Source organism: Roseibium sp. ROS1 (assembly GCF_054658215.1).
The window spans coordinates 57,672-100,060 of the sequence record NZ_BAAGIG010000006.1 but is presented as its reverse complement, the minus strand read 5'-3'; the positions used below and the strand labels follow the sequence as shown (position 1 = coordinate 100,060).

At 56.8% G+C, this 42,389-nt stretch carries 37 protein-coding genes and 1 pseudogene; 14 read left to right on the top strand and 24 right to left on the bottom strand.

The genetic code is table 11. The annotated features are described in order from the left end of the window. The 13 genes from ACYQ6M_RS28470 to ACYQ6M_RS28410 form a co-directional block, all read right to left on the bottom strand. Positions 1 to 1,304: VirB4 family type IV secretion/conjugal transfer ATPase (locus tag ACYQ6M_RS28470; protein WP_460077146.1), on the bottom strand; the 1,304-nt coding region annotated here is incomplete at its 3' end. Further along, a complete protein-coding gene (locus ACYQ6M_RS28465) occupies positions 1,304 to 1,627 on the bottom strand; it encodes a hypothetical protein (RefSeq protein WP_055661727.1) in 324 nt (107 codons plus the stop codon). The genes ACYQ6M_RS28465 and ACYQ6M_RS28470, both read right to left, overlap by 1 nt. 12 nt (positions 1,628 to 1,639) lie before the next feature. Next, a complete protein-coding gene (locus ACYQ6M_RS28460; RefSeq protein ID WP_460077144.1) occupies positions 1,640 to 1,978 on the bottom strand; it encodes a TrbC/VirB2 family protein in 339 nt (112 codons plus the stop codon). Positions 1,979 to 1,991: 13 nt separating this feature from the next. Then, positions 1,992 to 2,453, bottom strand: coding sequence for a hypothetical protein (locus ACYQ6M_RS28455; RefSeq protein WP_460077143.1), 462 nt, complete (start codon positions 2,451 to 2,453; stop codon positions 1,992 to 1,994). After that, positions 2,450 to 3,208, bottom strand: a complete 759-nt coding sequence (locus ACYQ6M_RS28450) for a nucleotide-binding protein (RefSeq protein WP_460077141.1) — start codon at positions 3,206 to 3,208, stop codon at positions 2,450 to 2,452. The genes ACYQ6M_RS28455 and ACYQ6M_RS28450 overlap by 4 nt, the downstream gene beginning before the upstream one ends. Further along, the gene (locus tag ACYQ6M_RS28445) at positions 3,202 to 3,447 is read right to left on the bottom strand and encodes a hypothetical protein (protein ID WP_460077139.1); all 246 of its coding nucleotides are present in this window, start codon (positions 3,445 to 3,447) and stop codon (positions 3,202 to 3,204) included. Before ACYQ6M_RS28445 ends, ACYQ6M_RS28450 begins: the two co-directional genes overlap by 7 nt. A 2,033-nt stretch (positions 3,448 to 5,480) precedes the next feature. Further along, positions 5,481 to 6,593: a flavin-containing monooxygenase gene (locus tag ACYQ6M_RS28440; protein WP_075282879.1), complete on the bottom strand. Its 1,113-nt coding sequence runs from the start codon at positions 6,591 to 6,593 to the stop codon at positions 5,481 to 5,483. Further along, complete coding sequence (gene lspA, locus ACYQ6M_RS28435; protein ID WP_009452631.1) at positions 6,590 to 7,054, bottom strand: signal peptidase II; 465 nt, start codon at positions 7,052 to 7,054, stop codon at positions 6,590 to 6,592. The genes ACYQ6M_RS28440 and lspA overlap by 4 nt, the downstream gene beginning before the upstream one ends. A gap of 25 nt (positions 7,055 to 7,079) precedes the next feature. Continuing rightward, positions 7,080 to 7,823: a cytochrome c biogenesis CcdA family protein gene (locus ACYQ6M_RS28430; protein WP_009452630.1), complete on the bottom strand. Its 744-nt coding sequence runs from the start codon at positions 7,821 to 7,823 to the stop codon at positions 7,080 to 7,082. Further along, the gene (locus tag ACYQ6M_RS28425; RefSeq protein WP_009452629.1) at positions 7,823 to 8,443 is read right to left on the bottom strand and encodes an SCO family protein; all 621 of its coding nucleotides are present in this window, start codon (positions 8,441 to 8,443) and stop codon (positions 7,823 to 7,825) included. The genes ACYQ6M_RS28430 and ACYQ6M_RS28425 overlap by 1 nt, the downstream gene beginning before the upstream one ends. Further along, positions 8,440 to 8,943: a copper chaperone PCu(A)C gene (locus tag ACYQ6M_RS28420; RefSeq protein ID WP_009452628.1), complete on the bottom strand. Its 504-nt coding sequence runs from the start codon at positions 8,941 to 8,943 to the stop codon at positions 8,440 to 8,442. Before ACYQ6M_RS28420 ends, ACYQ6M_RS28425 begins: the two co-directional genes overlap by 4 nt. After that, positions 8,936 to 9,553, bottom strand: a complete 618-nt coding sequence (locus ACYQ6M_RS28415; protein WP_018065776.1) for a cation transporter — start codon at positions 9,551 to 9,553, stop codon at positions 8,936 to 8,938. The genes ACYQ6M_RS28420 and ACYQ6M_RS28415 overlap by 8 nt, the downstream gene beginning before the upstream one ends. Before the next feature lie 66 nt (positions 9,554 to 9,619). Then, the gene (locus ACYQ6M_RS28410; protein WP_040673348.1) at positions 9,620 to 11,752 is read right to left on the bottom strand and encodes a heavy metal translocating P-type ATPase; all 2,133 of its coding nucleotides are present in this window, start codon (positions 11,750 to 11,752) and stop codon (positions 9,620 to 9,622) included. Between the two features lie 185 nt (positions 11,753 to 11,937). On the opposite strand from ACYQ6M_RS28410, the gene ACYQ6M_RS28405 reads away from it, so the two are divergent. The 3 genes from ACYQ6M_RS28405 (at position 11,938) to ACYQ6M_RS28395 (ending at position 13,545) form a co-directional block, all read left to right on the top strand. After that, positions 11,938 to 12,414: a disulfide bond formation protein B gene (locus ACYQ6M_RS28405; RefSeq protein ID WP_009452625.1), complete on the top strand. Its 477-nt coding sequence runs from the start codon at positions 11,938 to 11,940 to the stop codon at positions 12,412 to 12,414. After that, on the top strand, positions 12,411 to 13,070 hold the full coding sequence (locus tag ACYQ6M_RS28400) for a DsbA family protein (protein WP_028793180.1): 660 nt from the start codon (positions 12,411 to 12,413) through the stop codon (positions 13,068 to 13,070). Before ACYQ6M_RS28405 ends, ACYQ6M_RS28400 begins: the two co-directional genes overlap by 4 nt. Before the next feature lie 70 nt (positions 13,071 to 13,140). Next, entirely contained in the window at positions 13,141 to 13,545 is a 405-nt protein-coding gene (locus ACYQ6M_RS28395) for a MerR family transcriptional regulator (protein ID WP_055661663.1), read from the top strand. Positions 13,546 to 13,687: 142 nt separating this feature from the next. On the opposite strand, the gene ACYQ6M_RS28390 is transcribed toward ACYQ6M_RS28395, so the two are convergent. Continuing rightward, on the bottom strand, positions 13,688 to 14,287 hold the full coding sequence (locus ACYQ6M_RS28390) for a recombinase family protein (protein WP_009452622.1): 600 nt from the start codon (positions 14,285 to 14,287) through the stop codon (positions 13,688 to 13,690). A gap of 129 nt (positions 14,288 to 14,416) precedes the next feature. Between ACYQ6M_RS28390 and ACYQ6M_RS28385 the strand changes: the two genes are divergently transcribed. Then, positions 14,417 to 17,380, top strand: a complete 2,964-nt coding sequence (locus ACYQ6M_RS28385; protein ID WP_208992308.1) for a Tn3 family transposase — start codon at positions 14,417 to 14,419, stop codon at positions 17,378 to 17,380. Here ACYQ6M_RS28385 and ACYQ6M_RS28380 read toward each other — a convergent pair. From ACYQ6M_RS28380 to ACYQ6M_RS28370, 3 genes are read right to left on the bottom strand one after another with little or no spacing between them, the layout of a single operon-like run. Further along, positions 17,356 to 19,098 (bottom strand): hypothetical protein, encoded by a 1,743-nt coding sequence (locus tag ACYQ6M_RS28380; RefSeq protein WP_460077132.1) that lies wholly within the window; start codon positions 19,096 to 19,098, stop codon positions 17,356 to 17,358. The genes ACYQ6M_RS28385 and ACYQ6M_RS28380 overlap by 25 nt on opposite strands. A gap of 10 nt (positions 19,099 to 19,108) precedes the next feature. Next, positions 19,109 to 21,106, bottom strand: coding sequence for an ATP-binding protein (locus ACYQ6M_RS28375; RefSeq protein ID WP_460077130.1), 1,998 nt, complete (start codon positions 21,104 to 21,106; stop codon positions 19,109 to 19,111). Further along, on the bottom strand, positions 21,103 to 21,798 hold the full coding sequence (locus ACYQ6M_RS28370) for a hypothetical protein (RefSeq protein WP_460077129.1): 696 nt from the start codon (positions 21,796 to 21,798) through the stop codon (positions 21,103 to 21,105). The genes ACYQ6M_RS28375 and ACYQ6M_RS28370 overlap by 4 nt, the downstream gene beginning before the upstream one ends. Positions 21,799 to 22,253: 455 nt before the next feature. Here ACYQ6M_RS28370 and ACYQ6M_RS28365 point away from each other — a divergent pair, with 455 nt between their 5' ends. Next, a complete protein-coding gene (locus tag ACYQ6M_RS28365) occupies positions 22,254 to 22,949 on the top strand; it encodes a helix-turn-helix domain-containing protein (RefSeq protein WP_460077127.1) in 696 nt (231 codons plus the stop codon). Between the two features lie 844 nt (positions 22,950 to 23,793). On the opposite strand, the gene ACYQ6M_RS28360 is transcribed toward ACYQ6M_RS28365, so the two are convergent. Together ACYQ6M_RS28360 and ACYQ6M_RS28355 are read right to left on the bottom strand one after the other, a co-directional pair. Next, positions 23,794 to 25,851: a methyl-accepting chemotaxis protein gene (locus tag ACYQ6M_RS28360; protein WP_460077125.1), complete on the bottom strand. Its 2,058-nt coding sequence runs from the start codon at positions 25,849 to 25,851 to the stop codon at positions 23,794 to 23,796. A gap of 1,117 nt (positions 25,852 to 26,968) precedes the next feature. Then, complete coding sequence (locus tag ACYQ6M_RS28355) at positions 26,969 to 27,133, bottom strand: hypothetical protein (protein WP_460077123.1); 165 nt, start codon at positions 27,131 to 27,133, stop codon at positions 26,969 to 26,971. Positions 27,134 to 27,338: 205 nt separating this feature from the next. Between ACYQ6M_RS28355 and ACYQ6M_RS28350 the strand changes: the two genes are divergently transcribed. The 6 genes from ACYQ6M_RS28350 (at position 27,339) to ACYQ6M_RS28325 (ending at position 33,740) form a co-directional block, all read left to right on the top strand. Beyond that, entirely contained in the window at positions 27,339 to 27,497 is a 159-nt protein-coding gene (locus ACYQ6M_RS28350; RefSeq protein WP_460077121.1) for a transposase, read from the top strand. 272 nt (positions 27,498 to 27,769) lie between these two features. Then, a complete protein-coding gene (gene tnpB, locus ACYQ6M_RS28345) occupies positions 27,770 to 28,117 on the top strand; it encodes an IS66 family insertion sequence element accessory protein TnpB (RefSeq protein ID WP_460077119.1) in 348 nt (115 codons plus the stop codon). A 45-nt stretch (positions 28,118 to 28,162) separates the two neighbouring features. Further along, positions 28,163 to 29,812 (top strand): IS66 family transposase, encoded by a 1,650-nt coding sequence (gene tnpC, locus ACYQ6M_RS28340; protein ID WP_460077116.1) that lies wholly within the window; start codon positions 28,163 to 28,165, stop codon positions 29,810 to 29,812. Between the two features lie 188 nt (positions 29,813 to 30,000). Next, positions 30,001 to 30,174: a hypothetical protein gene (locus ACYQ6M_RS28335; protein WP_460077114.1), complete on the top strand. Its 174-nt coding sequence runs from the start codon at positions 30,001 to 30,003 to the stop codon at positions 30,172 to 30,174. Positions 30,175 to 30,622: 448 nt separating this feature from the next. After that, a complete protein-coding gene (locus ACYQ6M_RS28330) occupies positions 30,623 to 31,177 on the top strand; it encodes a biliverdin-producing heme oxygenase (protein WP_460077113.1) in 555 nt (184 codons plus the stop codon). After that, positions 31,170 to 33,740, top strand: coding sequence for an HWE histidine kinase domain-containing protein (locus tag ACYQ6M_RS28325; protein WP_460077111.1), 2,571 nt, complete (start codon positions 31,170 to 31,172; stop codon positions 33,738 to 33,740). The genes ACYQ6M_RS28330 and ACYQ6M_RS28325 overlap by 8 nt, the downstream gene beginning before the upstream one ends. A 173-nt stretch (positions 33,741 to 33,913) precedes the next feature. On the opposite strand, the gene ACYQ6M_RS28320 is transcribed toward ACYQ6M_RS28325, so the two are convergent. The 3 genes from ACYQ6M_RS28320 to repC form a co-directional block, all read right to left on the bottom strand. After that, positions 33,914 to 34,984: a serine hydrolase domain-containing protein gene (locus tag ACYQ6M_RS28320; RefSeq protein WP_460077150.1), complete on the bottom strand. Its 1,071-nt coding sequence runs from the start codon at positions 34,982 to 34,984 to the stop codon at positions 33,914 to 33,916. 390 nt (positions 34,985 to 35,374) lie between these two features. After that, positions 35,375 to 35,818 (bottom strand): hypothetical protein, encoded by a 444-nt coding sequence (locus ACYQ6M_RS28315; protein WP_460077110.1) that lies wholly within the window; start codon positions 35,816 to 35,818, stop codon positions 35,375 to 35,377. A gap of 197 nt (positions 35,819 to 36,015) precedes the next feature. Continuing rightward, positions 36,016 to 37,368, bottom strand: a complete 1,353-nt coding sequence (repC, locus tag ACYQ6M_RS28310; protein ID WP_460077108.1) for a replication initiation protein RepC — start codon at positions 37,366 to 37,368, stop codon at positions 36,016 to 36,018. A 527-nt stretch (positions 37,369 to 37,895) separates the two neighbouring features. Between repC and ACYQ6M_RS28305 the strand changes: the two genes are divergently transcribed. After that, positions 37,896 to 38,771 carry a M48 family metalloprotease gene (locus ACYQ6M_RS28305; protein WP_460077106.1) on the top strand — a complete coding sequence of 292 codons (876 nt, stop codon included), beginning with the start codon at positions 37,896 to 37,898 and terminating at the stop codon, positions 38,769 to 38,771. A gap of 887 nt (positions 38,772 to 39,658) precedes the next feature. Here ACYQ6M_RS28305 and ACYQ6M_RS28300 read toward each other — a convergent pair. Next, positions 39,659 to 40,063, bottom strand: a pseudogene (locus ACYQ6M_RS28300) (transposase); the annotation flags it as partial. 229 nt (positions 40,064 to 40,292) lie between these two features. Here ACYQ6M_RS28300 and ACYQ6M_RS28295 point away from each other — a divergent pair. Further along, on the top strand, positions 40,293 to 40,478 hold the full coding sequence (locus ACYQ6M_RS28295) for a hypothetical protein (RefSeq protein ID WP_460077103.1): 186 nt from the start codon (positions 40,293 to 40,295) through the stop codon (positions 40,476 to 40,478). Between the two features lie 276 nt (positions 40,479 to 40,754). Continuing rightward, positions 40,755 to 41,321 (top strand): hypothetical protein, encoded by a 567-nt coding sequence (locus tag ACYQ6M_RS28290; RefSeq protein ID WP_460077100.1) that lies wholly within the window; start codon positions 40,755 to 40,757, stop codon positions 41,319 to 41,321. 126 nt (positions 41,322 to 41,447) lie between these two features. Here ACYQ6M_RS28290 and ACYQ6M_RS28285 read toward each other — a convergent pair whose 3' ends face one another. Continuing rightward, positions 41,448 to 42,371: an MBL fold metallo-hydrolase gene (locus ACYQ6M_RS28285; RefSeq protein ID WP_460077097.1), complete on the bottom strand. Its 924-nt coding sequence runs from the start codon at positions 42,369 to 42,371 to the stop codon at positions 41,448 to 41,450. Between the last annotated feature and the right edge of the window lie 18 nt (positions 42,372 to 42,389).

Genomic DNA, 42,389 nt, shown 5'->3' with positions numbered 1-42,389 from the left:
GGGGCGAACATGAGGTAGTTGCCCGGCGATTGCGGCTTGTCAGAAACATGGAACTGGAAGGCGTAGTTCTGGCCCGTGGGGGTCTTGAACAGACGCACCGGGCGGTCGCCGAACGGGCTGGACCACAGACCGATCGGCGAGAACTGGAACGGCCACAGGGCCGCGACATTGCCCTCAGTGATCTTGAGTGGCCGCAGCAGCTTGTCCCGGCCGGGCATGCGGTTGAACCATGCGGTTGCCGCGCCGACTGTCTCGCAGCAATAACGGATCCGTGCATTATCGAGGAGGGACGTAACCTGATCGATGAGGGAGGTCAGCTCGGCCTCATTGCGAGCCCGCACGGTGATCTGGAATTGCGTTTCCTGAAGCTGCTGAGAGTTGTTCAAGAGGTCTTCGTTGACCGCTTCCAGCTCGGCCAGGACAGCCCCGGTCCCGAAATAGTTGTGCTTCTGCTCGGTGATTTGACGCGTGAAGAGGGCGATTTGCTTGGTGCTGTCGAGCGGCTTGACGATCTGGCAGACTTCCAGCTCACCGCTGAGTGCCAGCAGACGGGACACCAGCATTCCGGACACCGTTTCCGGCCAGCCGCGAACGGCAATCACGCGGTTGAGCGTCTGGTGCGGCGTAAACGTATCAATCGCGCCGTCTGTCGATACGTGAATGTCAGAGGCGGGCAGGTTGGCGCTGATCCCGGCGCTAAGACGCGCAATCTCGGGTTTCAGCTCACCGCAGACCAGATAATTCAGAACACGTGTCAGCTCGCACGGTTGATTGTGCTCCTTGGCGGCAGGAACCGGCCGGATGTTATAATCCGTGAACCCGCTCAACAGGCCACGAGACGTCTTTTCCAGTTCCGCGGAGGTTTTCGTTGTGAGAACCAGATACCAGACAAGCGAATAGGCGTTCTGGTAAAGCCGCTGTTCGGCTTCGCCGACTTGCTTCAAGGTCACGGACGGCCAGTCAGCCTGGAAGCTCACATCGCGGCGGCGCTTGATGCCAAACACACGCAGCGATGAACCGGCGCTCAAGAACTGATGGAACGTGCTGGCGCGGCCCCTTGCAAGCGCTTCCTGCTCGCTGATGTTGCGTGTCTCATAGGAGAGGCCGGACAGGGAAAAGACGCGGACGAAAGAACCGTCTTTGAGAGAGACGGTCTGATTGTCGGCAAGCAACTGGTCAAATTCCAGTTCGTTCGCAAGCCAGTCCTGCTCGACTTCGCCAAGCAGGTACTTGCGGCCTCTGGAACTCACCAGAGCGGCAGCGCCAACGGCGGCGGCGCCTGTCAAAAAGGTGCCAAGCAGCATTATTGTGCAGCCTTCTTTTTGGAGGTTTTGAGCGGAAAACCGGCGATCAGGCGGCGGACCTTCTTCGCCTGGAAGAACGTGGCCGGATGCAGCAGCAGAGATTCACAGTGCGGCTCTCGCCGGCGAAGCAGAATGATCCACGCGATGGCTGGCGGTGTCGTCAGGACGACAAGCGCAAAGCCCGCCGCATTCCCGGCCAGGAACCCGCCAGTGGTTGCGAGTAGAAGTTCGCCGATCATCACCAGGGCAGCATGGAGCGGGGGCATGCCGAGGATCTTCATCGGCTCCTGAATGTGGAGTGCGATAGGGCTTTGCGCTTTCATGGCTGCCCCTCCTCAAGCTGCCGAGAGAAGGGCGCGAAGCGCGGTCGGGCCGAAGATCACGAGCGCTCCGGCTCCGACGAGCTGAGCAAGCCGCATGATGTCGATGCGGCCGGTGACCATGGCCCAGATGCCATAGATGATGACGCCCACACCGATGACGGGCGCGGCAACACTGACCAACCCGCTTTCCAGGGATTGCAGCATGCTGGTCGCAGGAGCGGACCAGTCCTGTGCCAACGCACGCGCTGGAAACAGCATCGAGGCGGATGCAATCGCTTTGATTGCAACTTTCTCGAAATCTACCTTTACGGGAGATTGCGGGCAGAGTCCGAGTCTCTTCAGGATGTTCATTTTCAAAAACCCCTTATTTCAGGATGAGATAGAAGGTGGCGACGGCCAGCCAGTTGAAGGTGGCCAGCGATGCGCAGGCCATGAAGTTCCAGCGGATCGCGCGGCGTATCTTGTCGCTCTCCACGGCGTGTTGTGCGACGGCGGAAATCACCGTCTGGATGCTCTCGTTGCCGAGAGAACCGGCAAGTTTCTGGATGGTCGAGGCAACGTCATCGACCTTGTGGTCGATAGCTTCATTTACCCCGGACACGTCGTTCTTGAATTGGAGCGAAACGCGATTGCGCTCATCTTCCATGAGGGCCTTGAGACGTTCGCCGAAGGCGTTCAGGATCGCGACCACGGCAAGCACCGGATCGTCCTTCTGGAAGGAAATCCCGGTTTCCCGATGGGCTGCCTCAATGGCCTCATCGAGCGTCATCTGTTTCCACTGTTCGACGGAAACAGCGTCAACCTTCTGAGCCGCTGCGGCGCTCATTCGGCGGCCTCCTGCGGTGCTGTTTCAAGGAAGCTCGCGCTGTCCAGGCGCTCAATCGCCTTGGTCCAGTAGATTTTGAGCCGCTGGCGGGACATCACGTTGAAATCGCTCGACTGCATCGCTTCTTCGAAGGTCAGCTTCGCGCCCATCATGGCCCGGATATCTTCGCCGAAAGTCCCCGGCTGGACCTTGGGGTGGCACATCACAGCCGCAATTCGGTCGGCGTTTTCCTGGTAGAGCTTGCTGTCTTCGAAGGTTCGGCCAGCGCTGGCAACCGGTCCAAAAAACTCGTTAAGCCAGACGACTACCGGCACGCCCGGGAAATGATCGAGAATGGCAAGCAGGCTATTGAATGTGTCATCCAGGGCCGCACCGCCGCAGATCGGGCAATGAATGAAGACACGAACATCAAACCCTTGCAGCAACTCAAACGCATTGTTCTCAGCAAGGTACGAACAGGTGGCAATGAAAGAAGAGGTGCCGGTGTCAATGACAGTGTGCGTGTCGCCCTCGCTTTCGAAAATCCGCGTCATCAGATGATCGAAAAGGCGCGGGTTGATGTCGTCGCCGTCCATAATCGGGATCGGCACTGCTTTCAGCCCCTTGATGGCAGAAAGCGTGGGCGTGGTCGGGTCGAGGTCGATGGCCTGGACGTTATGATCTGCGTAACGCAGATATTGCACCAGCATTGAAGACGTGAGGCTTTTGCCTGCGCCGCCCTTGCCCTGCATGACGATATGAACAGTCTTCACCACTGGTCCCTCACTGCATCAGAGCCGGTCGGAACGGTAAACTTGCTGATTTCCGGGAGCGGCTTACGGGCCTTGGCCTGTGGCTGCGGCTGTGCCTGCGCGGGCGGCGCCGTCTCGTCCTGCTTGCGAGCGGATCGCATGGCCGCGTATTCCTGGGGAAAGGCTTCGCGATAGACATTGCAGAAAGTGGAATAGCCGATGGTGACTACACCTTCGCCCTTGAGACGCTTCCACAACTGCAAAAGGTTCGGGCATTCCTTCGCGGTTGCGGCGATTGTTTCTTTCTTGGACCTGAACTCAAGGCGCGATTGTCCCCTCGGCGCCCGTCGTGATTTCTCAGACGACATGCGATTACTACGCCCCGCGAAGCAGAGCGCCCTTCTGATATTGACTATTGAATGTGGATAAGATGCTGTATTGGTCGCACTGATAACCGCGATTCACGTACGGCTACGCCGCGTAGACGGCGCAAGAAATGCGACCAATACTAACAGTACGGTGAGTGTTGGTACCCCCTATGCGAGCATCAAAGTTACGGTTTGGTGTTCGCTAGGCTCGGGCGATCTTTATTGGCGTTTAGATCGTCCGAGCCGCTAACAGGTCCATTTCTACAGCCTATGATTGGGCTTGTATATCCTTTTAAATACTGCTCACCGCGATTTTTCCACACTTCGTATTTTTGCGGTCAACAGAACCTTAATACCGCTGCGTATCAGCGGAAACGTTGAGCACTTGTGCGAATAAGCCAGAGATTCGAATGAGTTCCGAAGGATCGACATGCAAGAAGCTCCTTAGGAAGTGGTACCACTTCCTCTATCTTGCCGTCCCACCCTTCGGTTCGTTAAACCGTATAAACACGTAATAAAAGGCGCTATTGGTCTTTGCTGTATTTAGTTGGAATTTGAAAGTCCGTACGAGAAAATAATAGATTTTAAGAGAAACCATCCCTCAAGGTGACAAAAAAACACCTTTCAATGTGTGAAACCGGAAAATGAAGGATCATTACTCATCTGATTTTATTATATTTTTCGGCCTTATCAGCCGTTAAAGGGCTATAAACGGGGATAACAGTAGAAAGTGCGCATAAATACTAGAAATGCGAACGCCCAAGACACCCGACGTTAGGATATTGACAAACGCACGAATCTTGAATCCTGAAGTTGGCGCGAGTTCAGCAAGGCTCGACGCGCCGCAATTCGAAAAACCAGAAATGAACCCTTGGTTGAATCGACGGCGGGGAAAGGGAGGGTTTCGGAGCGCCACTTTTAGTCCGGCCGACAACGAAGGTCAGCGATCACTGCCAGGTGTCCGGTGATTGTTCATCGTGTCACGGTCGAGCGACAAACTTTCGAGCTGTTTGCTGTGGCAACGGGAGCATCGGAAATAGGCCGCTGCCAGGCTGACCGGCAGATCCGTGACCAGCTTGGATGGAAAACACGCCGGCGGAAATTGTATCGAGCGCCCGCAAGAACGGCACTGCACAATGAGCCACCGTCCGCTTTGTTTTATGTCTGCGATGGTTTCCATGTCGATAGGGGCCATTGTGTGGTCGGGGCAAATTGTTCTTGTTTTGTTCTATGTCTAAAAGCCGTTTCTGAAAACCATCCATCAACGCCAGCGCTATTATTTAGCTGCTCCGGCGTGCACGGACCTTTGAAACGCCACAACTTCAGGCGACTTGGTTCCGAGTTGAGCAGCCGGTCGGTCAGGCACGCGCAGTCAGGCATTCGACAAACTGAGACCACATCCCAAATAGCCGGCACTCATTCGAAATGCCGCAAATTCAACGGATGGGCGGGGAGCAGTCGTTCGCTGCGGTCGGAACGAATGACCGGAAGGGGGGCCGGGAACGGACTGTCGGCTTTTAGTATTGAAATTTGCATTGCTGCCGTTTTGTTTGAGAAAAGATGCCCATGTAGGTTGGCTTAGGTCACATTAGTTCGTGTGGCGTCTTCCGGAGAGCTTGCACTCGGGCAACGACAATCAGGTACTCAGTGTCGGAGCCGGTTGGCGTCTTCCGCTCGACACTAATCCGTTCCGAGATGTGCTGCTGGTGCCCCTTCCTGTCAGTGCGATCGAGAACAAGGAGAAACCCAAAGCGAACGCCAGTCGTCAGATAGGCCCCTGTGCATTATTGGGACATAGATTCACGGTAGGAACCTGCTGGACGGTACCAACGCGGTCGGGCAACAAGCGACGCCATCCGGGACGTCCCTGAGGCAGGTCATTGCTTCTGAAACCAGACGCTGCAGGTGGCCGACGTCACCGCGACCTATCATACCGGCACGTCGCGACCGGAGCAGAATTTCGCGCATGCGGCGACAACTGCGGAAGCATCTTCACCAGCGCCCATCACGAAGGCTGAAGCACGATTTCGCTGCCACGGACGTCCTAGATGAAAAAGGCCCGGTACGGGAGAAAGGCTGCCTTCTTGCAGAATGCTTCCGTTGGAACGGGTACTGCCTGGAATCTGGAGCCATGCGCTATCGTCTCGATATCCGATGCACCAGATGACGGAATCGATCACCCGTTTCGATCCATCGGCAAAGAATGCGAGGCGGTCTTGTGAAGAGACTAAGCGTTTCGCGACGGCTACGCCCCTTCGTTCCAAGTCGTCAAGGCTCCGATCCCTGTCAGGAAAGGGGTCCGCGCGCCGCATCACGCGTCCTATCGTCGATTCGGGCCTTGCTCTCATCAAGCCCAATGTGTGCAGCCACCACCATGTACTCTGGCCCAGAATGCGCTCGGGAAACAGACGGCGGCTGCGTCCAGCCGCAAGCACCACTTCATGGGTCAAAGCCAGCTCGGCTGCGATGTCGCGTCCGCTTGCTCCATCTCCGACAATAAGGACCATGCCAATCGGGAGATCACTGGGATTGTGATAACTTTCCGGTGTTAGTTGCTTGACTGCGCTGTCGAAGCCGGCAGCAATCGTTGGGATTATCGGTTTCTGAAACGCACCCGTCGCGACGATCACTGCCTTCGCTACTATGTACCTGCCATCGTCGAGTTGCGCGGCGAACCGCTCATCGGCCCGGCGTTCGAGCCGAGCCACACCATTTCCGGAATGCACCGGTAGGTCGAAATGGCTGGCGTAGGTTTCGAGATAATTCGCAAACTCGTCTCGCGTTGGATAGCCTTCTGGGTCCCCATCGAGCGCAAGACCAGGCAGCGAACTAAATGCGCGCGGAGTGAACAGGGTCAGGGAATCGTAGCGATGGCGCCAACTGTCGCCGACGCGGGCATGGCGATCGACGATTTGGAATGAAAGCTCTGGTCGGGCAAGATAATAGCCGGCTGCGAGTCCCGCTTGACCCGCGCCGATCACTAGAACGTCTATTTCCTCCGAACCATGGCTCACGGATAGCTGGCGAGGGCTTCTGTTCATGCAGCCTTTGCTTTGCCTTTTACCAGAATGCTCTCCATCAGCAAAAGCCCTACCCCACAGACAATCGCCACGTCGGCAAGATTGAAGGCGGGCCAATGATAGCTGCCGATGTAAAAATCCAGGAAATCCGTCACGGCACCCTGCCGGAGCCGGTCGAGCAGATTGCCGAGCGCCCCCCCAACCACGAGCCCGAGGGCGGATGCCGTCAGGCGGCTGTCGCTTCGATGGATCCAGATAAGGAGGCCGGCGACTATAGCGAGCGGGAACGCCATCAGGAGCCAAACCGGCGCCTGGCCGAACAATCCGAAGCTCACGCCGGTGTTAAAGCCGAGCACGAGATTAAAGAAGCCGGTGACGGGAATGACCTGAGGTGGATTCATAACATGGTCCATGACCCACCACTTCGTCGCCTGATCAATGAAAAACCCGCCAAGGGCGAGTGGAAGGCCGAGCCTGAGCATGTCCGAATGTCCTTTAAACTCCGGCTTAGCCGATCCGACCGAGGGCCGGGAACGTCTGGAGCAGCCATATTGCAAAGCTAGAGAGATGGCCGGTGATCATGGCGATGCCCATCACCACCATCACCCCACCAGCGACGATTTTGAGCACCCGGCCGGTGCGGCGCATCGACATCATCCGCGCCATGAACCCGCGCATGAATAAAGCCGCCAAGATGAAAGGGAGGCCAAGGCCCAGGGAATAGACGGCGAGCAGCGTCGTTCCGCTTGCAACCGTGGCGTTGGCAGCGGAGAGGGTCAGAATCGCACCTAGCACTGGTCCGATGCAGGGAGTCCAGCCGAACGCAAAAGCGAGACCCAGGAGATAAGCGGCCCCAGCGCTTCCGCTGCCCGGATTGGCATGGAACCGGGCTTCACGATTGAGCCAGGGCATTGGTACGAGGCCGGTCGTGAATAGGCCGAAGACGATAACGATCCCTCCGCCAATCAGGTTCGCTTCGAAAAGATACATGCGCAAGAGCCGGCTCAACACGGTGGCGCTGGCCCCAAGGATGACAAACACGGTCGTGAAGCCGAGCACGAAGCAGAGGCTGAGGCCGAGAGTTCGGCCCGCTGCCCTGAATTCTGTATCGGCCGCAATTCCGTCCGGGCTAATCGTGCGGCCTGCAACGTAGGAAATATAGCCCGGCACCAGCGGCAGAACGCAGGGCGACAGGAAGGATATAACGCCAGCGGCGAAAGCCGTCGCCATTCCGATACTGGAGAACTCCATCAGCCAATCTCGCCCACTAGACGGCGGAGCTTCTGCAAGCGAATCTCACGCGGCTCGTGCATGTCGAGCGTGCCGACGAATTGGCTCTCGGCATCCATCATGTAGACGCCTGCGGTGTGATCCATCGTGTATTCGCCCCCCTCCAGAGGCACTTTTCGCGCGTAGGCCGCAAAGGCCTTCACCACGGCGTCCGTTTCCTGTCGATTTCCCCGCAATGCGAGGATGCGATCATCAAAGGCTGTCATGTATTGAGCCAGCAGCTCTTGGCTGTCTCGTTCGGGATCGACGGTGAAGAACAGTACGTTGAACTGGTCGGCCACCGGCCCGAGCTCGTTCATGAGATCGCTGAGTTCGTAGAGCGTCGTCGGACACACATCGGGACAATGGGTGAAGCCGAAGAAGGCGAGATAAGGCTTTCCAGCAAGCGCGGCATTGTCGATCGTCCCGCCTTGATGCGATGTGAGCTGGAACGGGCCGCCGATAGCTGCGATGCCTGTCGAAGACGCGACCGCCGCATTTTGCTGCTGCCAAGGCTTGGACACTGACAAGCCGATGAAAAGCCCACCGACAGCGGCGACGGCAACCCATGCAACAAGACGGAAAAGTTTGACGCCGCTCATTGGACAGCCTCTCCGTGCCCGTCATGTTCGTTCGCAAATTCCGGACGAGCACCCATGTTCTGCACAGCGAACTCAACGTCGATGGTACCGGCCTGCTCGAACACCAGTGTTGCGGCAAACCGCTCCCCTTCCTTCAAAGGACGCGATGGCTTCAAAAACATGATGTGTATACCGCCAGGTTGAAGTTCGACCGTCTTGCCAGCCCCGATTTCGATGCCATTTTGCACCGGCCTCATGCTGGCAACCCCGTCGATCACGGTCGACTCGTGGATTTCCGCCCGTTCTGACAGAGGTGATGAGATCGAAACCAGACGGTCGGCCATACCGCCATCGTTCGTTAGCGTCAGATAGCCGCCGGCTACCGGCGCGACCGGCGGAGTCGCGCGCGACCACGGATGATTGATGGTGATCGAACCGGCTTGGAAGTCGTGACCAACGGCAGGAGAGATCAATACCGCAAGGGTAAGGAAGGCGGCGGATAGGGCTCGTGAACTAATCATGTTGATTAACTTTCTCTCCAGCTTCCCCGGCCTTTTCAAGAATTTCCAAGCCGCTTCTGACAACGACAACAACCACGCCCAGGCCGATGATCAGATCCGGGTAGGGCGAATTGAAAAGGATTACGGCCAGACCCGAAAGCGCGATGGCTGAGTTCACGAGCATGTCGTTTGTCGTGAAAATCCATGAGGCTTGCAGATGCACGCCGCCTTCCCGATGAGAATTCAGGAACCACATGCAGATCATATTCGTAAGCGCGCTCGCGATTGCCACGGCAATCATGACCGGCCCTATCGGATCGGAGCCAGTGAAGAAGCGACGACCGACTTCAAATAGAAGAAGACCAGCGAAAACCATCAGAAGGATACCCGACAGCCGGGCAACTCGAACCTTCGCCGCCAAACCGCGACCTACGACGAAAAGGCTAATAGCGTAGACACCGGCATCGCCAAGATTATCGAGTGCAGAGCCCATCAATCCTGTTGACTGAGCCCACCACCCTAATCCCCCCACAATGGCTGCCTGGGCCGTATTGATCGCAAGCACCCATGCGAGCGCCCATTGTTCGCTCTTCTCGGATGAAGTGGCACTGCCCTTGGACTGATTACTCATAAATTACACCTCGGCTTTCTTGGCGAGAAGTGGAAGCCGCGACCTGCCTTCGCGCACTGCTTGGGCTCATTTGTCGCGGGTGCCGCGCCAGGTCAGCAGGCGCAGCGCATTGGCTGTAACGAGGACCGTAGCGCCCGTATCGGCGAGAATCGCCATCCAGAGCGTGGTAATGCCGAATAGAGTCGTCACGAGGAAGACGGCCTTCAGACCAAGCGCTATGGCGATATTTTGCCAAATATTGCCGAGTGTCGCCTGTGACAACCCGATGAGATCGGCAACACCCGTCACCCGGTTTCTGAGCAGCGCGGCATCTGCGGTCTCCAGAGCAACGTCGGTGCCTGCACCCATGGCAACGCCAACGGAAGCGGCTGCGAGCGCCGGCGCGTCATTGATACCGTCTCCCACCATGGCGATCGGGCCATTAGCTTTGAGGCGACCGATCTCGGCGAGCTTGGCGTCGGGCAACAATTCGGCGCTTGCCTCAAGGCCAAGATGGGCCGCAATGGCGTCGGCCGTGCGCTTGTTGTCGCCGGTCAGCATCAGTGGCCGCACACCTCGATCTGTCAGCCGCTTCACACCTTCGATAGCGTCGTCGCGCGGTTCGTCGCGCAACGCGATCAATCCCTCGATGGTCTTGCCCTTTATAAGCACGACGACCGTCTTGCCCTGGCTCTCCAGTGTGGTGATCGTCTCGGCAATGTTCTCTTCGAGGGCAGCCTGTTCGGCGGCATGACGGGGAGACCCGACCGAAGCGAAGCCGTCCTTCAACCGCGCTGTGACCGCTTTGCCGGGTGTGGCAACGCCGCCCCCGAAGGTGACGGGCAGTTCGAGCCCCCGCACTTTTGCCGCCTCCACGATTGCAACCCCGAGAGGATGGCTGGTGCTGCGCTCGACGGCCGCTGCAATGGCAAGGACGGCGTTCTCGTCCCCATTGATCGGCACAATGTCCGTCACCTGGGGATGGCCACGCGTCAGCGTTCCTGTCTTGTCGAAGGCAACAGTTACGACCTTACCGAGTATTTCCAGTGCCGCGCCCCCCTTAATCAGCAATCCCTGACGCGCGCCGGCGGCAAGACCCGAGGCAATAGCCGCCGGCGTGGAAATCACGAGCGCGCAGGGGCAAGCAATCAGCAACGTCGCAAGACCCCGATATACCCATGTCATCCAGTCACCGCCGAAGGCGAGCGGCGGCACCACGACGATCAGAGCCGCGACGACCATAGCGCCAGGCGTATACCAGCGGCTGAAACGGTCGATCATACGCGCCGTCGGGGCCTTTGATTCCTGAGCTTCCTCGACCATGTGGATGATGCGGGCAATGGTATTGTCGGCCGCGACATGACTGATCGACACTCGCAACTCGCCATTTGCATTGATGCTGCCGGCATAGACGTTTGCGCCGGCTTCTTTAAGCACGGGCATGGATTCGCCTGTCACGGGCGCCTCATCGACCTCAGATGCACCATCAATCACCGTGCCGTCAGACGGCACACGGTCCCCAGGCCGAACAACGACGACATCACCAATAGCCAACTCTTCGGCAGCGACCTGCTCAATGACACCATCACGCTCGCGGAACGCGACCCGGGGCACGAGATCGATCAGCGCTTCAATGCCTGCCCGCGCACGGCCTGCCGCCACGGTTTCAAGCAGCTCGCCCACTGCGAACAGGAAGATCACGACAGCAGCTTCTTCGGCCTCGCCGATGGCGACCGCGCCGAGTGCCGCGACCGTCATCAACGTCTCGATGGTGAAGGGTGAGCCGGACATCGCACCGGCGACCGCCCGCCGCGCGAACGGGATAACGCTGATCAGGGCCGCACCTGAATAGAGCCATTGCTCCCAATCCGGCAGGATACGCGCAATGGCGAAGGCAAGCATGAACAGTGCGCCGGTCAGCAGTACAAGCCGACCCTTGCTGCCTTTCCACCACGCCTCTGTGATGCGCTTCCGAGGCGGCCCCCCCTTCGTCTCAGCCTGCTCGATCACTGGCGTGTACCCGAGCGCTCGGATCTTTTGCTCAATAGTGCCGAGGGCCGTCCGGTCTTCATCGAGTTGCAATGCTAGCGTCTCGTTGGCGTAGCTGACATTGATGTCGCTAACGCCCGGCAGGCGTTGCATCGCCGTCTCGATTTTCAATGCGCACGAGGCGCAGTCCATGCCTTCTATACGCAGTCTGTAAGGGCTCGCTGCCGCCATGGTGTCACCTCGATGGTTTAATGTGACACCGCAGATAGACCCTGTAGCAACTATAGGGTCAAGAGTGGACTTCGTTTATTTGATTTCGCGCTGCGATCCACGTGCAAATTCGCGGTACAACTTCATTAAGGAGCCTTGACCCTGTAGTGGGTACAGGGTGCAGAAATAGTTGAATGCAAAGGTAAATGGAGCGAAGCGAAACGATGGCGAAAGGGAGTGCTATGACCACCGGGGCGGGCACGACTGCAAATACCTGGGCGTTCGTCTTCTCGGCATGGCTCATTGCGCTTGCCGCCTCGCTCAGCGCTCTCTTCATTGGTGAGGTCATGGGACAGACGCCGTGCAATCTGTGCTGGCATCAGCGCGCTTTCATGTTTCCGCTGGCGGTCATTCTGGCTGTCGCTAGCTTTCGAGGTGATGCCAGCGTTTCCCGGTACGGACTTCCACTGGCTGCCCTAGGTGCCGCCATCGCTGCATTCCACTCCCTCCTTTATGCGAGGATCCTTCCAGCAGCCATCGAGCCTTGTACACAAGACGGCCCGTCATGTTCTGGCGTCGAGATGACGGTCCTTGGCATTTTGCCGCTCCCTTACCTATCGCTCGCCGCCTTTGGGAGCATCGCTCTTCTTCTCGTTCTCGCGCACCGGAGACGTTCAACATGACCAGACGGTCCATCGTACTTCTCACTGGCCTTGTCGCACTGATTGTCTTTGCAGGCGGTGCCTTTATCTACGACCGGTACGGCGGCCTCTCGGCACAGCCCGTTGCACCGGCGCAAGGTGATGCGTTGGTCAGGGCGCATTCACCCGTAATCGGCCCAGCGGATGCGCCGGTGACGATCGTGGAATTCTTTGATCCGTCCTGCGAGGCGTGCCGAGCTTTCTATCCAGCCGTTAAGCAGATCATGGCGAATTTCCCTGCCGAGACGCGCCTGGTCATCCGATACGCGCCCTTCCATGACGGATCTGACGAAGCCGTCAGGATTCTGGAAACAGCCCGTCTTCAGGACAGATACGAACCGATACTGGAAGCCCTGCTGGCGCGACAGCCGGAATGGGCCGTGCATGGTGCACCCGATCTCGAGAAAGCCTGGGAAATCGTGGCGGCGGCTGGGTTGGATGTTGAGCAGGCACGGCGTGAGATGTCCTCGGCCGAGATTGACGCCGTTCTTGAGCAGGATATGGCCGATGTTCAGAGCAATAATGTGCGCCAGACACCGACCTTTTTCGTGAATGGCAGGCCGCTGGAATCCTTCGGACCGCAGCAACTCCACGACCTGGTGCGTGAAGAGGTGGAGAGCGCCAGAGCGGCGCACTAGGCGAGCCATCGAGATCGACAAACGTCCAAATAGAACCTACATGACCCTGTATACGCTATAGGGTCATAAAATGAACTCTTCAATTCTGACGATCGGTCATCTTGCAAGGCAAACCGGTACCAAGGTCGAAACGATCCGCTTTTACGAGAAGAACGGTCTACTGCCCGAGCCCTCGCGTACCGAAGGCAATTATCGGGCGTACGAGCCAGACCATCTGAACCGGCTGAGCTTTATCCGCCGGGCACGTGACCTGGGCTTCTCGCTCGACCAGATCAGAGCGCTTCTCACGCTATCCGACAATCGCGGACAATCCTGCGCAGCAGTTGATGCCATCGCTAGCGAACATCGTGCAAAGGTCGAAAAGAAGATCACTGATCTCATGGCGCTCAAGGCCGAACTCGACAGAATGATCGACCAGTGCGAGTGCGGCATCGTCGACGATTGCCGGATCATTGAAACCCTGTCGCCGAAATGATCGGAGGTCCATGCAGCTTTGCCGACGATCCATGTCTTGATCGACTGCAATTGGTAGGTCGTTCGACATCTTCCGCTTGGAAGGGTTGGCTGCTGAAAGCGGCCTTTCCGCTTTCCACCCCATGGAGGTCATCGGATCCAAGTCATGCCAAGGCCTCATGGGCTTCCCGCTGACGATATTCGGCAACGATTCTTGAGACGGTTGGCTCGCTCACGTCATAGAGCCGCGCCATCTCGGCGCCGGACTTGCGCCCCGCAACAACGGATTCGGCGATCTCACGCCGTTTCTTATCGTCAAGTTTGCGCCGCCGACCACCGAGCCGCCCTTCCAACCGCGCCTGCGCTAGCCCTGCGCTAGTCCGCTCGCGGATCATGGCGCGCTCGAACTCGGCGAATGAGCCGACCATCTGCATCATCATGCGGCCTGCCGGTGTCGTCGTGTCGATCGCTTCGGTCAGCGACCGGAAGCCGGCCCCCGCCGCTTCGATCTTTTCCATCAAGTGCAGCAGGTCTTTCAGGCTTCGCGAAAGCCGGTCGAGCTTCCAGACAACAACGACATCGCCATCCCGTAGCTGGCCGATCATCTCCTGGAGCCTCGGCCGGTCCCATCGCCCGCCGCTGGCGGATTCTTCGAAGACGCGTTTACAACCTGCTGCCGTCAGCGCGCGCAACTGTGCTGCGTTCGACTGGTCGTCCCCCTTCGACACGCGAGCATAGCCGATCAAATAAGGTGCGGTGCTCAATTCGATCCTTTCACAAACGGCCGTCTACGGAAGCAGGATGACCATGACCGCAAATCAAGGCTCAATGCCTTTCACAATCCTCTTGCAAAACTGTATCAAAAGGCAAGTGATTTTTGAAAGGGATAACCGATGCCAGCACGCATTTACATGACCGGCCCTCAGCGCGACGCTTTGTTGGCGCTGCCCGAAGACGAGACGACGGTCGTCCGCCATCACAGTCTGGACGTAAACGACCTAGCTGCCATCAACAGCGCCCGCACGCCTGAGACCCGGCTTGGCTATGCTTTGCAGCTTTGCTGTCTGCGTTATCCGGGGAGGCATCTCCGACGCGGCGAATTGCTGCCCGCTGTCATGCTCGACCATATCGCTGAGCAGATCGGGATCGATGCAGAAGTGATCGGCGGTTTCGCACGACGGACGCCCACACGCTACGATCAGCTTCTCGCGATCAAGGCGCGTTTCGGGTTCACCGACCTCACCAAGCCGATGCGCGCAACGCTTCGAGCGTGGCTGGAAGCCGAAGCTGTCGGCCTGACCAACGGACGCGTCTTGTTGGGCAACTTCCTCGACGAACTGCGCTTCCGTAAGATAGTCATTTCCGGAATCACCGTGGTCGAGCGCATGGCCGCCGAAGCGATGCACGCGGCCGAAAACCGGATCATCGCCGACATCGACAATCGTCTCGATCCGGCCACCCATAGCCGACTTGACGCGCTTATCGCCGAGAAAACGCACGATAGGCAAAGCCGATTTTCCTGGCTACGGGAACCCACCCCGCGCGTCGCCTCTGCCTCGCTCGTCGGTATTCTTGACAAGATCGCACTGGTTCGCGGCATCAGGACGCCCGCCATCGATAGACGATACGAACCCCGAATGGAGCAATTTGCGCGCGAAGGGGTCCGCTACACCGCGCAGGCATTCCAGCAGATGGGGTCGGCGCGGCGGCATGTTATTCTTGTGGCGACGCTGCGCGAGTTTGAGGCCACGCTGACTGACACAGCTATCGGTATGTTCGACTCGCTCATCGGGCGAGCGCATCTGCGTGCCCGCAAACGCCTTGAACAGACGGTTGCCGCTTCTGCCGACCAGGGCCGCGACCGATTAATCCGTGTCGCCGACGTGCTTGAGGCGGTCAGCAAAGCCGCACGCGCCGGCGGCGATATTGCAGCAGCGGTCGCAGCGGTCGCCTCGCTCGATACGATCGATGCCGACGCTGCTCTTCTCCGGCGAACCACGAGGCCGGGACGAGATAATGCCATCAGTGAAATCGGGCCAGAATATCGGACGTTCAAGCGGGCGGGGCCGCGCTTCCTGAAAGCGTTCACGTTCGAGGGTCGCAAGGGTACCGCGCCGCTCCGTGCAGCGATGGCGATCCTGGCCGAACTCGATGGCGACTGGCGCACGGCGCTCCCTGATGGCTTGCCGCTCGGGCATATCGAGCGGCGATGGCAGCGCTATGTCGTCACGGACGACAAGATCGACCGAACCCATTGGGAGCTGGCGACCTATTCCGCGTTGGCTGGAGCACTGGCGGCGGGCGACATCTGGGTGCCAACCTCCCGACTGCACCGCTCTCTGGAAACGCTGCTTTCACCGAGTACGGATCCGGTCCCGGCACAGGTCTCCGATATTCCTGATCCTCATGTGTGGCTCGATGCCCGCGCGGCCGAACTGGATACTGCGCTGCTCAAGGTATCAGGGGGGCTGACCAGCGGCGATCCCGCGCTGTTTTCCGGTGACCGACTGCGGTTTCCGAAAGAGCCGAAAACCGATCTTGCCGAACGCGACGATGGCAGACAGTTCGTCCGGACCTGCTACAATCTCGTGCCGACGACGCGCATCACCGATGTTTTGTCTCAGGTCGAACGTTGGACCGGTTTCACCAGCCATTTCGGTCATGTCTCGACCGGGTTGCCGCCCAGCGATGAACGATCCTTTCTCGCAGCTATGATTGCGGAAGCGACGAACCTCGGCCTGTCACGGATGGCTGAGGTCTGCGGCGTGGCATCGCGGCGCACGCTCCTGCGCATGCAGACGTGGCACATGCGTGAAGAGACGTTTCGCGCCGCGCTCGGCTGTCTGACCGACGCCATACAGGCCGAACCAATGGCGGCCTGGTTCGGTGAGGGCTGGCGCGCCTCTGCCGATGGGCAGGCTTATTATCTTGGTGGCGCCGGGGAGGCTGGCGGTCAGGTCAACGCGCATTACGGCCGCGACCCGATCGTCAAAATCTACACCACCATCACCGACCGCTACGCACCGCTCCATCAAACCGTGATCGCGGGCACTGCCGGCGAAGCGATCCATGCCCTCGACGGCATTCTCGGCCACGAAAGCAACGCCAACCTTTCCGCGCTGCACGTCGATGGCGGCGGCGTCTCCGATATCGTGTTTGCGGTCATGGACCTGCTCGGGCTTGATTTTGAGCCACGTATTCCGCGCCTCTCCGATCGCCGCCTCTATTCCTTCGAGCCGCCCAAGCGTTACGGACGCCTCGCGCCGCTGTTCGGGAACAGGCTCAACCGCGATCTGATCGTCAATCACTGGCCCGACATTCATCGCGTCATTAGGGCGATGCGCGACCGAACCATCACCCCATCGCTGATCCTGAAAAAGCTCTCAGCCTACCGGCAACAAAACAGCCTTGCCGCTGCCCTTCGCGAGGTCGGCCGTATCGAGCGCACACTCTTCACATTGCGATGGTTCAAGGATCCGGCGCTTCGCCAGCTTGTCACGAGTGAACTCAATAAGGGCGAAGCGCGAAACAGTCTGGCGCGCGCGGTTGCGTTCCACCGGCTCGGCCGCTTCCGGGATCGCGGTATCGAAAATCAGCAAATGCGAGCGGCAGCACTCAATCTCGTCACCGCCGCAATCATCCTGTTCAACTGCCGCTATCTCGACCGCGCCGTGAGTGAACTTGGAAGTCGCGGAGTGAAAATTGATCCCGCTCTACTCTCGCAGCTTTCACCTTTGGGCTGGGACCGGATCAACCTCACCGGCGATTATGTCTGGTCAGACGGCATTGAACTCGATGCCGACGGACTCATGCCCCTTCGAATCCCCGATAGCTACCGTGAATCTATGTCCCGATAATGCACAGAGGCCAGATAGCCAGTGGCCTGTCCTGCATAGCGATTTGCTAAGGCTTCATTGTGGGGAACATTGTCGTCTTTTTTGACCTCGACGATCGTCCTCACGCCTCGAAACTGCACGTCGATATCGGCGCGACCGCCACCGCGATCGCGGGCCTCGGCTTGGAAGGTCGACATTCCTGAAGTTTGGAGGAATTTCAGAAAATCTAATTGTAGGTCATGTTCTTTCGGGAGCTCGCCGCTTCGCTTGAACAAGTAGGAAGCTGCTGGATCAGAGCTAACCCCGATGTTTGATCGGGCATCCAAGAACTTCAGCAAGAGGCTGACCAGTGACTCGACAAGCATTCTCGCAGCAGGAAATCTGGAATAGTCAACCTGATCAGAGAACTGGTCGATGATATTTTGCCAGAGGTCGGCGACCAGATCGTTGGCGTCGGAACGTATGCGGAGTTCCGAAACACCCATCTGAGCCACCGCTTCGCTGAAGCCGGCATCCTTGAGTACCTCGACCAGCCGGCTAGTGGTCGTGGCTTCGAAAGGGTGACGATAGATCGTGCTTTCCATCGCCCGTTTTATGGTCTTTCGCAGTTCGACTACAGCTCCGGCTTTCCCATTATCCGCATTGACCTCCAACCATTCGTCCAGCGCTTGCAGGTAGTACCTCCGTTCTTGCAGCCCGCGGATGGTAGCCTCTTGTAACGAAGCGTCGAGACCAGGAGCGGACGGTACACCGAAAACTTCGCTGCTGGGGTAGAAAACCGACAGCAACTCGTCTTCGATCACGCGTGCAACGTCCAACCAGACTTCCTTAGTCAGGGAGTGCGCCAGCGCGGCCAATTTCGTCGCCATGGAAAGCCAATGGAACCTTTCCTTTGAAGACACCGCCAGCCAGGAATGTGATGTGTGACGGGTCAGCGCGAGCGCCGTATACTCGACGGCGGCGGTTTCCAGTTCGGGAAGGCGATCTTTGAGCTCGGCTCGGAGCCCATCATCTCGCACTGTCAATAGGAAGTCCGTGCACAATCCGTAAAGCTTGGCGTCCAGGCGACGCTCGCTCTTGCTGAGGGATCGCTCGAACCAATTCCGAGCAGAGGTAAGTGCAGACCAGAGCGTCTCTTCTGTAGGCGCTTTAAGCCCGTTTCTTAGCTCAGCCAACCCGATTTCCATCGATGCCTCGTCCGCCGAGCTATCCAGCATAGCCAGCTGCTCAAGAAGCAAGCGGAAATCCGGATCTGGATAGCGACGGAAAATAGCGCCAGCCACTTTGGCAACGTGCCGGAGAAATTGCGGATCATCATCCAGAGGCACATCGAGGATGCTGGCTTGTAGCCTCTTTATGAGTACCGGATTTCCCTGAGCGAGCAGCATCGCCCCCCTCAGGGCATGAGAGCGTCCCCACGGGTGATTGCGCGGGTCTTCGAAATGGGAACGCAGGCTATTCCAAGCGGATCTGGTAAATTCGATTGGAAGCTCAATTCTTTCCAAGACATCGACCATCGCCGCCAATCCCGGCGCGTCATCCGTCCAAGCCAACATTTCCACCAGCACGGACTGGACTGAAGCCTCCGATATCCAACCTGTCAGCCAGCAAAAACCATCGGCCCGCTCTGCACCTGACGGCAAGTCACGAACTGCATAAAGCAGTTGGTCTGCCGGAATGGAGCCTGGGTCAATGCATGCCCTACCTTCGGCTCGCAGCAATTTGATAAGGTATTCCATGTCCCACCGGCTAAAAAACGAAGTCGTCACCTTTAGCCTGTAGCCGATGCTCGATTGGCACAACGGCCTCAACGGCAGGACGGGCTGTCGTCCCTATGACTATCTGCACGTCACCCATTTCCGAGGCCGTCGAGGAAACGCTGTCCAGCATCGCTTCAAAGTCAGTGTTCACCACTTCCTCGGATGCTGGCGAGTCGATCATCATCAGACCGGGGTGGCGGCCATGGCCCCTGTTCCTTGCGACCTCCACCGCAGCCAGCGCCACCGCAATCTTGACGCGCAACCGCTCTCCCATTGTCAGGTTGCTGAACCATTCAGTTGCGCCACCCTGCTTTACCTTGAGGCGGCCGCCATTATCCAATTGCATATCGGTAACGTTGACCATGCCAAACTTGCGGGTGAGTTCCATCACCGACTGCGCGACCTGGTTCAGAACTTCGGATTGCTTCTCGGTCATCAATTCCTTCGTGACCTCTGTAGCTTTACGAAGCACGTTCAGCGCTTCTTCGGTATCACCGTCTGGGCCAGTCGATTTCGTTCTATCGCTCATCAGTTCACGAAGTTGGGCTGCCTGTGCTTCGAGTTGGACGACCTGCACCTCTTGGTCTGGCACCTTGACTGCAAGCTCCAGCTGTAGCGCGGAAACCCTGTCCCTCGCTTTCCGCAGATCGATTACAGCGTCTTTCGCCGATTTCTCCGTCGACTTTTGCTTGTCCCTAGCCACTTTCAGCGAGGTATCGAGTGCGTCAACCTCATCTTTTGCCAACTGAATACGATCATCCTCAAAATCGTCCGCGTGGTTAGGGATCTCGTTCTTGCAAAGGAGACACGCGCCGTCGTCTGTTGATGACTCGGCAGTAGCCACGACGTCCTTATACGAAGCCTCGCAGGCTGGGCAGCATGACGGACTGAGTTTTCGAAAGGAATAACCGGCTGACTGCTCGTCCTCCAATTGTTTGACCCTGCGCCGAGCAGCGTCAAAGCTTTCCGCAATCTTCCTCAAAGACGAGTCGGCCGCTTCGAAAGCCAGGCGTGTGGCTTCTTCTTCTTCACGTAACTTGACCATCCGTTCGTCTAGTTGGCTCAGTTCAGCCCGCTTGCCTGCACGGTCATCAACACTCGCGGTACTTGTCCTCGCCGATTCCAACTTGCTTTCCACCGCCTCCAAGCGTTTGGCCAACTCCTCGTTAAACGCAGACCGATCTGGACGGGAGGACCGGGATTCTTCGACTTCCTTTTGCGCCGTGAGGACTGCGCTGTAGGTTGAGACCCATGGCAATCCGATGAACAGTTGCAAAAGCCGCAAGGGGATCCCGTCGGTCATGACATCGCCGAACAGCGCCTTGGCGTCTGTGGAACTCGACAGAAATAATGCCGACGAGATCAGTGGCCAGCCGTGAGAATGGCCACCAGTGCGGGAGTTGTGTGCATAGATAAGCGGGAAATTCAGTTCGGCCATCATCAGTTGCTGTGTTTGCGACTTCAGCGCTTCGCCGCCGTCTCCTTCGTATAGTGCAACCCAGTCTTCGTCACCGCTCGAACGGCTGATGCGGGCAGTCGCCTCGAATGGATCCTCCACTCCGGCATCCTTCCGCAATTCCATGCGGTGGAGGACGCCATCGATCTCAAATCTAACGTCGACGATTTCTAGCCATTTCCAGACGTCAGCCTTGACCCGTCCAGGGAAATCGCCTCTTAAGGCAGCGTAGAGCAGGTTCAGAATTGAAGACTTGCCACGGAGATTACGGTCCGACATCACGGCAAATAAACCGCTATCGAGCTTGTCCCACGTCTTGTCGAACGGCCCGTTGCGGTCTGCTTCGGCGCGCATGCCCGCGACACGAATACTCTTGAACCGCAGAGACTTCGCTCGGGGTGGAGTCATCTGCGGTTGGATGTTGTACTTTTTAAGGATGGATTTGACGCGGCCCGCTTCAACTTTGGAACGTTCCGCGATTGCGCTCAGCCAATCACTCTCGGTGGATTGAATAGGGACGGACTTGCTCATCTCAACTTCTCCGAAACCTTATGCAGACGTTTCTCGACTTCTTCCCGGATGCTCGGGATAAGGTCGCCATGAAGTGTCTGCCCGTAGGTGGGATGCTCGTATTGCCAATCCTTGAGCTCTGAACCGCTCTTGCCGGAAGCTACCCGCATTACCAGCGCCATCCGGTCCCGATACCACGCCAAGTCTGGATAGTCGGTGACACATTTGTCTAGGAAAGTGATGGCCTTTCCGGAGATCAAGTACTCAAAGCGCCGTACCCTGCCATCCTCGCCCTTCAGCTGCATCGGTTGGACGAGGCCGTAGTAACTCAGCAACGCCAAGGCATCCTCAATGTTCTCGTAAGCGCCCCGCATCCACCGAACCATGCGGACGAGCCTGACTGATGGTTCATCTACATCGAAAATGCCTTCGACCTTCTCGAGCAACTCCTCGTCCGCTTCGGCTTCGACTACATCCAGTAGTGCGTCAGCCAGATAGTCGGGATAGCGGACGAGAAAATCCATAGCCATAAGCCTCTTCTCAGCCCTGAATATTTTCACGGTATCGCCGAGGGGTTTTTCGATTTCTTCGGCCCCAGCTACCAAAATAAAAAGCAATCGCAAGGCGTCGCGATATCGATACCCTGCGGGAGTTGGTTGGGAAGCCGCCCCCGCCAAAACAGCTTTCTCCGCATCATCCTCAAGTACGCTCATATCTGGCAGCTACGCCTCTCAAATGCTCTGACACAGACATATCAGTGGTAGCAATATCGCTAAACTTCACCAGTACCACAACCAAACTTATCCCGCAGTAAAACCGTCAAATCCGAAATAGAAATCGTAAGACGCTGGTGGACCGGGAGCCTGCGGCATGCCTCTCACCTAGTTGTTAGGGTAAGCACAGGTCGTGAACGCCTGAACAGCATGGCGTTGAGAGAGGATTTTCCGGCATCCATTTGGGCTGAGGTTTCGGCAAATACTGAGCTCTCGCTTTGTGTTTTCCTTTGACCATCATTGGCCACTAGGAGAATACTTGGGATAAGCGATTGGGTGGGCGGAAGCGGGTTATCCGTGAACTACTGACGGCATTCTGTCGGGCTTCTGACGTGTCTTAGTACCGCGGTATTTTTTAGGGTCAGCTATCGAACCAACTTCAGTACGAGGATTGCATGACTGCCGAAATTGACACCAAAGACCCGAAATTTCTTGCGTACTGGACCAAGTGTATCCGGGCGGCCTCGAAATGGTCGCAGGAAGCGCTTGCAGCTGCCTCCGGCTTGACTGTGCGCACCATACAACGGATCGAGGCTGGCCAAGCGGTCACCGAGACCACGCGGCGCGCCCTCGCCCGGGGCCTTGGCTACGACAACCCGGATGTGTTCGAAGACCCCGAGTTCATTAAGGGCATCCACGCTCTCTTTGACGGCATGCACAAGTTGAAGGACAAAGAGGACCGAAAGCAATTCCCCGACCATATGCGTATCAGCGTGGTGCGGGTGAAAAAAGGTGAAGGTCTGGCCCGCATAGCTTATGAAGGAAACGCCTACCTCTTTCATGCCGACGAGGAGATTAAAGAGGAGGCGAAAGAAATCGCTGCGAATATCTTTGACTTCCTGCGTGACCTCGGTGATATCGGCGACGATATCTCTTTCTCCGATAAGCTTAGCTATCAGCAATCGCTCGGTGAACTTCTGGAGCAATTGGAAACATCAGGAGCCGTTTGTTACAGCGCTTTTCGGGAAACAAATATGGTTGGCAGGAATTGGACGGACAAGACGCCCATCGCTATCACGGTCAGCTACCTAACGGTTGTACCCCTCGAGAAGGCTTTGACGGAAATAATGGTTCCGCGTCGGCTTTCGTGAAGCCGCAATTTTCTTGGGATTTAATTTGCGATTTCAGAGCGTAACGAAACCACGAATTGCCATACTGCAACCTAATGTCCGTTTTCCGGCACTGGCAAATGCAGTCTCTATGTCCAATTTGGCGGCGCGAAGTCGCCATTGAATTAGGAGGTGTTGAATGACAGCTCCGGGCCGGAAGCGTCGACGCATTCAGGGCAGACGAATGTCAGCTAACGTCAAAGGGAGCACACTAGGCGCCAGTCCGGTCACAGCCCATAAGAGCCGTTTCATGACAGGGCGGTGCGCAGTCAGGTGGAACTGGCGGCAGCAACCTTGAACAGAAAAGCTATTCACCTGGTAAAAAATTTAAAACTTGTTTATTTTCAATATCTTATCAAAAAAACGCGTAACAGTTATTATGGAACCTGCCGTCGGCGAAACCGGCAAGATTTGTCGCTTGCAATGGCTTGGGTCACCCTAGAGGTCTCGAAGAGTCGAGACAGTCACATTCAAAAAACTCAAAGGAGACCTAATGTCAATTATCGAATATCTCGCAGGCCCTTATGCGGTCGTGTACTACGCTTGGCACAATCCGATACATACGCTGTGTCTCTGCGGTGGTGTTTACTTCCTCGGGAAAGACTTCCTGACTTGGCTCGAAAATCGGTTCTTATCTGTAGCTACTTGCATTTATACGCAGCTCGGATTGCAAACATCACGAATTCCCGCTCGAGCTATCTGCATGTATCCGGGCGCGCTAACTCACATTAATTGCGAATCAGATCAGATTATTTGCAACGAGATCGCAATCATCCGGTTCGGAACACTTTGTGTGCAAACAGATCAATGCAGCAGTGCTTTTCCGCTACGCCGCCTGCTCCTCTCTGACTTCCTCCAGGAACCGGCTTACAGCTTCCGACAGACTTGAGGCAACCTCACCGAGCTGTTCCGCTGACTGGCTCATCGTTTCCGAGTGCTGGCGGGTCTGATCGATGGACCCGGAGACCCCTGCAACATTCGAGGCGGCGGAAGAAGCGCCGTCGGATGCGAGCGTGATGCTCTGCGTGATCTCGCTGGTAGCAGCATTTTGCTCATCTACCGACGTGGATATCGTTTCGCTGACAGATCTGACTTCTTGGATCTTCTCGACGATTGACCGGATGGCGGTCACCGATTTCTGTGTAGACGCCTGTACACCGGAAATCTGGCTCGCGATTTCGTCGGTCGCCTTAGCAGTTTGCGTCGATAGCTCCTTCACCTCGGCAGCGACGACTGCAAAGCCTTTTCCAGCCTCGCCTGCCCGTGCGGCTTCGATGGTGGCGTTCAGGGCCAGCAGGTTGGTCTGCTCCGCAATCGCCCGGATGATTTCGACGACTTCGCCGATCTTATCGGCGGTTTCCGCAAGCAGCGAAATATCCTTGTCTGCCGCGACTGCCGTTTCGGCAGCGATCGACGAAATTTCCGTCGCAGTGCTGGCCTGGCGAGCAATTTCTTCAATGGAGGCGGAGAGTTCGGCGGCCGCGGAGGCAACGGTCTGGACATTGGTCGTCGCCTCTTCCGTTGCCGAATTGGCGGCCTTGGCACTCTCGTCGGCATGCATTGCGATCTTCACCATTTCGCCTGCTCCGCTCCGCATACCTTCGGTTTCGCTTGCGAGCTGTTCCTGAATGGAAGCGACCGAGGTCTGGAAGTGCTGGATTGCATATTCCATCTGCTCGGCACGCTTTAGGCGCTGAAGCCGCGCGGCTTCCGCTTCCGCTTCAAGCTGTCTCTGCTGGATCAGCTTCTCCTTGAACACTTCCGAAGCCCGCGCAATTTCGCCGATCTCATCCGGCCTGTCGGTATCGTGGATAGCAATATCCAGCTGCCCGTCTGCCAATCCGGCGATCGACTCCTTTTGACGGCTCAAGGTCCGGGCAATCGAAACGACCTGGTGGACGACAAGACCGAGCGTTCCGAAAACCAGCGCCAAGGCGATGGCCGAGAGCCAGAAAATCTGGCTGTCCAACCGCTCGATAAAGGCGTCCGCGGCGGCTTCAGCCCGGTGAATAAACTCATCAGAGGCTGTTTTCATGAGATTGAGACGCTTGGTCGCCGCGTTGAACCAGCTCGCGCCGGTCAGGCCCTGAGCATCATTTGACAGCGGCAGGTTCTGAATCACATCGCGCCAGGCAAGCGTCTTATCGACGTCGGCACCTTTGACCAGTTCATTCCATAAGGCTTTCTGGCCTTGGCTGGAAACCGATCCGAACTCCTTCATGAATGCCTTTTCACCGCCGGAATTCGATACGGTTTTCAGGTAGAGATCCATATCGACCGCGCCGGTCTTGTTGAATTCGTCCAGCAGGGCTGCGCCGTTGGCCCTCTCCAGCCCCCCGGACTCCATCGCCTCGACGATGGTGAGGTAGGGCAGGAGTTCAGCCGTTATCGACTTCGATGGGCTAACTTCCGTGGTGATGCCAACAACATGAACAAGCTCGTTAATTTCGGCGGAATAGGCTTTGATCACACGATCTGCGGCGACTTGTTTTGCATCGATCGTTTTTCGGAGATCACCGGTTTTGTGAACTTCGTCTGCGACATGCTGCAATTCGGAAAGCAGGTTCGCATTGTTCAGATCCAGCCCTGCCAGATGCTCGTCAAACAGCTTTATGGCCGCGTCGGACGCCGAGCGCTGATCACCAAGCTTTGCCGCTATCGCGCCGTCATAGCCGGTCTTGATCAGGCTGACGCTGAGCCGTCGCTCTTTCTGAAGTTCGTGAATGAGATTGCCGGCGTCTTCTGCAACGCGTGTCATGGGCCGCATGTAAGCGTGATGTGCACGTTCAGCAGCTTTTTCATAAATGCTAAAGGCCGCCAGTCCGAAAACCGCCACCATGGGTAGGCCAGCAAGAAGTCCAATCTGCAGCCTGATCCGTTTCATTCTTTTGCCCCTCCAGGAGAATGTTCATTACCCTGAATGTGGAGAAGGCTCCTTACTTGTTGCTTAACGGAAGTTTGAAACTTGACATTTTACGACGCCATTGGCGGCTGTTGGCAACAAATAATCTTTTTGAACAGAAATAGTTACTGAGACCAGAGGCCAATTGGCAGGATTGGAACTTAGGACGGGAGAGTTTGCATCACATAACTACGGTTGCGTTACTGTCAATAGCAACTAGAATACTGTTACAGGTATTGGTGACCAAAAAATGGATTAGGCTTCAGACGAACGAGTTTCATGTCAAAAATCTAGATCGTTGATTTTCAGCGAGAACTGACTCTGACCTACTTTTGCTAATGTGTTTTTTGATCACCAGATGTTTGCAGCAATCACGCCTTAGATTTCGTGGCGACCGGCTGGAAAACGTCCGTTTCTCGAACGCACCTAAGTCAGCTTGGAGCCCAACCTTCTCATAAACGAGAGGAAGATGGCGGCTTCCATCTGTGGTCAGTATCGAGACAAAAACAGACGCAGTTTTTCAAAGGTTTTGTGGCATTTGCTTTCACAGAGATTCCGGTTGCATTCCAAACAGTGACGAAAACGACCGATGGCAGCCGAAAGCCCGGACCGCTATTTTTGATGCATAATCGCATGAGAGTAGAGCTATGTCATAATTCAATGCCAACCCGTCTGGATGCCTAGCGGCAAGAAGAAAATGAGTAATATCAGTTGCTTGTGATCCATGGGGTTGCGAAGCTATTCATGGGCTCAACGAAGTGGAATGATTTCCCCCTGGTACCGCATGCCCGAAAGCATTGCCGACTGCAAAATGATTTGACAGATGCCGAACGGGCACTCATCGGGCCTCTATTGCTGCCAAGCAAAGCACGTGCCCGTCCTGAAAAGTGGGGCTACCGACAGACTGTCGATGCTATGTTCTCTGCGACGGGAATGGCTGGCGGAAGACGTCTCCAAGACTGTTCCCGCCGATGACCTCCGCGCGGCATTGTTTTTCCGATTGGCGTAGTTGAGGGCTTTGGCAGGCGATCAACCACACATTGCTAGTGGCGGCACGCGAGGATGCCGGTCACGAAGACTCGCCCGCAGGAGGCGTACTTTACGGCCAATTAATTAAACTCACGGAAAGTGGTGGTGGATTTTCTGATATGATGCGTGCAAAAGATTCGAGGAACGCAAGCGTCACATCGTCACCGACACCGGTTGCTTTCTCGTTGGTGCTGTCAGCTATGTTGCTGACATCCAAGATTGCGATGGCGCCCATCCGTCCTCAAGGCATCGCGCCATGCCTTCCCTGGGTTGCGTCATCTCTTCGCCGATGGCGGTTATGCTGGCCCGAAGTTCGAAGCCGCACGGCAAGTGGGCAATCGAAATCGTCAAGCGTTTACATAGTACCCCTCCGGTGAAGGCCGTCTTGCTGGTTTAGGCTGAAGACTGCCAGTCCTAGTGATAGCACTAGGAGTAGTCATATGACCAAGCAGCATATCGAGGTGATCACGTCGGTGGAGCGCCGTCGGCGATGGTCGCAAGAGGATAAGGAGCGGCTTGTGGCCGCGTGCCTGGAGCCGGGAGCGAGCGTGTCGGAGGTTGCCCGCGCGGCGGGTTGCCACGTGAGCCAGTTATTTTGATGGCGCAAGCAGTTGTGCACGATCTCCGACAGTCCCGCGACGGATCGCGCAACACCCGCGCCAGCGCCTTCTCCGCAGTTTGTCCCGGTGACGATATCCAATGCTGTGTCCTTGCCGTCGCAGGACGAGCCCTCGGAACCTGCTCCGCCGCAACGTGTGCGGCGTAAGCCGAGCGTTGTGACGATTGAGTTGGGCCGGGGTAAACGGGTTCGGGTCGACAGTGATATCGATACGGATGCTCTGGGACGTATTCTCGATCTTCTGGAGCGGCGATGATCCCGGTCCCGAGCGGCTTGAAGGTCTGGCTTGCGACGGGCCACACGGATATGCGCAGAGGATTTCCCGGGCTGTCGCTGATGGTTCAGGAGACACTGAGGCAGGATCCGATGAGCGGCCACCTGTTTGTCTTCCGCGGCCGGAGCGGAGGTTTGATCAAGGTGATTTGGCACGATGGACAAGGGGCCTGCCTGTTCACGAAGAAGCTGGAACGCGGACGATTTATCTGGCCATCGGCGGCGGACGGGACGGTATCCATCACCCCGGCCCAGCTCGGATATCTGCTGGAAGGCATCGATTGGCGGATGCCGCAAAAAACCTGGCGGCCGAGCTCGGCCGGATAGTGGAAAGCGCTGGCTTGGCGGGAGCGAATATGATTCCATCCCGCCATGCTCGATGCGGCCGAACACCTTCCCGACGACCTTGCCAGTGCGCATGCGATGATCCTCGCAGAGCGCGCAGCTCGCCGTGAAGCTGAGGCACTCGCGGCCCGTGCCCAGGCGGTAAACTCGCACTCGGAAGCCCTGATCGCCCGGCTGAAGCTGGAGATCGAGAAGCTCAAACGGGAGATCCACGGACACCGTTCGGAGCGCAAGGCCCGTCTTCTGGAACAGTTGGAATTGCAGCTCGAAGAGCTGGAAGCCGATGCTGCCCAGGACGAACTGGCGGCAGAGGTCTCGGCACGATCATCGACCGTCAAAGCGTTTGAACGCAGACGCCCGTCAAAGAAACCGTTTCCGGAGCATCTGCCGCGCGAACGTGTGGTTGTTGCCGCACCGGAGAGCTGTCCATGCTGCGGATCTGCGAAGCTGGCCAAGCTCGGTGAGGACGTCACCGAGACGCTGGAAGTGATCCCGCGCCAGTGGAAGGTGATCCAGACCGTTCGGGAGAAGTTTACCTGCCGGGAGTGCGAGAAGATCACCCAGCCACCGGCTCCGTTCCATGTGACGCCGCGCGGCTTTGCCGGTCCGAACCTCCTGGCAATGATCCTCTTCGAGAAGTTTGCACAACATCAGCCGCTGAACCGGCAGAGCGAGCGTTATTCGCGCGAGGGCATCGATCTCAGCCTGTCGACGCTGGCCGACCAGGTCGGCGCCTGCGCGGCGGCTCTCAAGCCGGTCCATTCGCTGATTGAGGCGCATGTGCTGAGTGCCGAACGCCTGCACGGTGACGATACCACCGTGCCCATCCTCGCCAAGGGCAAGACCGATACCGGCCGCATCTGGACCTATGTCCGCGACGATCCACCGTTCGGCGGGCAATCACCGCCGGCAGCCCTTTATTATGCCTCTCGCAATCGACGCCAGGAACATCCTGAGCGCCATCTGAAGAGCTTCACCGGCATTCTGCAAGCTGACGCCTATAGCGGCTATAATCCGCTGTTCAAGGTGGACCGTGATCCCGGTTCGCTGACCCAGGCGCTGTGTTGGTCACATGCGCGCCGCAAATTCTTCGTGCTTGCCGACATCGCCGCCAACGCCAGGCGCAGGAAGAACGCCGCACCGATCTCACCGATTGCACTGGAGGCGGTCAAGCGCATCGATGCCCTGTTCGACATCGAGCGCGAGATCAACGGGCTCAACGCTGGTGAACGCCTGGAGCGGCGGCGCGGGGACAGCGTTCCACTTGTCGAAGGTCTTGAGGAATGGCTGCGGGCCGAGCGGAGCAAGCTGTCGCGCAGCTCCTCGGTTGCCGAGGCGATTGATTACATGCTCAAGCGTTGGGACGGCTTCACCACCTTCCTTCATGATGGTCGGGTCTGCCTGACGAACAATGCGGCCGAACGGGCACTGCGCGGCTTTGCCCTCGGAAGGAAGTCATGGCTGTTCGCGGGATCGGACCGCGGTGCCGACCGCGCCGCCTTCATGGCGACACTGCTCAACTCGGCGAAGCTCAACGCCGTCGACCCGCAAGCCTGGCTTGCTGATGTCCTCGCCCGCATCGCCGAAACGCCCATGTCCAAGGTAGAAGAACTGCTGCCCTGGAATTGGGAACCAGCTGCAACGCAGCGTGCCAGTGAAGTGCATGGCTATTTCTAGGATCATGATTGTCGGCGGTCCAGGCTCAGGGAAGACTTGGCTCGCCCAGCAACTTGGTCTCCGGCACGAGCTACCCGTTCATGCAGTCGATGACGAAGTTTGGGATCGGAGTGGGGCCTTGCGAGCACCAGAGGATATCGATGCCCGGTTACGACGGCTGGCGGCCCAAGATAAGTGGATCATCGAGGGTGGAAATAGCCGAACTTATGGAGATCGTGTTCAACGAGCCGATGCAATCATTCGGCTGGCTCCACCGATATGGCGGCGGCTCTACCGTGTGCTCCGTCGAGATGGCCTACGGATCGAGCTACTTCGTTGGACGCTTCGATACGACAGGGTATTCGGAACAAAGGACGTTCTAGCTCTTCAAAATGGGAGGGCAACCGCAACCTGCATCGAGATCCGTTCGAACAAGGACATACAGCGCCTGCTGCGCGCCGGAATTGAGTGCTTCTGAAACCCATCCAGCATCGTCTATCGCCGCAGCCTCGAGAGCTCCCTAAGACTGGACGTCCATACAATTCCGCGGTCCACGCCGGATGCTTACTTTACATATGGCGAAGCGCCTCGAAGTCGTACCACGGCACTGTGTCGCTGAACGCACCTTTGCATCGCTCAACAGAAACTGTCGCCTCGCCGAGGACTTCGAGCGAATAATCGCCGGCACAGCCGCTCGGCTCTTCATAGATTTGGTCAAGCAGCTAGTCTGGCGAATTGTAACCCAGTAAGATTACACAGAAAATTTGTCTCAGACTCTAGGCATAGCTATAATGGGATCTATGAGATTGTTGACATTTTTAGAGGATGAAAGTGACCACTCAGACCAGCGTGCGTTTGCGAGCCGACACGCGCCTGTCTCATGAAGTGCTCGATAAAGAGGTGTCGAGGTTTGATCTGACGACGTCAGATGGTTTCTTGTGCTTCCTCGGAATGCAGTCGCACGCGCTACAAGCTCTTGCGGCGTTGGAGGTATCGGCAAAAACAAAATCCGTATTGGCAGACCTTCACGAACGTGCAGAGCAAGATCTTCGCGGGCTCGGATCGTCCATTAAAAAGACGCCATTCGAGATCGGTCCGCTACATCCTCTCGCGGTTGACTACGCACTCGCGGGCTCGAGACTTGGGTCACAGGTTCTTAAGCGACGATGGCAGGCCGCGAAAAACCCACAGGTTCGACGCGCCAGTGCTTACTTTTCGGCACCGAGCTACATCGAATTATGGACGTCGTTCTGTGGCGCGACTGAAGCGATGACTTCCAGCGGTCCTTTAGCCGATCGAATCGTCAAAGACGCTGAAAGAGTTCTTCAATTTTACCGTGAGTGTGCCCGTGCTCCGCAACTAACTGAGGGAGCGATCAATGCCTGAGCTAGAGCCAAATCAGCAGCAACAAAACTATGATCTGAGCAACTGTGATCGAGAGCCGATCCATATTCTTGGGCGTGTTCAAAGCTATGGGTGTTTGGTGGCGCTCTCTTCTGACTGGATGGTGACATTTGCGTCCGAAAACTGTGCCGAAATTCTCGGGTTTGATGCTCAAACTATCGTTGGCTCACGTTTCGCAGATATCTTTCCGCAAGAAACGGCCCATCATCTGCGAACGAAAATGCAAGTGCACAGCTACCAGACCGGCGCCGCACGCGTATTTTCCTATCCCGCTCTCGACGATGAAAGGCTTTTCGACATTTCGATCAGCCAAAGCGACGACAACATCATCTTTGAGTTCGAGCCGCGCGCAGCGGGGACGCAGAAAGATCAGGATCGCTCGACAGTCCGCGCGCTGATCGGTCGGGTAAAACGTCACGAGACAATTGAGGACATGTCTCGCGAAGCGGTCCGCGCTATCAAAATCATGTCCGGGTTCGACCGGGTTATGGTCTACAAGTTTAACGATGATGACAGCGGCACGGTGATCGCCGAAGTCGCCGAACCCGATCAGGAACGGTTTCTGGGTCTCCGCTATCCGGCAAGCGATATTCCAAAGCAGGCACGTGCGCTCTATCTGCGAAGCCCATTGCGGATCATCTCGGATGTCGATGCCGAGACCCACGCCATTTTCCCAAGCCTGAATCCAAATGGACAACCACTCGATCTTTCACTAGCCGTGACACGCTCGGTCTCCCCAATCCACCTCGAATACCTGCGTAACATGGGCGTCGCTGCCTCGATGTCGGTGTCGATCATTCGCAGTGGTAAACTTTGGGGCCTATTTGCGTGTCACCACAGAACGGCGAGGCATATCAGCTACGAGGCACGGAGCGAGATCGAGCTTTTCTCAGAGCTTTTCAACTACCAGCTTGCGCAGGTTGAATTGGTGACCGAGTTGGCCGAAGTCGATCGCGCACGAACACTACACGATCGGCTGATGACGCAGCTGTCGGGCGGCAAGACCATGTCGGAAGCGTTCGACGTCCTGTCAGAAAACATCAAGGAGGTTATCCCATTCGATGGAGCCGCCGTCTTCACGGAGGGCGATTACAAATCAGCTGGTGCTGCACTTACGAAAGAAGAATTCTTGGGTCTTGCGAGGTTTTTGAATACTACGCCACCGGGCCAAGTCTATCATACCAACGCTCTCTCGACGCGCTATCCCGCGGCCACTGACTTTTGCGACCGGGTGGCTGGCATTCTCGCCCTTCCGGTGTCCCGAACTCCACGGGACTACCTCGTCCTTTTCCGGCGCGAGATCGCGTTATCGGTAAAATGGGCTGGAAACCCGGAGAAGCCCGTCGAGCTTGGTCCAAACGGCGCACGTTTGACACCACGCAAGAGCTTCGAAGCATGGCAACAGGTCGTGCGCGGGGAATCGGCGCCTTGGCGCGGCTCAGAGTTGCGTGCTGCTGACGCCCTTCGGATCACGCTTCTGGAAGTCGTCTTGAAGATGGCGGATGAGCGCAACGCGGCGCGCAAGCAAGCGCAGGACCAGCAAGAACTCTTGGTGGCGGAATTGAACCACCGCGTCCGGAACATCCTTAACCTCATTCGTGGTTTGGTCTCCCAAGGGCAGGAAGATGCCAAGTCGTTGAAAGACTACCGGTCTGTGCTCGAAGACCGCATTTTTGCCCTGGCCCGTGCGCATGATCAACTGACGCAGACAGATTGGAATTGGGTGTCATTCCGTTACTTGGTCGAAACGGAGGTACAGGCGTTTTTGACGTCGAAAGCTTCGCGGGTAAACATTACAGGTGACGAGATTGATTTGTCGCCAACCGCGTTCTCGACGCTCGCGCTTGTTATCCATGAGCTTGTTACAAATTCGGCCAAATATGGTGCGCTCAACGACTCCTCGGGCTCCGTTGCGCTTGATGTTCGTCTGCAACCTGACGGAGTCGCCAAGCTGGCCTGGCGAGAAGAAAACGGCCCGCCAGTACAACCGCCAAGGCGGCGGGGCTTCGGGACGACGATTATCGAGCGATCCATTCCCTTCGAACTGAAAGGCCAGTCCGACACGCGGTACCGAGTGACAGGGTTCGAAGCAGACTTCGTCTTGCCAACGGCTCATGTCCGGAAGACAGACTTGACGGTCGTACGGGCGCAAGAAACAGCTACGACAGAAGCTTCAGAGGTTCAACTAGAAGGACAATGCCTCGTCCTGGAGGACAACATGGTCATCGCCTTGGACGCGTCGGACATGCTGTCAGACCTGGGTGCCAAACATGTCAGCACGGCAAGTTCAGTCGCGGACGCACTTGGCATCCTCGCCAACCACGACATCTCTTTGGCACTCTTGGATGTCAATCTGGGCGATGAGATGTCATTACCAGTGATTGAAAGATGCCAGGAATTGGGAGTTCCGACCATCCTTGCGACAGGCTACGGGGCCAACGCCGCGGTCGTAGAGCGGTTTCCCAACATTCCAATTCTAAACAAGCCATATAGCTCCGACAGTCTCAATCGGGTGATTTCCCGAGCACTGGCAGCAGAGAGCTAATGGTCGGAGACCCGAAAAGGCGCGCTCACTCGGGGGTTTAAGGGGGCCTCCACAATGCCTACCAACACTTAATACTCTGGGCCTCCATCAAGAAAAATGGCTCCTAACGCAGGTGATCCGGCACGGGGTTTTTGGCAGGGTCGCGAAACAAATTTTTCGCTGACGATGTTCATCTATTCTGCAAGCAGACGCTTTGCTTCTGGCACGGCATAGTCGAAGAGGACCTTGATCGGCGTCTGCCAGCTCTCGGCATCGTTGTAGCGACCGGCGAAAGACGCGACGACAAGGTCGACACCGATTTCCACGGTCAGCCGCTGACCGCCGTTGCCGACCGCGATGGCAATGGGGTTTTTCTCATTGCCAGAGAGATACCAGAGATATCCATATCTGGTGAACTCGTTGAGCGGTACGCGCGGATGAAGCGATTGTGCAAGCCAATCGGAGGGCACGATCTGCTGTCCCTCATATGCACCTCCATCGGCAACCAACTGCCCGATCTTTGCCAAGTCAGGCAGCGTCAAGCGCAGTCCGGAAGCTGCGGATGGCGCACCGTCCGCACCGGCGATCCACTCATATGTCCCGATGACAAGGGGCGTAAAGAGCTTTTCTTCCGCATAAGCGTCGAGCTTCATCCCCGTACCGTCTTCGATCAGCTTCCCCAGCAGAGCGACGGCGCCACCGCTATATATCCAGCTTTCGCCCGGCGCCTCTCGAATCGGTTGTTCGAGAACAAAGCGATAGCGGTCAGGCGCGTTTTCCATCGCGATTTCACTGTTGCGCGGGTCGCTGTAGGGGAGGTCCTCGTTCCATTCGAGGCCCATCTGCATCGATAGCGCATGGCCGATCAGAATGCGGTCTCGTCCTGGCTCTTCCATGAGATCGCGATAGCCCGGAAACTGGTCGTACAGAGGTTGATCCGGGCCGGGAACCTGACCCTCGGAAAGCGCTTTTCCGTAGAGCAGCCCGACCACCGATTTCGTCACCGAGCGCAGGTCGTGCAGGCTATGCGCCTCATGGTTCACGACGCCGATCTTGGTGCCCCATCGCTCGTCCTCGCCGGGGAAGTAAACCTCGGCCAGGCGTTCGCCGCGAAAATCGACGATCGCACCGTGAAGTCCCGGGAGTTGGCCTGCTTCAAACCCAGAACGGAGGTTTTCTTCCAGCGTTTGGGCATATGCGCAAGTCAATGAGCCAATCCAGATCATCGCAAACGTGGTCGCCAAACGACCATACCTACCGATCATACTCAAACCTCCAAATCATTACCTTACGACAGCCTACGCATCGGAGCATCACAATCAAACCATTCCCCGCCCGGGCTCGGCACAGTCGTTCTTGGCGCTGCCGAAATCGCCAAAACCTATACGTTTCTGCCGCTTTGCATGAAAGCTGACATCGACCGATTGGAAGCAAAGTCCGCAAAGCCGTCGTTCGCAAATAAAGTGATCCGGGACGGATGATTGCAATCTCGTCACAAGTAATCCGATTTCATTCGCAACTAATGTGGGTTTGCCGTACCGGATAGTCGCACTTAATTCGAGCCAAAATTGCGATGTTTGCAATCCGAGCCGCGGATAAATGCAATTCACAACACTTAAATTCCAGCGGGATAAGGTCATATTTTAGCAGCCTGTTTATTTCAACTCGTTGAGCTTGCTTTGCAGGCGGGCACCGTCGGGCGTCGCGAGCAAATTGAAATCGTCCTTGTTTGCCTCTTTCGGGTTCAGCACAAGCCAGTTGTCGCCGGTCACTCGGGTTTTGCCGCCCTCGGCCTGGAACGTGAGTTCAAGGAACGAAACCGGCGCTCCCTTGGTCCGGTCCTTCAGCGGGTTATTGTCGTTGACGTTGGCCGGGAGCGTCTTGTTGAACAGCACCGTGTTGTCCGTTTTACGGGCAACCTTGAAGCCAAGGGTCGGCCGCGTGAAAATGGACTTTGAGGCGGCTTTGGCGGCTGCCATGTTCTTGGATGTTACGACGGTGGGCTTGTTTGCCTGGGAGAATGCGGTGGTTCCGCCATCGGTCGTCTGACATGCCGCCAGGAAGGCAGCCGCGCATGATGCGATCAGGAATTTTCTCATAAGTTTACGGTCCTCGTGTTGGGGAGCTGGATTTCATTTGTTCCGTCGCCGGAACGGGGGAACGGTCTGTCAAGGTCGGCCGGGTTCCCGGCCGCCGGCATCGGGCAGCCTTGACAGAGTGTGGGGGCGAGCCCCCTTCCCTTCGAATTTGTCTGGCGGAACGCCAGTCCGCCGCCCGCCAGATATCAGCCTGACCATCAGGTCAGTCCGCTTTCCGGCTGGGGCTGTTTCAAGAGCCCGAAGACGGATTTGTGAAGGTAGAGCTTGCCTTGGCGGGCACGTGTCAGCATTCCGGACACGAACCCGCCCGGATTGACGACGGGGTTGTTCGGGTCGGCGAGGCGGCGTTCGGTGACGACGATGCAAACGGACGCCGCGGCCGGACCTGTTTCGCTGCGCAAGCTGGTCCAGAGCGCCGGACTAAGACCCAGATAGCCGGCCGCTTTCGCGGCGGCCCTGTCCAGGGCGGTCCAGTTTGCCTCCCTTTCTCCGGCCTCCATTTGGATCATGTCCTGCATGAGCGGGCTGGCAACATTCATCACCTGATCGAGCCGGATGTGTTCGATCCCGGTGCCGGTAATTCCGGCCTTCGGCCTCGCCTTCGCACCAGGGGGCATATTTTCGCGGTGCGCCTGCCCCCTCCTCTCTTCTTCCATGCCGCCCGCGTTAGCGGGCTCCGTTTGCAGGATAACTTCATCGCCGTCCGGCGATGTCCGTTCGCCACTACAAGTCCCTACGGGATTTTGCCTTGTATCTTCCGTATATTGGTGCCGGAAATCTTGTTCCGCCTGGGCGGAAATTTCTTGGTCGAGAACCGAGGTCAAAGCTTGTTTCAGGCGTGCAATCTCGTCCTCCAGTTCCAACCGGAGTGAACACACGGCAATCGTCGGCCAAGCCGTCTTGCTGAAGCTCCGCCCGGGGATCCTGCCAAGGAGGTTTTCGGCCGATCTGATGAGATCGGCGCTGCAGTCATGAGCATGAGCCTGTTGCGCCAGATAGCACAGCACACGGCGCAAGCATCTGATGCGGCCGGTTTCAGAACTCCGCAACTGAAGTTCAAACGCATCTGCCTCGCCCATCTTTTCGATGTCCGCAAACCGTTCAATGAGCGGCGTGAGCACGATGCCGTAAGCATCGATGAGTTTTCCGGTCCCGTCGCGCTTGGCATATCGCCGGTGGTTTCCGGAATCGTTCCAGAGGATCAGGCCTTTCCGGGCAAGACTGGTCTCGTAATTTCGGATCGTGCGTTCCTCAACATCGAAGTGCGCCGCAAGGGTCTTGACCTGAGAGAAGGCAACCGGTGTCGCCCCCTGCTCCCAGTCCTCGGACTGGGTCATGCAAATCTGATGCTCAAGGTAAGCGAGAACAGCCGGCTTTAGGTCGAGCGCACGACGCGCCCGTTTGAGAGCCTTGACCACGTCGATTTTCGTCTTGCCTTCCGGCAGACCGATTGAGGGAATGAGTATCCCGGATGAAAACGTGCGGCGGTGTTTTGCGGCTTCTGCGGCGTCAATCCAGTCCGGATGCGTAGGGTATTCCAAGTTGCTCAAGTCCAGCTCCGCCCCCTACACTACGGTTGTGGATAGACAATAGAAGACCGTCCGCAAAAATTGCGGCCAGGCTTGTCAAATTGTCCGGGGAGAGCTACAAAACCGGCGTTCTAGACTTACCTCGGTAATGCTCTCCCCCTGGATCCGACTTGTCGGGTCTGGGGGTTCCCATTTCAGGCCCCTGAACGGGGTCTTATGTGTCCTATTTCCATTCAAAATCACCAAATTGAAGCACTGAATTGCAGCGAATCAGTTCAGCAACCTTACGTTCATTCGACTGGGAATAGTGGGAGCAACTTTCAATTTTGTTTGAGAATGCGAGAGCTTTTTTGGCAACTTTTCTGTGAAGGAATATTAAATTGTACTAAAACAAATAAGAACGCACACAAACGGTCAAATTATAATTATTTACCTTCTGCAATATATCTCTATGGTTTTTCATTATTCTCCAGAAAAATCCGCTTTAATTACTTGTTAGCCTTTGCAATCATTGATAGAATCTCCCTAGTCAAAAGGAGACCTTATCGATGAGCCCCGTATTCAGGGTTGCAGTTATTGAGGTGACGCGTCTAATCGCCCTTGCAGCAGGGGCCGCATCAGCCTTTCTACTCACCGCATTTTCAATTTCACTGCTCAATGTTCCCTACTCTCTCTTTTACGGCCCTTTGCCGATTGAGGAGTGGCTATTAACAGCTATTGCCGCGGCTATCGCTGTGGCGCCGGCCGTTTTCGTTGCCTACGTTCCGTCTTTCGCCGCCAGCGCCTTCGACATTCGTTTTACGACACGCAGACTGTCTCAGCGCGAAAAAGAACTCGTCGCCAAGGTCGAAGCCGTTCTCGAAGACTGTGCAAAAAAGAGCGGGATCAAACTGCCCAAGATCGTATGGCGGGTTCAGGACATTGGGGAAATCAATGCCATGGCCTACGCTCATAACCGGGTTTGCTTCACCAAGGGCATCCTGCACAAGTACGGCGACACCCAGGCCGGCATCGAGCGCCTGGCCGGCGTTGCGGCCCATGAGATCGGGCACCTGCGAAATTGGGATACCAGGATCAACATGCTCCTGCATTACCTGACCTTGCCGGTGAATTTCGGCATTGGCCTCGCCAACACCACCATCAACCGCATTCCGATCATCGGCCTGATATTCACACTGGCAACAGTCGTCTTCAGGCTTCCATGCGACATCGCGCATTTCCTGAACGGGTCCACGTCACAGTTTCAGGAGTACCAGGCCGACAGGTTTGCGGGAAAGCTGATGAACGGCGTCGGGATATCGGAGTTTCTGGAGGACATTTCGCACATGAGCGAACTGCCGGGCGACAAGTTCTCCGACTGGCTCATGCGCTCCCATCCGCCGACCGAGCTCCGACACGACGAACTGACGCGCGAAGCCCGCTAACTGTAGCGAATTGCATTTATCCATGGCTCGGATTGCAAACATCCCGGATTCCGGCTCGAATTAAATGCGTCTATCCGGGTCAGCAAACTCACATTAATTGCAAATGAAATCAGATTATTTGCGACCGGATTGCAATCATCTGCCTCGGATCACATTACGTGCGAACAGGGTTTCCGCCGTGTTTTCAAGTGTCTGCCTTCCCACCAAGTTGTTAAAGCGTCGTACGTAGATTCTCAGACGGGATTTCAAGACAAGATTTTTCAGTAGTTTTCGTTCCGCGCCTAGCTGCGCCTCCCTGTCTGGAAAAGGGGCGTTTCCTGAACGCATCAAAGTCGGCTTCGAGTCCAAGCAAGACCTTCGGTGCTTTGCGCTAAACGACTTTTAAGGGCGGGAAACGATCGTTCGCTGCGGTCGGAACGAATGACCGGACAGGGGCCGTAAACGGACTGTCGGGTTTCGAGCGTCAAACTGCCAATGCAGTCATATAGTCTTGTGACCAGCGCTGAGGCTTCTCCATGTTGTCCAAAACAAATGCACTCAGCCGCTATGGCCTAAGCGAACAGAAAACTCGCCAAAAATGGTTTCCCAAAATGGCTGAGTCTAGCTTGCCATCGCTGATTAGAAGCTAAAGGCAACCCGCGGTCAGTACATTCCAGGCTATGGGGTTTTGTTTCTCGCGGCAGGTCTGGGGCTGTTGCGATCAGCAATAATTGGTGGGCAGATCGGGTTGCGTAAGGACTTTGCCGGCGTTGGCGCAGCGATTGTTGTATTGGCCTGTGGCCGGTGTACCTGACCGAGAGCCGTCGTCTTACCCCAGTGCGCTAGCGCTCCCATTGGCCAACGCCGTTGCAGGGCGGCCATATGATCGAACAGGCCATGCCAGGTCCTGGCGCAGTCTCCCGGGTTGAAGCGGCGCAATTCGACGGCGCGCGGGGCTGTTGCCAGCGGGCGAAGGACGCGATTATGACCATGTGCCCACCGCCGCAAGGGCATAGCGGTCGTGCATCGGACACCTCTGGTTCGTCGTCCTCGGGTTCATGGGCGACGCTCAGCAATTTGCGAGCGCGATCGAGGCTGGCCTTGCGAGAGGTGCCGAGAAGAAGGCCGTAGTGGCGAATGTGATGGAAGCCGCGCGGCAGGACATGGAGCAGGAAGCGGCGGATGGACTCGTCGGTGGAGAGCGTCATGACCTGCTGCCGGTCGGCACCATTGCGGCGGTAGTCCTTGTAAGGGAAGGTGACCCCAGTCTCGTCGAAGCCGATGAAGTGGCGGCTCGTTGAGCGTCTGATATAGTTGAACCGAGAGAAAACTGCGTTATTGAGCCAGGTCAACCGGAACGAAAACTTCTCCCGGTTCATGGCGACATACAGGCAGCACGAGATACGCTGACGGAACTGGGGAAGGGTATCGACCTTACGGACCGAAATTGAGGTTAATCAATGTGCACCACTCGAATTGGTGTTTGGCTTAAGACACATGGCAATTCTTTGCATTCGACAAAGCCTGATAAAGGAGATGACGATGCCGCAGAAATCTCCCGAGACCAAGAAGTTCGTAAAACCGGTCCAGACAGCCAACGATATCAAGAAGTATCGCGAGGACTTGCTGGATGAAGCGCTTGACGAGACCTTTCCCGCTAGTGATCCACCGTCAATGCTCGAACCGGCACCGAATTCCGAGCGTACAGGCCCAACCGGCAAACGCTAGGTACCAAAAGGTTCCATGATCCAGGGATCTGTCCGACGTCGGGCCGCCTCCAGATGCAAACGGGACAAAGAAGTTGACGATCTGGCACGTGACTGCAGCCCGGATTAGACCGAAGGCAGGAGTGCTGAGTGATGGCTTGGAGTCTCGCGCGAAGCAGGGCTGAATGATCAGGAGAATGCTCAACGGTCATCGGTCGACCGGAAAGCCTAGTCTATACAACTTCGCACCAGTTTTTTCATACGACCCAGATGGTGCAGAAATCCAAGGGAGACAGCTATGCCCTCAACAGAGGATACCTACGCGATCCGGGAGGCGGTCGGCTATTTCGAGACGGCTAATGTGCTCCAGCAAGCAATTGATGAATTGTTGAGTTCAGGCTTCGACCGTGCTGACCTAAGCCTGTTGGCTTCTGATCATGCTGTCGAAGAGAAACTCGGTCACAAGTACAAGAAAGTTGCCGAACTCGAAGACAATCCAAAGGTCGCTCGCTGCTCCTATGTTTCCACCGAAGCGATTGGAGACGCAGAAGGCGCTCTGATCGGCGGACCTCTTTATGTGGCAGCAGGCGCGACCGCAGGCATGATCCTGGCGTCGGGAGGGACCATGGCCGCTGCTGTCATTGGAGCAGCCCTTGCCGGAGGTGCTGGCGGGCTGATTGGAGGCATCCTGGCGCGTCTAGTCGGCAAGCGTCATGCGCACCATTTGCAGGAGCAGTTGGAGCGAGGGGGCCTGCTATTATGGGTACGCGCATGGAACGCAGTTGAAGAGCAACGAGCCATTGAAATAATGAACAAACACTCCGGACATGACGTACATATGCACACAATTGCCGCTGCAGGTTAATTGAAAAGTGCCTATTTCGACTTGATGTGCGGGCAGAAAGTCTCCACCCTGTCCACCCTCAAGGTGCGCGCTCAACAATGCGTACATCTATCTTTTGCTGACCTCGCGACAGGAATGCTGGTCAGTTTAAGGTGCGAAAGGCTTGGCCAGTTTTGAAGAAAAACGGTTGAGAGGAACTTTCAGAACTGCGCGGCTTTTCTCGTCTGCTTCTGGCAGGCGTCCACCCCGAACATTGACCTGAAGAGCGATGAGCATGCGGTCAGGCAAGGGTAGCGTCGCATCGCGGGCATCACGCGTGACGATGAACCCGTCGCGGCTCATTCCGTCCTTGACGTGGATGTTGTCCGCCTTGTGCTCTGCAACAGTCGCCATGCAAGCTTCCTTCCGTCCGCCCTGGCGATAGTCGTGCCCCACAAAGATACGAGTGTCGTCCGGCAGAGAGAGGATTGCCTGAAGGCTGTCCCAGAGTTCGGCAGATGAGCCACCAGGAAAGTCTGCCCGGCTTGTGCCGCTGTCGGGCATCATGAATGTGTCATGAGCGAAAACCGCATCCCCCATCAGGTATGTGATCGAGGCGAGCGTGTGCCCTGTCGACAGGGTCACGTCGACCCGGCAGTCTCCAACTGCAAAACTCTCCCCCGGTTTGAACAACCGGTCCCAGTATTCCGCATGCCCTTTCAGACTGTCATCGGCATAATAGTCGGCCCAAATTTCCTGAACGCGCAGGACACGCTCACCAATGGCTTGCCTTGGTTTGTTTCCCAGCTCCTGCTTGATGTAGTGCACCGCTGAGAAATGGTCGGCATGGGGATGGGTATCCAAAACCCATTCCACATTGAGATTTTCCTGCCGGACATAGTGCAAGATCTCATCGGCGCTCGCCGTCCATGTGGCACCAGCTGCCGGGTCGAAGTCGAGCACCGGGTCAATGATGACAGCGTTGCGGCCTGCCGGATCCCAGGCGACATATTGCCAGGAACCCGATGCCTCTTCGTAGAACGCGGCTACATTGGGGCTTCCGGCAGTTTGTGAAGCGGTAAAGAACTGCAATTTTCCCTCCTTGCATGG

Bases quoted from the DNA above. Each gene is read 5' to 3' on its own strand.
- ACYQ6M_RS28295 (WP_460077103.1), top strand. From the start codon at position 40,293: ATGCCGCAGAAATCTCCCGAGACCAAGAAGTTCGTAAAACCGGTCCAG.
- ACYQ6M_RS28375 (WP_460077130.1), bottom strand. From the start codon at position 21,106: ATGAGCAAGTCCGTCCCTATTCAATCCACCGAGAGTGATTGGCTGAGC.
- ACYQ6M_RS28460 (WP_460077144.1), bottom strand. From the start codon at position 1,978: ATGAACATCCTGAAGAGACTCGGACTCTGCCCGCAATCTCCCGTAAAG.
- ACYQ6M_RS28405 (WP_009452625.1), top strand. From the start codon at position 11,938: ATGGAGCGAAGCGAAACGATGGCGAAAGGGAGTGCTATGACCACCGGG.
- ACYQ6M_RS28325 (WP_460077111.1), top strand. From the start codon at position 31,170: ATGCCTGAGCTAGAGCCAAATCAGCAGCAACAAAACTATGATCTGAGC.
- ACYQ6M_RS28355 (WP_460077123.1), bottom strand. From the start codon at position 27,133: ATGGGCGCCATCGCAATCTTGGATGTCAGCAACATAGCTGACAGCACC.
- ACYQ6M_RS28385 (WP_208992308.1), top strand. From the start codon at position 14,417: ATGCCAGCACGCATTTACATGACCGGCCCTCAGCGCGACGCTTTGTTG.
- ACYQ6M_RS28350 (WP_460077121.1), top strand. From the start codon at position 27,339: ATGACCAAGCAGCATATCGAGGTGATCACGTCGGTGGAGCGCCGTCGG.
- tnpB (WP_460077119.1), top strand. From the start codon at position 27,770: ATGATCCCGGTCCCGAGCGGCTTGAAGGTCTGGCTTGCGACGGGCCAC.
- ACYQ6M_RS28440 (WP_075282879.1), bottom strand. From the start codon at position 6,593: ATGAACAGAAGCCCTCGCCAGCTATCCGTGAGCCATGGTTCGGAGGAA.
- ACYQ6M_RS28455 (WP_460077143.1), bottom strand. From the start codon at position 2,453: ATGAGCGCCGCAGCGGCTCAGAAGGTTGACGCTGTTTCCGTCGAACAG.
- ACYQ6M_RS28320 (WP_460077150.1), bottom strand. From the start codon at position 34,984: ATGATCGGTAGGTATGGTCGTTTGGCGACCACGTTTGCGATGATCTGG.
- ACYQ6M_RS28380 (WP_460077132.1), bottom strand. From the start codon at position 19,098: ATGGAATACCTTATCAAATTGCTGCGAGCCGAAGGTAGGGCATGCATT.
- ACYQ6M_RS28360 (WP_460077125.1), bottom strand. From the start codon at position 25,851: ATGAAACGGATCAGGCTGCAGATTGGACTTCTTGCTGGCCTACCCATG.
- ACYQ6M_RS28410 (WP_040673348.1), bottom strand. From the start codon at position 11,752: ATGGCGGCAGCGAGCCCTTACAGACTGCGTATAGAAGGCATGGACTGC.
- lspA (WP_009452631.1), bottom strand. From the start codon at position 7,054: ATGCTCAGGCTCGGCCTTCCACTCGCCCTTGGCGGGTTTTTCATTGAT.
- ACYQ6M_RS28370 (WP_460077129.1), bottom strand. From the start codon at position 21,798: ATGAGCGTACTTGAGGATGATGCGGAGAAAGCTGTTTTGGCGGGGGCG.
- tnpC (WP_460077116.1), top strand. From the start codon at position 28,163: ATGCTCGATGCGGCCGAACACCTTCCCGACGACCTTGCCAGTGCGCAT.
- ACYQ6M_RS28430 (WP_009452630.1), bottom strand. From the start codon at position 7,823: ATGGAGTTCTCCAGTATCGGAATGGCGACGGCTTTCGCCGCTGGCGTT.
- ACYQ6M_RS28365 (WP_460077127.1), top strand. From the start codon at position 22,254: ATGACTGCCGAAATTGACACCAAAGACCCGAAATTTCTTGCGTACTGG.
- ACYQ6M_RS28305 (WP_460077106.1), top strand. From the start codon at position 37,896: ATGAGCCCCGTATTCAGGGTTGCAGTTATTGAGGTGACGCGTCTAATC.
- ACYQ6M_RS28465 (WP_055661727.1), bottom strand. From the start codon at position 1,627: ATGAAAGCGCAAAGCCCTATCGCACTCCACATTCAGGAGCCGATGAAG.
- ACYQ6M_RS28395 (WP_055661663.1), top strand. From the start codon at position 13,141: ATGAACTCTTCAATTCTGACGATCGGTCATCTTGCAAGGCAAACCGGT.
- ACYQ6M_RS28420 (WP_009452628.1), bottom strand. From the start codon at position 8,943: ATGATTAGTTCACGAGCCCTATCCGCCGCCTTCCTTACCCTTGCGGTA.
- ACYQ6M_RS28425 (WP_009452629.1), bottom strand. From the start codon at position 8,443: ATGAGCGGCGTCAAACTTTTCCGTCTTGTTGCATGGGTTGCCGTCGCC.
- ACYQ6M_RS28315 (WP_460077110.1), bottom strand. From the start codon at position 35,818: ATGAGAAAATTCCTGATCGCATCATGCGCGGCTGCCTTCCTGGCGGCA.
- ACYQ6M_RS28400 (WP_028793180.1), top strand. From the start codon at position 12,411: ATGACCAGACGGTCCATCGTACTTCTCACTGGCCTTGTCGCACTGATT.
- ACYQ6M_RS28290 (WP_460077100.1), top strand. From the start codon at position 40,755: ATGCCCTCAACAGAGGATACCTACGCGATCCGGGAGGCGGTCGGCTAT.
- ACYQ6M_RS28415 (WP_018065776.1), bottom strand. From the start codon at position 9,553: ATGAGTAATCAGTCCAAGGGCAGTGCCACTTCATCCGAGAAGAGCGAA.